This window comes from Phyllobacterium sp., assembly GCF_037994425.1.
Classification (GTDB): domain Bacteria; phylum Pseudomonadota; class Alphaproteobacteria; order Rhizobiales; family Rhizobiaceae; genus Phyllobacterium.
Genome location: NZ_JBBNAM010000051.1, coordinates 1 through 57671, shown reverse-complemented (window position 1 = coordinate 57671; position 57671 = coordinate 1). Strand labels below are relative to the sequence as shown.

The 57671-nt window shown below is 59.4% G+C and carries 49 protein-coding genes and 1 pseudogene (1 of these 50 running past the window's edge); 30 read left to right on the top strand and 20 right to left on the bottom strand.

Annotated features, from left to right (window positions below):
* Both coaBC and AAAB35_RS03405 read left to right on the top strand, forming a co-directional pair.
* Positions 1–512, top strand: partial view of a bifunctional phosphopantothenoylcysteine decarboxylase/phosphopantothenate--cysteine ligase CoaBC gene (gene coaBC, locus AAAB35_RS03410; protein WP_340666824.1) — the 3' end only. It extends 877 nt beyond the left edge of the window; 512 of the gene's 1389 nt are visible here — the last part of the coding sequence; its start codon lies beyond the left edge, outside the window; it ends in the stop codon at positions 510–512.
* A gap of 21 nt (positions 513–533) precedes the next feature.
* Positions 534–1070, top strand: coding sequence for a GNAT family N-acetyltransferase (locus AAAB35_RS03405; protein ID WP_340666823.1), 537 nt, complete (start codon positions 534–536; stop codon positions 1068–1070).
* 52 nt (positions 1071–1122) lie between these two features.
* Here the strand turns inward: AAAB35_RS03405 and AAAB35_RS03400 are convergent, their stop codons facing one another.
* The 6 genes from AAAB35_RS03400 to dut all read right to left on the bottom strand — a co-directional run bounded on the left by AAAB35_RS03400 (position 1123) and on the right by dut (position 5132).
* A complete protein-coding gene (locus AAAB35_RS03400) occupies positions 1123–1665 on the bottom strand; it encodes an SRPBCC family protein (protein ID WP_340666822.1) in 543 nt (180 codons plus the stop codon).
* A 17-nt stretch (positions 1666–1682) separates the two neighbouring features.
* The gene (locus AAAB35_RS03395) at positions 1683–2066 is read right to left on the bottom strand and encodes a metalloregulator ArsR/SmtB family transcription factor (protein WP_340666821.1); all 384 of its coding nucleotides are present in this window, start codon (positions 2064–2066) and stop codon (positions 1683–1685) included.
* A gap of 62 nt (positions 2067–2128) precedes the next feature.
* Positions 2129–3133 carry a proline racemase family protein gene (locus AAAB35_RS03390; protein ID WP_340666820.1) on the bottom strand — a complete coding sequence of 335 codons (1005 nt, stop codon included), beginning with the start codon at positions 3131–3133 and terminating at the stop codon, positions 2129–2131.
* Positions 3133–3789: an HAD-IA family hydrolase gene (locus AAAB35_RS03385; RefSeq protein ID WP_340666819.1), complete on the bottom strand. Its 657-nt coding sequence runs from the start codon at positions 3787–3789 to the stop codon at positions 3133–3135. The genes AAAB35_RS03390 and AAAB35_RS03385 overlap by 1 nt, the downstream gene beginning before the upstream one ends.
* Positions 3790–4608, bottom strand: coding sequence for an isocitrate lyase/phosphoenolpyruvate mutase family protein (locus AAAB35_RS03380; protein WP_340666818.1), 819 nt, complete (start codon positions 4606–4608; stop codon positions 3790–3792).
* Between the two features lie 38 nt (positions 4609–4646).
* Entirely contained in the window at positions 4647–5132 is a 486-nt protein-coding gene (gene dut / locus AAAB35_RS03375; protein ID WP_340666817.1) for a dUTP diphosphatase, read from the bottom strand.
* Positions 5133–5296: 164 nt separating this feature from the next.
* Between dut and AAAB35_RS03370 the strand changes: the two genes are divergently transcribed.
* Together AAAB35_RS03370 and AAAB35_RS03365 are read left to right on the top strand one after the other, a co-directional pair.
* Positions 5297–6109 (top strand): class II glutamine amidotransferase, encoded by an 813-nt coding sequence (locus AAAB35_RS03370; protein WP_340666816.1) that lies wholly within the window; start codon positions 5297–5299, stop codon positions 6107–6109.
* A gap of 84 nt (positions 6110–6193) precedes the next feature.
* The gene (locus tag AAAB35_RS03365; protein WP_340666815.1) at positions 6194–7783 is read left to right on the top strand and encodes a peptide chain release factor 3; all 1590 of its coding nucleotides are present in this window, start codon (positions 6194–6196) and stop codon (positions 7781–7783) included.
* 18 nt (positions 7784–7801) lie between these two features.
* On the opposite strand, the gene AAAB35_RS03360 is transcribed toward AAAB35_RS03365, so the two are convergent.
* Positions 7802–9511 (bottom strand): long-chain-fatty-acid--CoA ligase, encoded by a 1710-nt coding sequence (locus AAAB35_RS03360; protein WP_340666845.1) that lies wholly within the window; start codon positions 9509–9511, stop codon positions 7802–7804.
* 533 nt (positions 9512–10044) lie between these two features.
* Here AAAB35_RS03360 and AAAB35_RS03355 point away from each other — a divergent pair.
* Positions 10045–11668 (top strand): annotated as a pseudogene (locus AAAB35_RS03355) (Na+/H+ antiporter).
* Positions 11669–11700: 32 nt separating this feature from the next.
* Here the strand turns inward: AAAB35_RS03355 and AAAB35_RS03350 are convergent.
* Both AAAB35_RS03350 and AAAB35_RS03345 read right to left on the bottom strand, forming a co-directional pair.
* Entirely contained in the window at positions 11701–13329 is a 1629-nt protein-coding gene (locus AAAB35_RS03350) for a GMC family oxidoreductase N-terminal domain-containing protein (RefSeq protein ID WP_340666814.1), read from the bottom strand.
* 111 nt (positions 13330–13440) lie between these two features.
* Positions 13441–13884 carry a carbon monoxide dehydrogenase subunit G gene (locus AAAB35_RS03345; RefSeq protein ID WP_340666813.1) on the bottom strand — a complete coding sequence of 148 codons (444 nt, stop codon included), beginning with the start codon at positions 13882–13884 and terminating at the stop codon, positions 13441–13443.
* 198 nt (positions 13885–14082) lie between these two features.
* On the opposite strand from AAAB35_RS03345, the gene pgi reads away from it, so the two are divergent.
* From pgi to AAAB35_RS03320, 5 genes are all read left to right on the top strand, one after another.
* Positions 14083–15735, top strand: coding sequence for a glucose-6-phosphate isomerase (pgi, locus tag AAAB35_RS03340; protein WP_340666812.1), 1653 nt, complete (start codon positions 14083–14085; stop codon positions 15733–15735).
* 45 nt (positions 15736–15780) lie between these two features.
* Positions 15781–16839 (top strand): succinylglutamate desuccinylase/aspartoacylase family protein, encoded by a 1059-nt coding sequence (locus AAAB35_RS03335; RefSeq protein ID WP_340666811.1) that lies wholly within the window; start codon positions 15781–15783, stop codon positions 16837–16839.
* The gene (locus AAAB35_RS03330) at positions 16839–17579 is read left to right on the top strand and encodes an HAD family hydrolase (protein ID WP_340666844.1); all 741 of its coding nucleotides are present in this window, start codon (positions 16839–16841) and stop codon (positions 17577–17579) included. The genes AAAB35_RS03335 and AAAB35_RS03330 overlap by 1 nt, the downstream gene beginning before the upstream one ends.
* Positions 17580–17696: 117 nt before the next feature.
* Entirely contained in the window at positions 17697–18686 is a 990-nt protein-coding gene (locus tag AAAB35_RS03325; RefSeq protein WP_340666810.1) for a threonine/serine dehydratase, read from the top strand.
* A 105-nt stretch (positions 18687–18791) separates the two neighbouring features.
* Positions 18792–20774, top strand: coding sequence for a PhoX family phosphatase (locus AAAB35_RS03320; protein ID WP_340666809.1), 1983 nt, complete (start codon positions 18792–18794; stop codon positions 20772–20774).
* Between the two features lie 96 nt (positions 20775–20870).
* On the opposite strand, the gene AAAB35_RS03315 is transcribed toward AAAB35_RS03320, so the two are convergent.
* Both AAAB35_RS03315 and AAAB35_RS03310 read right to left on the bottom strand, forming a co-directional pair.
* Positions 20871–23198, bottom strand: a complete 2328-nt coding sequence (locus tag AAAB35_RS03315; protein WP_340666808.1) for a hypothetical protein — start codon at positions 23196–23198, stop codon at positions 20871–20873.
* Between the two features lie 366 nt (positions 23199–23564).
* A complete protein-coding gene (locus tag AAAB35_RS03310) occupies positions 23565–24134 on the bottom strand; it encodes a DUF2239 family protein (protein ID WP_340666807.1) in 570 nt (189 codons plus the stop codon).
* A gap of 141 nt (positions 24135–24275) precedes the next feature.
* Here AAAB35_RS03310 and lepA point away from each other — a divergent pair, with 141 nt between their 5' ends.
* The 3 genes from lepA (at position 24276) to AAAB35_RS03295 (ending at position 26597) form a co-directional block, all read left to right on the top strand.
* On the top strand, positions 24276–26084 hold the full coding sequence (gene lepA / locus AAAB35_RS03305; protein WP_340666806.1) for a translation elongation factor 4: 1809 nt from the start codon (positions 24276–24278) through the stop codon (positions 26082–26084).
* Positions 26085–26121: 37 nt separating this feature from the next.
* Positions 26122–26313 (top strand): hypothetical protein, encoded by a 192-nt coding sequence (locus AAAB35_RS03300; RefSeq protein ID WP_340666805.1) that lies wholly within the window; start codon positions 26122–26124, stop codon positions 26311–26313.
* 119 nt (positions 26314–26432) lie between these two features.
* Complete coding sequence (locus AAAB35_RS03295; protein WP_340666804.1) at positions 26433–26597, top strand: hypothetical protein; 165 nt, start codon at positions 26433–26435, stop codon at positions 26595–26597.
* An 88-nt stretch (positions 26598–26685) separates the two neighbouring features.
* On the opposite strand, the gene AAAB35_RS03290 is transcribed toward AAAB35_RS03295, so the two are convergent.
* Positions 26686–27168 (bottom strand): hypothetical protein, encoded by a 483-nt coding sequence (locus AAAB35_RS03290; protein WP_340666803.1) that lies wholly within the window; start codon positions 27166–27168, stop codon positions 26686–26688.
* A 275-nt stretch (positions 27169–27443) separates the two neighbouring features.
* Here AAAB35_RS03290 and AAAB35_RS03285 point away from each other — a divergent pair, with 275 nt between their 5' ends.
* The 10 genes from AAAB35_RS03285 to AAAB35_RS03240 all read left to right on the top strand — a co-directional run bounded on the left by AAAB35_RS03285 (position 27444) and on the right by AAAB35_RS03240 (position 37593).
* On the top strand, positions 27444–27785 hold the full coding sequence (locus AAAB35_RS03285; RefSeq protein ID WP_340666802.1) for a SelT/SelW/SelH family protein: 342 nt from the start codon (positions 27444–27446) through the stop codon (positions 27783–27785).
* Positions 27775–28734 carry a sugar-binding transcriptional regulator gene (locus AAAB35_RS03280; protein WP_340666843.1) on the top strand — a complete coding sequence of 320 codons (960 nt, stop codon included), beginning with the start codon at positions 27775–27777 and terminating at the stop codon, positions 28732–28734. Before AAAB35_RS03285 ends, AAAB35_RS03280 begins: the two co-directional genes overlap by 11 nt.
* A gap of 121 nt (positions 28735–28855) precedes the next feature.
* Positions 28856–30175: a sugar ABC transporter substrate-binding protein gene (locus tag AAAB35_RS03275; protein WP_340666801.1), complete on the top strand. Its 1320-nt coding sequence runs from the start codon at positions 28856–28858 to the stop codon at positions 30173–30175.
* A 97-nt stretch (positions 30176–30272) separates the two neighbouring features.
* A complete protein-coding gene (locus AAAB35_RS03270; protein WP_340666800.1) occupies positions 30273–31145 on the top strand; it encodes a sugar ABC transporter permease in 873 nt (290 codons plus the stop codon).
* Between the two features lie 4 nt (positions 31146–31149).
* Entirely contained in the window at positions 31150–31980 is an 831-nt protein-coding gene (locus tag AAAB35_RS03265) for a carbohydrate ABC transporter permease (RefSeq protein ID WP_340666799.1), read from the top strand.
* A gap of 18 nt (positions 31981–31998) precedes the next feature.
* Positions 31999–33000 (top strand): ABC transporter ATP-binding protein, encoded by a 1002-nt coding sequence (locus AAAB35_RS03260; protein ID WP_340666798.1) that lies wholly within the window; start codon positions 31999–32001, stop codon positions 32998–33000.
* Between the two features lie 16 nt (positions 33001–33016).
* Complete coding sequence (locus AAAB35_RS03255; RefSeq protein WP_340666797.1) at positions 33017–33793, top strand: L-iditol 2-dehydrogenase; 777 nt, start codon at positions 33017–33019, stop codon at positions 33791–33793.
* Positions 33794–33846: 53 nt separating this feature from the next.
* Complete coding sequence (locus AAAB35_RS03250; protein WP_340666796.1) at positions 33847–35325, top strand: mannitol dehydrogenase family protein; 1479 nt, start codon at positions 33847–33849, stop codon at positions 35323–35325.
* Between the two features lies 1 nt (position 35326).
* Positions 35327–36013, top strand: coding sequence for an HAD family hydrolase (locus tag AAAB35_RS03245; protein WP_340666795.1), 687 nt, complete (start codon positions 35327–35329; stop codon positions 36011–36013).
* The gene (locus AAAB35_RS03240) at positions 36013–37593 is read left to right on the top strand and encodes an FGGY-family carbohydrate kinase (RefSeq protein ID WP_340666794.1); all 1581 of its coding nucleotides are present in this window, start codon (positions 36013–36015) and stop codon (positions 37591–37593) included. Before AAAB35_RS03245 ends, AAAB35_RS03240 begins: the two co-directional genes overlap by 1 nt.
* A gap of 21 nt (positions 37594–37614) precedes the next feature.
* Here AAAB35_RS03240 and polA read toward each other — a convergent pair whose 3' ends face one another.
* Positions 37615–40569 (bottom strand): DNA polymerase I, encoded by a 2955-nt coding sequence (polA, locus tag AAAB35_RS03235; protein ID WP_340666793.1) that lies wholly within the window; start codon positions 40567–40569, stop codon positions 37615–37617.
* 480 nt (positions 40570–41049) lie between these two features.
* Between polA and AAAB35_RS03230 the strand changes: the two genes are divergently transcribed.
* Positions 41050–42438 (top strand): M20/M25/M40 family metallo-hydrolase, encoded by a 1389-nt coding sequence (locus AAAB35_RS03230; RefSeq protein ID WP_340666792.1) that lies wholly within the window; start codon positions 41050–41052, stop codon positions 42436–42438.
* Positions 42439–42455: 17 nt separating this feature from the next.
* On the top strand, positions 42456–43073 hold the full coding sequence (locus AAAB35_RS03225) for a ribonuclease D (protein WP_340666791.1): 618 nt from the start codon (positions 42456–42458) through the stop codon (positions 43071–43073).
* Between the two features lie 12 nt (positions 43074–43085).
* On the opposite strand, the gene AAAB35_RS03220 is transcribed toward AAAB35_RS03225, so the two are convergent.
* Both AAAB35_RS03220 and AAAB35_RS03215 read right to left on the bottom strand, forming a co-directional pair.
* Positions 43086–44201 carry an acyltransferase family protein gene (locus AAAB35_RS03220; RefSeq protein ID WP_340666790.1) on the bottom strand — a complete coding sequence of 372 codons (1116 nt, stop codon included), beginning with the start codon at positions 44199–44201 and terminating at the stop codon, positions 43086–43088.
* A 290-nt stretch (positions 44202–44491) separates the two neighbouring features.
* On the bottom strand, positions 44492–44689 hold the full coding sequence (locus AAAB35_RS03215; RefSeq protein ID WP_340666789.1) for a hypothetical protein: 198 nt from the start codon (positions 44687–44689) through the stop codon (positions 44492–44494).
* Between the two features lie 181 nt (positions 44690–44870).
* Here AAAB35_RS03215 and AAAB35_RS03210 point away from each other — a divergent pair, with 181 nt between their 5' ends.
* Positions 44871–47054 carry a transglycosylase domain-containing protein gene (locus AAAB35_RS03210; protein WP_340666788.1) on the top strand — a complete coding sequence of 728 codons (2184 nt, stop codon included), beginning with the start codon at positions 44871–44873 and terminating at the stop codon, positions 47052–47054.
* Between the two features lie 46 nt (positions 47055–47100).
* On the opposite strand, the gene glpK is transcribed toward AAAB35_RS03210, so the two are convergent.
* Positions 47101–48591: a glycerol kinase GlpK gene (gene glpK / locus AAAB35_RS03205; protein ID WP_340666787.1), complete on the bottom strand. Its 1491-nt coding sequence runs from the start codon at positions 48589–48591 to the stop codon at positions 47101–47103.
* A gap of 120 nt (positions 48592–48711) precedes the next feature.
* Here glpK and AAAB35_RS03200 point away from each other — a divergent pair, with 120 nt between their 5' ends.
* Positions 48712–49461 (top strand): SDR family oxidoreductase, encoded by a 750-nt coding sequence (locus tag AAAB35_RS03200; protein ID WP_340666786.1) that lies wholly within the window; start codon positions 48712–48714, stop codon positions 49459–49461.
* 32 nt (positions 49462–49493) lie between these two features.
* Here the strand turns inward: AAAB35_RS03200 and xylA are convergent, their stop codons facing one another.
* From xylA to AAAB35_RS03185, 3 genes are read right to left on the bottom strand one after another with little or no spacing between them, the layout of a single operon-like run.
* Positions 49494–50804, bottom strand: coding sequence for a xylose isomerase (xylA, locus tag AAAB35_RS03195; protein WP_340666785.1), 1311 nt, complete (start codon positions 50802–50804; stop codon positions 49494–49496).
* Positions 50801–52255, bottom strand: a complete 1455-nt coding sequence (gene xylB / locus AAAB35_RS03190) for a xylulokinase (protein ID WP_340666784.1) — start codon at positions 52253–52255, stop codon at positions 50801–50803. The genes xylA and xylB overlap by 4 nt, the downstream gene beginning before the upstream one ends.
* Positions 52256–52281: 26 nt before the next feature.
* Positions 52282–53526: an ROK family transcriptional regulator gene (locus AAAB35_RS03185; RefSeq protein WP_340666783.1), complete on the bottom strand. Its 1245-nt coding sequence runs from the start codon at positions 53524–53526 to the stop codon at positions 52282–52284.
* 213 nt (positions 53527–53739) lie between these two features.
* On the opposite strand from AAAB35_RS03185, the gene xylF reads away from it, so the two are divergent.
* The 3 genes from xylF to AAAB35_RS03170 all read left to right on the top strand — a co-directional run bounded on the left by xylF (position 53740) and on the right by AAAB35_RS03170 (position 56980).
* On the top strand, positions 53740–54783 hold the full coding sequence (gene xylF, locus AAAB35_RS03180) for a D-xylose ABC transporter substrate-binding protein (RefSeq protein WP_340666782.1): 1044 nt from the start codon (positions 53740–53742) through the stop codon (positions 54781–54783).
* Positions 54784–54867: 84 nt separating this feature from the next.
* Positions 54868–56187 carry a sugar ABC transporter permease gene (locus AAAB35_RS03175; protein WP_340666781.1) on the top strand — a complete coding sequence of 440 codons (1320 nt, stop codon included), beginning with the start codon at positions 54868–54870 and terminating at the stop codon, positions 56185–56187.
* 13 nt (positions 56188–56200) lie between these two features.
* Entirely contained in the window at positions 56201–56980 is a 780-nt protein-coding gene (locus AAAB35_RS03170) for an ATP-binding cassette domain-containing protein (protein WP_340666780.1), read from the top strand.
* Between the two features lie 56 nt (positions 56981–57036).
* Here the strand turns inward: AAAB35_RS03170 and AAAB35_RS03165 are convergent, their stop codons facing one another.
* On the bottom strand, positions 57037–57615 hold the full coding sequence (locus AAAB35_RS03165; RefSeq protein ID WP_340666779.1) for a NifU family protein: 579 nt from the start codon (positions 57613–57615) through the stop codon (positions 57037–57039).
* Positions 57616–57671 lie beyond the last annotated feature (56 nt).

The window sequence follows — 57671 nt, the reverse complement described above, 5'->3', positions numbered from 1 at the left end:
TTTCCGGTCCCGTCACCATTCCTGATCCCGATAATGTGAGCGTTGTGCATATCGAATCCGCGCGCGAGATGCGGGACGCTGTGGAGCAGTTTCTGCCGGCTGACGCCGCCGTCATGGTTGCAGCGGTTGCTGACTGGCGCACGGCGAACGAGGCTGGCGAGAAGATCAAGAAGCAGCCCGGCGAAAAGGCGCCGGTGCTGCAGATGGTTGAGAACCCGGATATTCTCGCCGGTGTCGGCCACAGCAAGTTGCGGCCGCGCCTCGTCGTCGGTTTCGCCGCTGAAACACAGGATTTGCTAGCCAATGCCCGGGTAAAGCTCGACAAGAAGGGCGCCGACTGGATCGTCGCCAATGATGTCAGCCACGCCACAGGCGTTATGGGCGGCGACCGCAATTCGGTGCGCATCGTTACGCGTACTGGTACCGAAGAGTGGCCCGATATGAGCAAGGATGAAGTGGCTGAGCGTCTTGCCGCAAAAATTGCAGCAACCCTGCAGACGGTGGAAGTCTAGCCTCAGGTGAAAGTGAACCGAATGAGCATTGATGTCCCAATCCTCGAAACCGACCGAATCATTTTGCGTGCTCACCGGAGCGAGGATTTCGATGCCGTCCACGCTATGTGGCAGCATCCGGCGATCTACGCACAGATCACCGGCAAACCGTCCACAAGGGAACAATCCTGGGCGCGGCTTTTGCGCTATGGCGGCCTCTGGAATATGATCGGCTATGGCTTCTGGGCAATGGAGGACAAGACGAGCGGCAGCTTTGTCGGTGAGATGGGCTATGCCGATTTCAAACGCGAGATCACGCCCGATTTCGGCGATGCCCCAGAGATGGGCTGGGTTCTCGCTCCCGAAGCGCACGGCAAGGGCTACGGCAGCGAGGCGCTGTCACGGGTCGTCGCTTGGGGCGATTCGTTTTTCAAGCAGGAGCGGGCGGTCTGCATCATATCGCCTGAGAATGCGGCTTCGCTGGGACTCGCCAACAAGAATGGCTTCGTGAAGGTCATGGACACGACTTACACGGATGAACCGGTGATCCTCTTGGAGCGCAAGTTTCAACGGACGTAATTAATCGAAGCCGGTTGGCCGGCTTCGATTGTGTTAGTTATTGCTAACTAAACTATTCCTTGATCGCGCGGCTATATTCGCTCCGGACCCGCTGATAGTTGCTCCAGAACCCTGCCGGCTGATTGCCTTCGAGGTGATCGATGAGCACGCCAAGATGGGCGTGCCATCCGCTGGCGACACTGACCATCGAATCGGTGCTGGCCAAGCGAGTGTGCGTCAATTTCAGCAGCGTATCGCTACCCTTAGCTGAAAGCTCGAACGTGACCTCCGAATCCTGACCGTCGTCGGGCCAACTGATGACGAGCAGATGCGGCGGGTCATAGCGGAGCACCTTGCCCTCGAATCCTGAGCCCTCATACTTCTGGAATTCGGCGGGAGTCTTTTCACTCGATAGGTGCGAGTGCTGAAAGGTCAGCTTGACCGGCCCCCCGACGAAGTCTGCCATGGGTCCGCTTGCCAGCCACTTCGCGCGCTTGTCTGACTGGGTCAGATATGCCCAGACCCGTTCGACGGGACCCAGGAGAGTACGCTCAATGTGCAGCGTGCGCGGTGCCGTGACGACGCCGAGACGATCATTGCCAATATGCTGGTCCATTTTGTTCTCCTTTGATTTCAAGGTTTTGCCGGCTTCGTCGGCGTCGTTGCGCCTGGTTCGTCAGCCGATGTACGATCTTCGTCGCGCAACAGCTTCTCCAGGTCGTCAAGGCGTGCATTCCAGAACCGCTCGTAGTGGCGCAGCCATTCCTGTGCTTCGGCGAGTCGAGTTGCCTGAAGTTCGCAGGTATGGGTCCGGCCCCGGACCTGGCGGCGAACGAGCCCGGCTGCCTCCAGCACCTTGATATGTTTTGACGCCCCGGCCAAGGACATGTTGAACGGGGTGGCGAGTGCACTCACCGTGTGTTGGCCATTTGCCAGCCGGTGCAGTATCGCCCTCCGCGTTGGGTCGGAAAGGGCGTGAAAGACGGCATCTAGATGAGGTGTCTGAAATTCAACCATATGGTTTAATATCACTGCGCGCGATATTAGTCAACCACTTGGTTTAATATTACCTGTACGGCTTAGGTGATAAGGAAGCCCTGCCCGAGAGGATCGTCCGCCTCGACAAGGAATTCGGCTTTGCCGCTGTAATAGGCATGGCCGGAAACGCGCGCGGTAATGGCATCAAAGGTACCGGCCTTTGTCTGCGAGGCGACAAAGCCGGCGAAGCGCGATCCAACAATGCTCTCGAAGATACGCGCATCGCCTTCGCGTATCTGACCCTTGGCATGCATAGCCGCAAGACGCGCCGTCACACCCGAACCGGTGGGCGAGCGATCGAGCTGGGCATCGGCAAAAATGCAGACGTTCTTTGTTGGCGCCTCGTTCCACAGATCACTGCCGTCCGTGAGGATTGAACCGTAGAGAAAGGCAAGATCCTTGTGGTCGGGATGTTCGAGCGGAACCGCTTCCTTGACCGCTTCCGTCAATGCAGTTGCAGCATCGATGAATCGGCGTGCCGGATCGCGACCGAATTCCAGGTCGAACTGGCTTGCATGCGCCAGCGCATAGAACGCACCGCCATAGGCGATATCAAACGTTACCGCACCGAAGACCGGCAGATCGACATGTTGGTCGGCGGCAAAGAGAAAGGCCGGCACGCTTTCGAACGAGACGCCGCCGGACATGCCGTCATTTACCTCCACGGAAGCAACGACCATGCCGCAGGGGCATTCAATATGAACAGTCGTCACCGGCTCGACCTTGGCAACGAGACCGTAGTCGACCGCGTAGCGACCGAGCGCAATGATCGCATGGCCGCACATGGTCGAATAGCCCTCATTGTGCATGAAGAGGACTGCGAGATCGGCTCCCGGCAGGTTTGGCTCAACGAGCACTGCGCCATACATGTCGAAATGACCGCGGGGCTCGAAAATCAGTATCTTGCGTAAGTGATCGAGGCTATCGCGAACGTGGGCGCGCTTTTGGAGTATGGTGCCCTTCGGCAGTTGTGGGTATCCGGACGTCACGATCCGCAGGGGTTCGCCGCCTGTGTGCATGTCGATGACTTTGAGAAGCTCGGGCATCAGGCAATCCCCAATAATGCAGGCAGCTTGCGCATATCGTCGAAGAGAATGCCGCCCGCCGCGGCCAACCCCTCATGATCGGCGTGCTCATCGCCGCAGTAGGAAAAAACCCGCATGCCTGCTGCCGTCCCCGCAGTTGTGCCGGCGACGCTGTCTTCGATGACCACTGCCTGGGCCGGTTCGACGCCCATTTCCCTTGCTGCATGGAGGAAAAGATCGGGAAACGGCTTGCCGCGGGGAACCATAGAGGCGCTGTAAAGCACGCCTTCGAAATGCGCGATGAGCCCGGTCTTGCCGAGGGTTATGTGCATCTTCTCGACATTGGCGGAGGAAGCGACGCAGTAGGGCACATCGGCCCTTTTGACCGCGGAAATGACCGTTTCGATGTGCGGGATTGTTTCAACGCCGCCCTCGAAAATGATCGGTATTGCCTGATACCAGCGATCGACGAAATCTTCGCCGAGCCTATGGCCTTCAGCTTCGACCTTTTCCTTGACGGCACGCATGGGCATTCCGCACAGGTTCTTTCGCGCCTGCTCGAAGGTGATACCGTAGCCAGAGGCATTCAGCATCTTGACCAGATGACGGTTGGCAAGCGTTTCAGTGTCGACCAGAACTCCGTCACAGTCGAAAATCACCAGGTCGGGGCGCGTCATTCAGCTGTCCTTATCCACACCTTGAGAAAAGAGCCGCTGCAGATCGCCGAACGGCACCCCAACCTTGGAAAATTCAAACGTGCCTTTGTCGAGTACCTCGCGTACGGCATCGCGAATCGCGGTGAATGCGGCGGTGGTCAAACGCGGACCAAGCGAGATGCGCCGCACGCCGATGGAGGCAAGATCGCTGACGGTCAACGATGCAGGCGCAAGGACGCTGACCGGCTTCGAAACCGACTTGCAGATTGTCTCGATGCTTTCGCGATCGGAGATGCCAGGTGCGAAAAGCACGTCGGCGCCAGCCTTCTCGAACGCCTGCAGCCGCTTGATCGTGTCGTCGAGGTCGTTCCGGCCATGAAGGAAGCTCTCGGCCCGCGCCGTGAAGACGAAGTCGCCCTTCAAGGCGCGTGCGGCCTCCGCGGCAGCGGCAACCCGTTCGACAGCGTGGGAAAACTCGTAGATCGGGCGTTCCGGATCGCCGGAAAAATCCTCGATCGAGCAACCGGCAAGACCGGCCGCTTCCGCGGCGAAGATTGTTTCGCCGGCGCTGTCGGCGCTATCGCCCTTGCCCTTTTCGAGGTCGCCCGAAACCGGCAGGTCAGTTGCTGCCACGAGATCGCGGCAATGCTGCATCATGACGTCGAAGGTGATGCCGCCATCGGGAAGGCCGCGCGAGAACGCGAAACCGGCGCTACTGGTGGCCAACGCCTTGAAACCCATCGACCCAAGGAACTTCGCCGTACCCGGATCCCACGGATTGGGCATGATGAAGGTCTCGGGACGTTCATGTAGCTGACGGAAAACCCAACCCTTATCCATACCGGCCTCCAATTGGACGCTGATAGTCTCGTCCTGATTTATGATGTTCCCGTTGATCCAAAACCCCCGGCGCCACGTGCCGTCTCGCTTGCATGCTGCCGCTCTTCGATAGGAAGCTGTACGACAGGTGCCACGACGACCTGCGCGATACGCATGCCGCGCTCGACATAGAATTCGTCTTCGCCGAGGTTGATCAGGATCACTTTTACCTCACCACGATAGTCCGAATCAATCGTTCCGGGCGTGTTGAGGCAGGTAATTCCGTGCTTGAGAGCAAGGCCTGATCGCGGTCGCACCTGCGCTTCGAAACCTTGCGGTACTTCGAAGATCAGCCCGGTCGGAACCAAAGCCCGACGCCCCGGCAGAAGTAAAAGCGGCCTGTCGTCTGGCACCGCCGCGCGCAGGTCCATTCCGGCAGCCCCCGCTGTTTCATAGGTGGGCAGATCGATATCCTGGCCGTGGGGCAGCCGGACAAGGCCGAGAGCAGGATTTCTTGGGCGGACGGAATCGGTTTCTTGAGACATGGGAGACCTTTTTCACCAGTCGGCGGCACGCGTCAACTCACAAGATTTGCAGCATCCATCCTTTGCACACAATCCCCTTCTACCGGGCTACGCCATCTGAGGCGATTCCCAATTGTGCAATTGCGCGCTATTGTGAGCCGACTTGCTCTCTAGCCAGGTGATTCATGTGTCGTTGGGCAGCCTATCTTGGACCGCAGCTTTATCTTGAAGATGTCATCGCTTCTCCCTGTCACTCCCTGATCGCGCAAAGCCATGATGCGCATGAGGCCAAGACCCGCACCAACGGCGATGGTTTCGGCGTCGCCTGGTACGGCGAACGCGAAGAACCGGGGCTATACCGCGATATCCTTCCCGCCTGGTCGGACCAGAACCTGAAAAGCCTGTCGCGGCAGATCCGTTCGCATCTCTTCCTCGCACATGTGCGGGCTTCGACTGGCGGTGCAACGAGCAGGGCCAATTGCCATCCCTTCGTTTCCGACCGATGGAGCTTCATGCATAACGGCCAGATCGGGCATTTTGAAAGGCTTCGGCGCGGGCTGGAGGCGCGCCTTGACGATGTTCTCTATGCTCAAAAGCTAGGTTCCACGGATTCGGAACTGATATTCCTGCTGATGCTCCAGCATGGCCTCGACAGCGACCCGGTCACAGCACTTACCGGCACCGTCAACGCTATTATTGCCGAAGCCGAGCGGGCAGGGGTGCCGGCTTTCATCCGATTGACCGGGGCCTTCTCTGACGGGCGGCAGCTATACGCGGTGCGCTATGCGACTGATCGCTTCGCGCCTTCGCTCTACACGGCGAGCCTCGCGCCAAGCGCCGGTCTTTGCGTCGTCTCCGAGCCGCTCGACGGCGAGGCTGGTAACTGGATGCCGGTGCCGCCCAACAGCTTCGTGACGGTGCGCAACAGCAAGCGCATCGCAATAGAACCTTTCATGGCCGAGGAAGAACTCGGCAAGGTTGCGGAAACGGTGGGATGAACCGCACCTGATTCGAGTGTCGACGCGGAAGGCTTTGGCTGATAGAAGGCGCGCAATCCTTTCACTAAAGTTCGAGCCTTCTTCATGTCCCCTGCCGACCATCCTGTCACCAAGCGCCGCACCTTTGCGATCATTGCGCACCCTGACGCCGGTAAAACCACACTCACCGAAAAGCTGTTGCTCTTCGGTGGGGCGATTCAGCTTGCCGGCGAGGTCAAGGCCAAGAAGGACCGGATGCAGACGCGCTCTGACTGGATGAACATCGAGCGCGATCGCGGCATTTCGGTTGTCACTTCGGTGATGACCTTCGAGTACAAGGACTGCATCTTTAATCTTCTCGATACGCCCGGACACGAAGACTTCGCCGACGATACCTATCGCACGCTGACGGCGGTCGATAGCGCGGTCATGGTAATCGACGCGGCCAAGGGTATCGAGTCCCGCACCTTGAAGCTCTTCGAAGTTTGCCGCATGCGCGACATTCCCATCGTCACTTTCATCAACAAGATGGACCGTGAGAGCCGCGACCCTTACGAAATTCTCGATGAGATCGAGCAGAAGCTCGCACTCGACACCGCGCCGATCACCTGGCCGATTGGGCGCGGCAAGAGCTTTGCCGGCACCTACAATCTCCAGAACAACACTGTTCGCCGCCGCGACGAGGAAGAAGTGCCGACGCCGGTCAATGGGCCGGAGGCCGCTGCAGCCTCGGGGCTTCTTCCGGAGAACGAGCGCGGGGACTGGATCGACGAGGTGACGCTGGCGCGTGACGCATGCAATCCCTTCAACCTGCAGGCATTCCGTGAAGGCCATCTGACGCCCGTCTATTTCGGCTCTGCCCTACGCAATTATGGTGTACGCGACCTCATCGAGGCCTTCTGCGATTTTGGCCCGAGCCCGCGCGACCAGGACGCCGATACGCGCAAGGTTGCGGCGGAAGAAGAGAAGATGACCGGTTTCGTCTTCAAGATTCAAGCCAATATGGACCCGAACCATCGTGACCGCATTGCATTCCTGCGGGTCTGCTCCGGCAAACTCTCGCGCGGCATGAAGGCCAAGCTCGTGCGCACCGGCAAACCGATGAGCCTGTCGGCGCCGCAGTTCTTCTTTGCACGCAGCCGCCAGATCGCTGACGAGGCCTGGGCGGGCGATGTGGTCGGCATTCCCAACCACGGCACACTGCGAATTGGTGATACCCTGACGGAAGGTGAAGATCTCCTTTTCCGGGGTGTACCGAACTTCGCGCCCGAAATCCTGCGCCGCGTGCGCCTCGATGATGCGATGAAGGCCAAGAAGCTGCGCGAGGCCCTGCAGCAGATGGCCGAAGAGGGCGTTGTCCAGCTTTTCCTGCCCGACGACGGCTCGCCGGCGATTGTCGGCGTCGTGGGTGCGCTGCAGATCGATGTTCTGACCGAACGCCTGAAGGTCGAATACACCTTGCCGGTCGGGTTCGAGCCGGCGCGCTTTACCGTTGCGCGCTGGATATCAGCTGATGATCCGGCCGAACTGCAGCGATTCATCAATGCGCACCGTGCCGATATCGCCCACGATCTCGACAACGATCCGGTGTTCCTTGCGCAGAACACCTTTTCATTGTCCTACGAGGCTGAACGCTGGAAGGCTATCCGGTTCGCAGCAATCAAGGATTACCAGGTCCGCGAAAAGGCGGCCTGATCGGCCGCCAGAGAACAACTAGCTGCGCAGTTCCCGGCGCAGGATCTTGCCGACATTGCTTTTCGGCAACTCGTCGCGGAATTCGACGGAGCGCGGGCGCTTGTAGTTGGTCAACCGCTCGGCGCAGAAGGCTCGGACTGCTTCTTCGGTGAGGGCTGGATCCTTGCGTACGATGAATAGCTTGACGCTTTCGCCTGAATGCTCGTTGGGAATGCCGATGGCGGCCGCCTCGCGGATGCCAGGATGCTCCATCGCCACTTCCTCGATTTCGTTCGGATAGACGTTGAATCCCGACACCAGAATCATATCCTTCTTGCGGTCGACGATCTTGGTATAGCCGCGCTCGTCCATGTAGCCCATGTCGCCGGAACGGAAAAAGCCATCGGCAGTCATGACGTTTGCGGTCTCGTCGGGCCGGTTCCAGTAACCGGCCATTACCTGCGGGCCGCGAATGCAAATCTCGCCGACCTCGTGTAGCGCGAGCTCCTTGCCGTCATCATTGCGAATGGAGATGTCGGTCGAGGGAAGGGGAAGGCCGATCGTCCCAGAAAACTCGGTGGCGTCGAGCCTGTTTGCCGAAGCGACCGGCGAGGTTTCCGAAAGGCCGTAGCCTTCGGTGATCAGGCACCCCGTTACTTCTTTCCAGCGGTCGGCGACCGGCTTCTGCACGGCCATGCCGCCGCCGAGCGAAAGGATCAGGCCGGAAAAGTCGAGCTTGCGGAAATCCTCATTGTTGAGCAACCCATTGAAGAGGGTATTGAGGCCGGGGAAGATATGCATCTTGTGCTTCTGCAGTTCTTTCACGAACCCCGGTATGTCACGGGGATTGGGAATGAGCACATTCACCGCACCGTGTTCCATGCCCATCATCGCATTCACCGTCAAAGCGAAGATATGATAAAGCGGCAAGGCGCACATGAAGGTAAGGTCCTTCGGCTTGCCCTTGAGGCGATAGGCAACATCACACCAGACCTCCATCTGAGCGACGTTGGCGACGATATTGCTGTGGGTCAGGATCGCGCCCTTCGATATGCCTGTGGTACCGCCAGTGTACTGCAGGAAGGCAATATCCGTTCCCTTGACGTCGACATGCTTCAGGCTTTGGGCGGCGCCCTTTGCCAGTACCGTCTTGAACGGTACGTGTCCGGGCAGCGACCAGGCGGGAACCATCTTCTTCACCCGCCGGACGACGAGATTAACCAGATGGCCCTTGAGGCCCATCATATCGCCCATGGCGGCGACCATCACATGCTGGACGGGGGTCTTGGTGATGACCTTCTGCAGCGTTGCCGCGAAATTTTCGAGAATGACGATGGCCTTGGCGCCACTATCCTTCAGCTGATGCTCAAGCTCACGCGGCGTATAGAGCGGATTGACATTGACCACCGTGTAGCCCGCGCGAAGAATAGCAGCGATGGTGATCGGGTATTGCAGTATGTTCGGCATCATCACGGCGATGCGATCGCCTTTTTCGAGCCCACGGGACTGAAACCACGCGCCAAGCGCGCGGGAATAGTCCTTAAGCTGCGCATAGGTGATGCTCGCGCCCATGCAGTTGAAGGCCGGCTCGTTGGCGTAATCCTTGAAGACGCGGGAAAAGAGATCGGCAACGGATTCATACTGCGAGGTAACCTCGGCGGGGACGCCGTCCGGATAATTGCTGACCCAGAATTTTGGAGTCGGCTGGGCGGTCGCGGGCGCGGAAGGCTGTGGAGCAACCTGCTGCAGCGGTTTGGGCGTTGGCGTAGGCCTATCAGTGGCGGGCTTTGCCGGTTTCTTGGCGGTGGCGCGCGATTTTGCCACCGTCTTGCTCTTCGTCGGGAGAGGCGCGGGTGGCGTCTTTTCTGATGGCTTGCTTACTGGCTTGGCCACACCGTTGGCAACAGATTTTGCGGCAGATCCGGAGGTCTTTTTCGCGGTAGCTTGAGCAGGCTTTGCTCCCTCGCTTCCTGCCGACGGAGCGGATTTGCTCTTCGCTGCCCTTGCCGGTGTTGTCTCTTTCGCCACACTAACCTCCCTGCTTGTTCCCAAACCCAAACGCGGTCTCCCCACCTCGTTCGATGCTACCCAACTCTGCTATCTATTGCGAGAGGCGTCGCGCTGGCAAGTATTTACATTGACGTAAACGTAAAAATCGTTGGGCGAGCTTTTTTGCCAAATTTGGCAATTCATCGATTTGATGAAATCCGGGCACAAAGTTGCCAAGGTTCGTCTCGACAAAGCAGATGTACCCCAAACACCGGAAAGAAACGGGATCAACTGTGGAAAACATAACCGTCATCCTGTTGATGCTTCTGGCAGTCGTGGTCAGTGATTCCGTTGTCCGCGCTTTGCCTCTCCCGGTCCCCTTGCCATTGGTGCAGATCGGGCTTGGCGCGCTTATTGCTTCGGTAACGACAATTCGCTTCGAACTCGATCCCGATATTTTCTTTCTGCTCTTTCTGCCGCCGCTTCTCTTCCTCGACGGCTGGCGCATTCCGAAGGAAGGGCTGTTTCCGCGACAGGGCATCATTCTTGAGATGGCGCTTGGCCTCGTTATCTTTACTGTGGTTGGTCTTGGCTATCTCATCCACTGGATGATTCCGACCGTCCCGCTTCCGGTCGCCTTTGCGCTCGCGGCAATCGTTTCTCCCACCGATCCCATCGCCGTATCAGGCATCGCGGCGCGTGTGCCAATCCCGTCGCGCATGATGCATATCCTTGAAGGGGAATCGCTTTTGAACGATGCGTCCGGGCTCGTCTGCATGCGATTTGCCGTCGCTGCGATGCTAACCGGGGCGTTTTCACTCTCGGATGCGTTCTTCACCTTCCTGTGGCTGGCCATCGGCGGTGTCGCCATCGGTGTCGGCCTCACGCTCGGGGTGACAAGGGGCAAGGCGTTCCTGACGCGGCATCTTGGCGAAGAAAGCGGCTCACAGATGAGCCTGCTTATTCCCTTCGGCGCCTATCTCCTTGCCGAGCACGTCCATGCGTCAGGCATCCTTGCTGCTGTCGCAGCCGGCATAACGATGAGCTACGCCGAGATCACGGGCCAGGCTCTAGCCGTCACGCGCGTTCGGCGTACGGCGGTGTGGGATACGGTGCAGTTTGCCGCCAATGGCGCGATCTTCGTTCTGCTCGGGGAACAGCTTCCCGGAATCTTTTCCGGCGCCGTTGAAAATATAGCTGCCGGCCGCTCGTCGCCCTGGTGGCTCGTGGTCTATGTGGTGGTCATTACCGCAGCGCTTGGGGGCTGCGCTTCGCCTGGGTCTGGGCTTCGTGGCGCATCGCTCTTTCTCGCTCCACGGGTCAGGAAAAGATCGTCGTGCGTCCGAGCTGGCGGCTCGTTGCAACCATGTCGGTCGCCGGCGTTCGCGGCGCTATCACGCTTGCCGGCATCCTGACCCTGCCGCTTTTCCTGACCGATGGAAGTCTGTTTCCGGCACGCGATCTCGTCATATTCCTGGCGGCGGGCGTCATCATTCTTTCCCTCGTCGTGGCCAGTATTGCCCTACCGAGGCTTCTTCGCAACATCGAGGTTCCTGTCGAAGCATCGCACCGCAAAGAAGAGGATTATGCGCGAATCGCTGCCGCCGAGGCAGCGATCATGGCGGTGGAGCGGGCGCAACACGACCTCGCTGCAGGTCGCCCGGATGCCGACCTCTATGCGGACGTGGCAACGCAGATCATGGAGCTCTACCCAAGCGTATCGATGGCCGGATGCGTCTCGGCGAGGAGCGCGAGCAGACAGCGCAAACTGACGAAGTCGAGAAGGTATTGTTCACGACGGCACTAAAGGCCGAGCGCAAAGAAATTTATCGGCTGGTGCGGGCGCGGCGTCTCGAGACGGCCGTGGCGACGAAGATGGTGCGCGATATCGATCTGCTTGAAGCGAGGTATGGATAGCAACCGTTCGCGCCAATGTCAGGGCTTGGCGGTCAACGCGCGTGGCTCGCCTCCCAATCCTCCAGCACCAGTGCTGCGCCCTTTGCTCCCACCATCATCGCTGCTGCATTTGTATTACCGGAGATGATATTCGGGAAGATCGAGCAGTCGATCACCCGCAGGCCCTCGATACCATGGACCTTGAGGCGCGGATCAACGACCGATTGTGCCGGATCGGGTCCCATACGACAGGTCGAAACCGGATGATAGACTGTGCCGCTGCGCTTGCGGAAATCGGCAATCAGTTCGTCGTCGCTCCGGCAGGCCGGTCCGGGCAGCAATTCCTCGACGATCAGCTTCGACATGGTCGGCGTTGCGGCCACCTTGCGCAGGAATTTGACTGCGTCCAGCATTTCGGCGACATCGTGATCGGTCGAGAACGCGTTCGGAACGATCTGCGGCTGCTCCATCGGATCGGCGGAGCGAATATGGATCGATCCCGTGCTTGTCGGCCGGCAATTCGACAGCCCGATTGAAAAGCCCGGCCAGGGATCGGGCGTCAGGATTGGCCGTTCACCGGTCTTTGGCACAATGGTCGAGAAGGCCTGGAAATAAAGCTGCATGTTGGCGCGCGGGCGTGACGGATCGGTGCGGAAGAAGCCGCCGCCCTGGTTCATGCTGATCGACAATGGGCCGGTTCGCAGAAGCAGATATTCGATCCCGGCGATTGCCTTGCCCCACCAGGGCCGCAGCACCTGGTTGAGCGAGGGAATATTGGCGCGGTAGGTATAGTTTATGCCGAGATGGTCCTGCAGGTTTTCTCCCACCTGGCGATTGGCGTGAACGACGCCGATGCCGAGCCGCGAAAGCCGCGCAGGATCGCCAATGCCCGAAATTTCAAGCAGTTGTGGCGTGTTCACCGACCCTCCTGAGAGGATTACCTCGCGATCCGCCTTAACCGTCTCGCTACCGCCATCACGGGTGAATTCGACGCCTGTGGCGCGTTTGCCATCGAAGAGGATGCGGGTCACCATGGCGCCGGTCAGAACCGTCACGTTGGAGCGTTTCATTGCCGGGCGCAGGAAGGCTCGCGCTGCCGACATGCGCCGCCCGCCCTTCGTCGTCAGCTGAAACGCGCCGACACCCTCCTGGGTCACGCCATTGAAATCGGGATTAAAGGCAAGGCCCGCCTCCTGGGCGGCGATGATCAGCTTGTTGGCAAGTGGATGAAATTGTTTCGAGCAGTCGCTGACGTGCAGCGGACCGCCGCGACCAAGACTATCCGGGGGCCCGTCATGATCCTCCAGTGCCTGAAAGACGGGCCACAGGTCCGATGCACTCCAGCCCGGATTACCCCGATCACGCCATTCGTCGAAATCCTCGCGGGCGCCACGCACGTAGACCATGGCGTTGATCGAACTCGAGCCACCGAGCACCTTGCCGCGCGGCCAGTAATCGGCATTGCCGGCAAGGCCCGGGTCGGGTTCCGCGCGGTACATCCAGTTGACGGATTTGTCGTAGAACGTCTTGCCATAGCCCAGCGGCATAGCCACGAAAAATCGCCGGTCCGATCCTCCGGCCTCGAGCACGAGAACGGAGTAGCGCCCATTTTCCGAGAGGCGATTGGCAACCACTGAACCGGCAGATCCGGAGCCGACGATGATGAAGTCAAAGGAACGCATGAATGCCTTGCCCGAATGCGAAAACGTATTCGGGAAAGATACCCGGCTTCGATCCCCTAAACCCAAACGGCTTTCCGTCACGGCCTATGGAAAATGCGACAGGATACGCGATTAGCTGCCGCTAACGGCGGCGTTGAAGTTCTCGAAGAATTGCGTGGCGAGCTTTTTCGAGGTTGATGATATGAGGCGGCTGCCGAGCTGGGCGATCTTGCCGCCGACATCGGCATTGACGACATAGGCAAGCACCGTCTCCCCTCCCTCATCAGTAAGGGTGACGTCCGCTCCGCCTTTCGCGAAGCCGGCGATGCCGCCAGTGCCTTCGCCGGAGATCGTATAGGATTGGGGCGGATTGAGATTGGAGAGTTCGACCCTGCCTTTGAAGCGCGCCTTGACCGGCCCCATCTTGACGCCGACAACAGCTGCAAGCTCCGTATCCGAGATCTTTTCAAGGCTTTCGCATCCCGGAATACAGGCCTTTAGGATCTCCGGGTCGTTCAGCGCTTTCCATACGGCGTCGCGCGACGCGACGATTCGTTCCTCTCCAGTCAAATCCATGGTCGGGTTCCTCCTGTGGCGAAGGCTAGAATGTTTCTCGGTGAAAATGAAGCGTCAGGTGCCGCAGTTTTCCCGCAATTGCGCGGACAATCTCCCGGCAGAAGAGAAAGCGCGAGATTCTCCCTTCGATGAATTGAATTCAAAGCGTTACAGTGGCAGTTTGCCGACGGCAAAAAAGCACTATTGCAGGAGACAGAAATGGCGTCAGATCAAGCGAGCGATGTCAAGCGTTCGGTGAAGGCTCTCAAGGATCACTGGAAAAAGGCGGCGCCAAAAAATATGCGCGCCGCCTTTGCCAAGGATCCCAAGCGCTTTTCCCGCTATTCACTCGCGCTGGACGATCTTTTGCTCGATTGGTCGAAATGCCTGGTCAACGACGAAACGCTCGCCCTGCTCGCCGATGTCGCCAAGGCGGCGAAAGTCGAAGAGCGTCGGGACGCGATGTTTGCCGGCAAACCAATTAACAATACTGAAGGCCGTGCCGTGCTGCATACCGCGCTGCGCAATCGTTCGGGCAAGCCCATCAAGGTCGATGGTCAGGATGTCATGCCTGGCGTCAACGAGGTTCTCGATCGCATGGCGGCCTTTGCCAATGGCTTGCGGTCCGGTGCGATAAAGGGCTCTAACGGCAAGCCGATCACCGACATCGTCAATATAGGCATCGGCGGGTCGGATCTCGGCCCCGCCATGGCGACGCTGGCGCTCTCGCCCTATCATGATGGTCCACGCGCACATTTCGTTTCCAATGTCGATGGTGCCCATATTGCCGATACGCTCGCCAAGCTTGATCCGGCAACGACGTTGATCATCATCGCATCGAAAACCTTCACCACCATCGAAACCATGACCAATGCCAGGGCGGCGCGCAAATGGATCGCCGACGCGCTAGGCGAAAAGGCCGTCGGGCAGCATTTTGCCGCGGTATCTACGGCACTCGACAAGGTCGATGCCTTCGGCATTCCAGCTGATCGCATCTTCGGATTCTGGGATTGGGTTGGCGGTCGCTATTCCATCTGGTCGGCGATCGGCCTGCCGCTGATGATCGCCATCGGGCCGGATGATTTCGGCCGTTTCCTCGATGGCGCCCATGCAATGGATGAACATTTTCGCAAGGCGCCCTTGAACAAGAACCTGCCGATTATGCTGGGCCTTATCGGCTACTGGCATCGTGCAATTTCCGGTTACACCAGCCGTGCGGTGATTCCATACGACCAGCGCCTCGCGCGCCTTCCGGCCTATTTGCAGCAGCTTGACATGGAGTCGAATGGCAAGGGGGTCACGGTTGACGGCAAGCCCGTCGCCGGCCCGACGGGGCCAGTCGTCTGGGGCGAGCCCGGCACCAACGGTCAGCATGCCTTCTTCCAGCTTTTGCACCAGGGGACCGACACGATCCCGGTCGAATTCATCGTGGCAGCCAAGGGGCACGAACCTCACCTCGATAACCAGCACGAGATGCTGCTGGCGAACTGCCTTGCCCAGTCCGAAGCTCTGATGAAGGGCCGTACACTCGAAGAGGCGGCCGCACAGCTTGCTGCAAAGAATATGTCGAAATCCGAGGTCACGCGCCTGGCGCCGCACCGGGTGTTCACTGGCAACCGGCCTTCGATTACCATTGTGCACGACAAGCTCGATCCCTATACGCTCGGCCGTCTGATTGCGCTCTATGAACACCGCGTTTTCGTCGAGGCACAGGTCTTCGGCATCAATGCCTTCGATCAGTGGGGGGTCGAACTCGGCAAGGAACTTGCGACGGAATTGCTGCCCGTGGTGTCGGGGGAGGAAACGGCAAATGACAAGGACGCTTCCACGCAAGGTCTTGTCGCGCACCTGCGCAAGCGGCGGGGCAAATAAGCCTAGAGACTACAATTCATACGAGAAATAATCGGGAAGAGCAGAATGAAAACGGAAATGATCACGCTGGCCGGCGACGTGCCGGGCAACAGCATCGAGTTGCGCGTCCTACGCTTTGAGGGCAAGGACGAAAAAGCCGTCACCGCCTACCTCCAGTCGTCATTGCACGGCTCAGAGCTCCCAGGCCAGGCCGCCTTGCATTTTCTCATTCCGATGCTCGAGAAAGCTGAACGGGAAGGGCGCGTTGCCGGCAATATTACGGTCGTTCCCCAAGCCAATCCGGTCGGCTCGGCCCAATGGCTGGCGCACCAGCATCTTGGCCGCTTTGAATACTTTTCGAGTGTGAACTTCAACCGTTCGTTTCCCTTGCTCGAAAGCTTCGACACGTCGGGCCTTCCTGAAGTTGAGGCGCCAAAATCGCTTGTGGAGCGGTTGAAGGCGCAGCTTCTGCGCCTCGCCCTGCCGCATGAAATCGTCCTCGATCTGCACTGCGACGACGAAAGCAAAAGTTACCTCTATATCCATCAGGCGTTCCTTCCGGAGATGTACGACCTTGCCTCAGCGCTTGGATCGACGGCCATCCTTTCCTGGGAGAACACGGCCGACGCTGCCTTTGAGGAAGCTTGCGCCCATCCTGTCATTCAGTTGGCGGAAGCCGAGCGCAATGTAAATCGCCGGGCAGTGACGACCGTTGAGTTTCGGGGTCTTGCCGATGTCGGCGTTGAAACTGGCAGGTCGGATGCAGAGGGTCTCTACCGCTTCCTCGTGCATCGCGGCGTCGTCATTGATGCGACCGTCAAGCTCAACGTCGATTTCAACGGTCCTGTGACGCCGCTCGAAAACGTCGAAATGATCCGGGCGCCACAGGGCGGCATGATCCTTTTCCATGTCGATATCGGCGCCGAGGTGGAACAGGGGCAAGAGCTTGTGACGGTCGTCACTGTTCCTGGCGATCCGCGCGGCGACATCACCCTGACCGCTCCGCAGGCGGGACGCATTCTCACGCGCCGCAGCCACCGCTATACCCGCCGCGGCGACGACCTCATGAAACTGCTGGGCTCCAAACGCTCCGAAACGGCGCGTCCCGGCTCTCTGGAGGCATGATGCCCACGGCCCGCTCATCGCAGATTCGTGGCATTCTGTTCGACAAGGATGGCACGCTCGTCGATTTCAACCGCACCTGGTTTGGCATCACCATGGAAATTGCCCGCCAGGCGGCTGAAGGCGACGAGGCAAAGGCGCGTAACCTTGTTGAGGCGGGCGGATACGATTGGGAGATGGAAAAATTCCGCGGCGGCTCGGTTGTGGCGGCCGGAACCATCCATGACATTGTCGACCTTTGGCATCCCGAATTGACGCTGGAGGAGAAGCGAGAGCGCATACGCGCCTATGACGATTACGCCGTGACCGAAGGGTCCCGCCGTGCCGTCGGCATCGATGGCCTGCGCGAAACGCTGGATGCGCTGGCAACGCAAGGTTACGTGCTTGGCATCGCCACCAACGACTCCGAGGCGGGGGCACGGGCGACCGCCGAGGCGTTGGGCCTGACCGCGTTGTTCACCGTCATCATCGGTTACGATTCGGTGGTACGCGCCAAGCCCCACGCTGACCAGTTGCAGCTTTTTGCCGAGCGAACCGGCATCGCACCCGCTGCCATCGCCATGGTCGGTGACAATGCGCACGATCTCGAGATGGCCCACGCAGCGGGTGCGGGCCTCGCCATCGGGGTGCTCTCAGGCAATAGCACGCTCGACGATCTCGGTCCGCTGAGCGACGCCATTTTCGGCTCCATTGCCGAACTCCCGGCGTTTCTCGTCCACCGCGCCGAAACTTATTCGGACTGAGAGATTTCGCTCATCAATCCTGACCTTGACGGCTACAATGATGACAATGATTTGGATGCCGTGGACCGGTCGCAGTGCTATGAATTCGCATTGCCATCAATTGTAAGCGAGGGCCGCATGGACAGTCAGGGTTTTGCCGTTGGTATAGCCGATGTGGAGGCAGCCGCTGGTCGGCTTCGGGGTCAGCTTGCGTCAACGCGCCTGGTCGAATCGGAAGCCCTGAACGCCAAATACAGGGCGCGGGTCCTCTTCAAGCCGGAATGCCTGCAGCGCACAGGGTCATTCAAGTTCCGCGGCGCCTATAATCGCATCAGCCAGTTCACCGAAGCGGATCGCGGACGGGGCATCATCGCCTATTCATCCGGCAACCATGCGCAAGGTGTTGCAAGTTCCGCGCGGCTCTTCGGCATCGACGCGGTCATCATCATGCCAAGCGACGCACCGCAGACCAAGATCGCCAATACGCGGTCCTATGGTGCGGAAGTGGTTCTCTACGACCGCTACAACCAGAGCCGCGAAGAGGTTGCCACGCCGTTTATCGAAGACCGGGGCATGATCCTTGTGCCACCTTACGATGATCCCTCGATCATGGCGGGGCAGGGTACGATTGGCCTCGAACTTGTGTCCGAGGCGAAGGAGCGTGGGCTCGAGATCGATGATCTTTTCGTGCCGACCGGCGGCGGCGGACTTATCAGCGGCATCTCCGTTGCGGTAAAGGCGGGTTCACCCGGGACACGCATCTGGGGCGCGGAGCCGGAGAATTTCGATGATCTGCGCCGATCGCTCATTGCCGGCGAACGGGTGGCCAACGAGGCGGGGCATCGTTCGATCTGCGACGCCATCCTGACGCCGCAGCCGGGCGAGCTCACCTTTCCCATCAACAAACACAATCTCGCGGGAGCCATCGCCGTGCCGGACAGCGCCGTGCGAACGGCCATGCGCGATGCAGCCAATTATCTGAAGCTCATCGTCGAACCCGGCGGCTGCGTCGCGTTCGCAGCGCTCGCGAGCGGCGAGGTCGACATAGAGGGGAAGACGGTCGTCGTCGTGCTTTCTGGGGGCAATGTCGATCTTGACATCTATAGCGGTCTGATCGCCGCGGCCTGACCCTGGTGCAAAAGACCGTGGCGTAGACCGGTTGTTACTTGATCGTCACAAGAGGGCGCTAGGCTTCGGTTCCATCCCCAAGCCATATAGCCAGAGGTGAGCGCCATGAACGACCAGTCTCAACCGTTTCGCACCAGTCAGCTTGAGGATAATGCCGGCCCGGGTCACAACCCGACCGACAATCCGACCATGGGCGAGATCATCGCCGCGCGTTTCTCGCGGCGCGGCTTTTTGAAGGGATCGCTCGCCGTCTCGGCGATCGCCGCAACCGTCAGCCCGATGGCGCTGATGCTAGCGGACGACGCTCGCGCCGAGGCGAAATCGGCGTTCGTCTTCGAGGAAGTCGAGGTCGGTATCGACCAGCATCACCACGTTGCCCCTGGCTACGATGCGGATGTGCTGCTGCGTTGGGGCGATGGCCTGTTTGCGGATTCCCCGGAATTCGATCCCGCGAACCAGAGCCCCGAAGCCCAGGCGAAGCAATTCGGCTACAATAACGATTATGTCGGTTACATACCGATAGACGGCTCTTCGGAGCACGGCCTGCTCGTGGTCAACCATGAATATACCAACGAGCACCTGATGTTTCCAGGTATCGTAAAGGTCGTCGAGGGCAAGATCGAAGTTGCGCCAGCCGACCAGAAGCGTGTCGATATCGAGATGGCGGCGCATGGCGGCTCCGTCGTGGAAATCAGGAAGGTTGACGGCAAGTGGCAGGTGGTGAAGGACGGCAAGCTCAACCGGCGCATCACCGCGAACACTGAAATGCAGCTTTCGGGTCCCGCAGCCGGGCATGACCGCGTCAAGACCAATGCCGACCCGTCGGGAACGAAGGTGTTCGGCATGGTCAACAATTGCTCGGGTGGGGTTACGCCTTGGGGGACCTATGTCTCCGGCGAAGAGAATATCCATGGCTATTTTCTCGGCACGCTGCCCGAAGGCAGCAAGGAGGCCGGCAATTACAAGCGCATGGGCATTCCTGAGGGTGCCTATGACTGGGGCAAGTTCCATGACCGCTTCGATCTCTCCAAGGACCCAAACGAGGCCAACCGCTTTGGCTGGGTAGTGGAAATCGACGTGAACGATCCCAATTCCATTCCCAAGAAGCGAACGGCGCTCGGAAGGTTCAAGCATGAGGGCGCCGATTCGATCGTCGCCAACGACGGGCGGGTCGTCTTCTATCTCGGCGATGATGAGCGCTTCGATTATGTCTACAAGTTCGTGACCAAGGACAAGTTCAATCCAGATGATCGCGCCGCCAATCTCGATCTTCTCGACGAAGGCACGCTCTACGTCGCCAAGTTTGGCACGGAAGGAACCGTCGCCTGGCTACCGATCGTCTTTGGCGAAGGGCCGCTGACCGAAGCCAATGGTTTTCACAGCCAGGCCGACGTTTTGATCGAAACCCGGCGTGCCGGCGACCTGCTTGGAGCCACAAAGATGGACCGCCCCGAAGACATCGGCCCGAACGGCGTCAACGGCAAGGTCTATGTCATGCTGACCAACAACACCAAGCGCAAGGATGACCAGGTCGACGCCGCCAATCCGCGGGCCAAGAACGCCTTTGGCCATATCATCGAGATTGCCGAGGATGATGGCAATTTTTCCGCCACCAAGGGCAAATGGGAAATCCTTTTGAAATGCGGCGACCCGTCCGTGGCCGATGTGGGCGCCTCGTTCTCGACCGATACGACCAAGAATGGTTGGTTCGGCATGCCCGACAATTGCGCGGTCGACGCGGATGGCCGGCTGTGGGTGTCGACGGACGGCAACTCGCCGAAGGAGACCGGGCGCACCGACGGCCTCTGGGCCGTTGACACGGAAGGTGGCGCGCGCGCCACGTCGAAACTGTTCTTCCGCGTTCCTGTCGGCGCTGAAATGTGCGGCCCGCTGATGCTGCCCGACATGGCGACAATGATGGTCGCCGTCCAGCACCCGGGCGATGGCGGCGAGGATTGGAAAGAATTTGGCCGGCCCTCCTACTATGAGGATCTGTCGACGCGCTGGCCCGATTTCAAGGATGACATGCCAGTGCGTCCGGCGGTCGTCGCCATCACCAAAAAGGGCGGCGGCAAGATCGGCGTCTGAGAGGCCGCCACGTCGAATGAAAAAACCCGGCTTCAAGTCGTCTGAAGCCGGGTTTTTGGTTAGTGGATCGCTGCTCGCCGGAGCGGGGAGCCTTTGTTATTGCGAAGCTAGTTCCGCCGTTTTAGGTCGTCCGAGGCTTTGCAGCTGGATGTCGGTGAGCGCAACCTTCCCAGCCTCTTTCGGGAAGGTGAGCTTCAATTCCTTCAGGCTCTTAACATCGATGCCTTCGACATTGTCGAGCGGGATCGCCACCATGTTCATGAGGACACGCAGTTCGCCATTATTGAAGGCCATGTCGCGTGGGTCATCGACCATCGGCACCTTGCCGTCGCGCGGGCGCACGCCGTTGTAGAGCGCGTCGCTATAATGGCTGGCGGTGAGCGTGGCGCTCTTGCCGGCGCTATCGGTCAGCGTGACCAGCACTTCCTGGCTGAACGGACGGACGACCGCGATGCGGAATGTCAAACTGTCAAAGGCCACGCCCGACATGCCCTTCAGATCCGCGGTCACGCTGGCGTTGGCTTTGGTCCAGATCAACTCCGCATGGTCGGCGATGGAGAGCAGGCCCTTGCCGCCAGTTCGGTAGCCGGTGTATTCGAAATCCGGCAGTCTATCCGGCGAACATGAACCGGCAGTCTCGCTATACCCGTACGGCATATCGCAACGCGCCACCGCGTCGAAGCCGGCAGTCTGGAACGAGCCGCCGAGAAGATTAGTCGAAAGGCTGTCGCTCGCCGCGAAGGTCTGGATGAGGCTGCGGCGGCCGCTGTCATTCTGAATGGAGAGCGACACGCGTTCATCGCATCCCTCGGTTTTTGTCGGGCATGCCGCGGCTGGGAGTGCTGCCTGTCCGTTCCAATAGGAGGCAAACTTCTGCTCGCCGCCGACCTGGTAGCGCATGAAGGAGTTGATCAAAAACAAACCGCCACGGCGCTGGTCGTCCGCGGTAAGCCGGGGCGTATCAACCCGGTCCGCGCTGCAATACGCGTCGGGGCTGAAGTTTTCTACCTCGCGGTAGTCGTCGGCAACCCAGATCTCGTTGTAATAGTTGTGGTTGGCGCTTCTGACGAGGATTTGGTAGCGCGGCGCGGTGTCGTATTCATTTGCGAAACGGTCGTGATCGAAGGTTCGGGCGCCTTCGAGATTGACCATGTCGCCATTACAGGTCGGCAGCAAAGTCGCGAGGGGCACATTGGTGATGCCAAGATTGCCATCGAAGTCCGTCGGAGCTAGCAGGAATGCGCCGCGGAAAATGTAGGGCGGCGTCGTCTCACTGCCTGCTGGAGCGAAGATTCTGTATTTGACCATCGCGGCCCGAAATGACGGGGCGGACTCAGGCGTGTAGCCGAGGGTCGTAACTGCGAACTCTTCCAGCTGCGCAGCGGTGAGCGTTTTCGGCAGCATTCTTGCAAGAATATCTTCGGGAATCCCCTTCATCCGCGCGACGTCCGAGTACTTAAGCGGAGCCGGAACGCCCGATATAAGGTCAGGGTACGACTTGAATTCAAGAGCGCGCGCCTTGACTGCCGCCAGGAGGTTTTCGGCTGAAACGTTTCTGCGCGTCATATTGAATTTCAACGCACTGGCAATACCCTGGCCGCCGCGCGAGTGGCCCATGATGCCAACACGTTTGAAGTCGAATTTGCCCTTGAGCGGGTCGAGGAGCCCGGTCTTGCCGTCATTCTCTATTTGCCCATTCAGGTCGATCTGGCGCAGCCGGTCGAGCGTGCCAAGGACCAGTTGACCGCGTGCCTGGCCGCTCGCATCGCCCCCCGGAGAGCCGTTGACCATGTTGGCGTCGATCGACAACACGATGTAGCCATGCGTTGCGAGGTCGGCTGCGAGGTAGTCGTAGCCTTGATAGTTCGGTTCAATCCAGGAATGCTGGCCATGCATCATGACGACCACCGGATAGCGCGCCTTAGCCGGCGAATCTTTCTTCGAGATCGGATAGCGGACCCACCCTTTAATATCCAGGAGCGCGAGTTTGTCGTCGCTGAAACTGGAAACATCACCGCCGGTCGAGGCGAGCAGCTTTCCCAGATCGTATTCGAGCGCGTCCGATGCGTCGAATTCAGCGCCGCCCATATCGGGCGCGGTCTCCACGAAACGACCGAGGCGCAGAACGCTCGACGCCAGCGTGGTGGTCGGCAGGGAAGCGGGCTCGGTGACAGGAACGGTCGGGACCGCCGGGATCTGGCGCGTCGGCGCCGGCGGCGCACCTGGTGGCGTCACATGATTGAATATGCTAAGCGGGTCGGCTGGTTTCGCCAGACCATCGCCCGGCTCCGGAGTAACGGCTGTTCCTGCCACTGCTGTAACCGTGCCGGTAACTGGTTCTGTTGGCAAAACCCACTCTTCGGGGGGCTTGTCCGGGGACAATACGGTGTCTTTATTTGTGGTGACGGTCGTCTCGTTCGACAAAGGTTTTCCTTGATCAGCGGGGGTGTTCGTTGCTGATGCCGATTGGGAGAATGTCGACTCTGGTGGCAGCTGGAGGTCACCATTGCCGTTGTTGCAGCCCGCTAAAGCAGCAAGAAGCACGCCGAATGTGCATGCTTGGCGTGCCATAGATTTTAAAAATGGGATCATACTTTGAATACTCCTGGTACGGCGATTGGAAGCCAATGCGGCCGATCGCTTTGAAAATTCATAAAAAATCAATATTTCCGGCACGACGGCCTCGAACGAATCTAGGAGCCGGCTCACAAGCCTACACAAAAAGTAACGCAAGTTCCGTGCCAACTCGCATAGTAAGCGCAAGGAGATGAGCGGGCCGAGAGATTGCGGTTATGCTGGCCCGTCCGGCCAGTCGAAGGCCGGCTCGCTTAACCTCCGGGCATGGTCGCGCACGTCTGCCGGCCAGCCCTCGGTCAGTTCGGTGAAGCGCTGGTAGTTACCGGCATAGAGCGCCCGGGCGACCTCCTCATAATGCGGAAGGTCACCGGCCATCGCCAGCATGAAGCGGTCGGCCGCCTCCTGTGCCTGCCGCTTGCGCTCGCGCCCCGCCGTGGCACTCCGCGCGGCATCGACGAGCTTGCGCAGCGTAACGGATGCGCCACCCGGTTGGCGGGCGAGCCATTCCCATTGCCGCGGCAACAGCGTTACTTCACGGGCTGTGACGCCAAGCTTCGGCCGCCCCGGCCGGCGCTGTGCGGCTGGGACGAGCCGCGCGGCGATGTCCGCCTCCGTGCCCGACAGGTCGAAATCTACCTGCCTCCCGCTCGCGTCCTCGAAAATGAGGATCGTGCCGTCAGCGCCGCCCCGTTTTTTAACGTTCAGCGCCACTTCGGCGGGGGTGCCGCTCGCAATTTTCTGAGTGCCTTCGAAGGCCGTCACTGTCTGTGTTTCATCTTCCATGTCGATTTCCTTGTGTTATGACGGCTTTTACCCGGGTAAAATACCTCGGTCAATATACCCGGGTAAAATTATCCGCAGCGATCCTTGGCGCCATGCGCTCGCGCCCTTCCAAATCTGCCGGAAATGCTCTATGTGGCGCTCATGACCACACCACTCGACCACATCCGCAATTTCTCCATCGTCGCGCATATCGACCATGGCAAATCCACCCTCGCCGACCGCCTGATCCAATCGACCGGGGGGCTCGACCTGCGCGACATGAAGGAGCAGGTGCTCGACTCGATGGATATCGAGCGCGAACGCGGCATTACCATCAAGGCGCAGACTGTCCGCCTCAACTACAAGGCGAAGAACGGCGAGGACTATGTCCTCAACCTCATCGACACGCCCGGCCACGTCGATTTCGCCTATGAGGTGTCGCGCTCGCTCTCGGCCTGCGAAGGCTCGCTGCTCGTCGTCGACGCCAGCCAGGGCGTCGAGGCGCAGACGCTCGCCAATGTCTACCAGGCCATCGACAACAACCACGAGATCGTCGTGGTCCTCAACAAGGTCGACCTTCCTGCCGCCGAGCCGGAGCGCATCCGCGAGCAGGTCGAGGAGGTCATCGGCATCGATGCGAGCCAGGCGGTGCTGATCTCCGCCAAGACCGGCCTCGGAATTCCCGATGTGCTTGAAGCCATCGTCAACCAGCTGCCGCCGCCACGTGAGGGCGACCGCAACAAGCCGCTGAAGGCGATGCTGGTCGACAGCTGGTACGACGCCTATCTCGGCGTCATCGTGCTCGTGCGCATCATCGACGGCGTGCTCAAGAAGGGCCAGACCATCCGCATGATGGGCACCGACGCCAAGTACCCGGTGGAGCGCACCGGCGTCTTCACGCCGAAGATGCTGGCTGTCGATGAACTGGGCCCGGGCGAATTCGGCTTTATCACCGCCTCGATCAAGGAAGTCGCCGACACCCGCGTCGGCGATACCATCACCGAGGACAAGCGCCCGACCGCCGAGATCCTGCCGGGCTTCAAGCCCGCGCAGCCGGTCGTTTTCTGCGGTCTCTTCCCGGTCGATGCGGCGGATTTTGAGGACTTGCGCGCTGCCATGGGCAAGCTACGCCTCAACGACGCCTCGTTCTCCTTCGAAATGGAAAGCTCGGCGGCGCTCGGCTTCGGCTTCCGCTGCGGCTTTCTCGGGCTTCTGCATCTTGAGATCATCCAGGAGCGGCTCGAGCGCGAGTTCAATCTTGACCTCATCGCCACGGCGCCGAGCGTCGTCTACAAGCTCAACATGACCGACGGCACGCAGCGCGAATTGCACAATCCCGCCGACATGCCGGAAGTGATTAAGATCGCCTCCATCGAGGAGCCGTGGATCCGCGCGACGATCCTGACGCCCGATGACTATCTCGGCGCGATCCTCAAGCTCTGCCAGGACCGGCGCGGCATCCAGATCGATCTCAACTATGTCGGCAAGCGCGCCATGGTTACCTATGACCTGCCGCTCAATGAAGTGGTGTTCGATTTCTACGACCGGTTGAAATCGATCTCCAAGGGCTATGCCTCGTTCGATTACCACCTCTCCGACTATCGCGAGGGCAACCTCGTCAAGATGTCGGTGCTGGTCAATGGCGAGCCTGTCGACGCATTGTCGATGATGGTGCACCGCGGCGCTGCCGAAAAGCGCGGCCGCGACCTTTGCGAGAAGCTGAAGGACCTCATCCCCAAGCACATGTTCAAGATCCCGATCCAGGCGGCGATCGGCGGCACGGTTATCGCCCGCGAGACCATATCGGCGCTACGCAAGGACGTGACGGCCAAGTGCTATGGCGGCGACGTGACGCGCAAGCGCAAGCTTCTGGAAAAGCAGAAGGAAGGCAAGAAGCGCATGCGCCAGTTCGGCAAGGTTGAGATTCCGCAGGAAGCCTTCATCCAGGCGCTGAAGATGAGCGATAGTTGAGGGCTGCGGCTCTCAACTCCCCCTCTCTATGTCCACGATGCGCCCAGCCACTCTCTCGCTTCTTGCCCTGATCCTGTGCAGCGCGGCGCTCGCCGGTTGCAGCACAATCCAGCCGCGCGCCCCGCGCCCAGCCACAACAATCGCACAGGGCGACGACCAGCCCGAACCACCGACGCCTGGCATCAAGCCGCTGACGGTAGAACAGGAAGAGCAGTTCGGGGCCAACTAAGCGAGTCCTCAGGCAGTTCTCTTGTATCACATACCACCCATGCAGATATTGCACTGCACAATAATGACCCCTGCGCTTACCCCTATGGCTATTGAAACTGAGCCATAAGGGAACCGGCCATGAGCTTTCTGATTGATTTTGCCATCCGCAGCCGCCGCGCCAATGACAGAGCCTATCGCGAGGCCTATGCCATGCTGCAGGGCATGAGCGCTGCCGACCGCGCCGATATCGGCATCAAGCAGGCGGATTTCGCCCGCATCGCGCGCGAGATGTCGCGCCGCTGATTTTTGCGCCCCAGCCGGGTCCCTGATGCAAGACAGGCTTGGGAGGATGCTGCCCGCGTCAATGGGTCCCGGCATGAGGCGCGCGGCGTCAAGGACGCCTTGTAAACTCCATCATCCAGTTGGTCTCCCAGGTCTCGCCGCCATCCTTGGAAAAGGCCTGCGCCCATAGCGGCTTTTCGGGCGAGGGGGTCCACAGGAAGCGCACACGCACCGGCATTGCATCATCCGTGTCGTCGCCATAGAAGACACCCTTGCCCCCGTCGAAATGGCCAATGACCGGCGGAAACATGACGTTCGCGCGACTATCTGCCCAATGCAGCGACCACGACCCGTCGCGCGGGTTGAAGAGGCGCACCGTTAGGCCGGCAAAGCCCTTGGCTGGAATATCCATCTCGTCGATATTCCCGGTATCATTCAGGATCTTGCGCACGCTCGATGACGCCACAAATTCGTCCCACTCATCCGAGCCCTTAAAACGTTGCTTGAGGCGCTGATTGCGTATGGTCCAATCGCCGATGAGGAAATCGAAATCCGCGGCGCTGCCAATCGTGTCCACCTTGGTATCCATCATTGCTTCTCCCGCCGCTGGGCTCGTTTTCAGGGAACAATATAACGCAGGTCTCCTGACAACCTTCTGTCAGGAGCTGGCAGGAGACCACTGCATGTTCGACAATCCTCTCCGCCTTCGTCCCGGGCTCGACCCGAGGATGACGGAAAGAAAACTGAGAGGGCGACGAAAGAGGCGGGATTGGCCGCGGGAGGCGTCGGAAGTATGAAGGAGTGATCGCATCCCTCGCATCCACGCACCTCTCTTCCAATAGGTCCGGAAAGTGATATCTAAAGGGCATGAGCTCAAAACCGCGCATCACCATTCACTATTGCACCCAGTGCAGCTGGCTCCTCCGCTCCGCCTGGATGGCGCAAGAACTCCTGTCAACATTTGGCGCCGATCTGGGTGAGGTAGCGCTCGTTCCTGGTACGGGCGGGATTTTCGAAATCCATGTCAATGGTGACCTGATCTGGGAGCGCAAGCGCGACGGCGGCTTTCCGGAGGCAAAAATCCTGAAGCAGCGTGTGCGCAATATCGTCTGGCCCGAGCGCGACCTTGGCCATTCGGATGGGCATAGGCGAGCCCCAGCCAGCGACGAGCAGCGCGAGGAGCTTAATGGCGGGGCAGATAATGAGTAAGCCGGAACTTACAGCGACGCGGCTCGACGATGCGGCCCGCGCCGGCTGGCTCTATTATGTTGCCGGCAATACGCAGGATGAGATTGCCGCTAAGCTCGGCATTTCGCGCCAGTCGGCGCAGCGCATGGTTTCGCTCGCCATCTCGGAAGGGCTGGTGAAGGTAAGGCTCGACCATCCGATCGCCCGCTGCCTCGACTTGGCCGCGCAGTTGCGCGACCGCTTCGGGCTGAAGATGACCGAGGTGGTGCCGACCGATCCCGGCTCGAGCTCGACGACCCTCGGTGTCGCCGATGCCGCGGCGGCGGAAATGACGCGCTGGCTAAGGACGGAAGCCCCGATCGTGCTCGGCATCGGCACCGGCCGCACGCTCAAGGCGGCAATCGAGCAGCTTTCGCCGATCGAATGCCCGCAACACAAGGTGGTGTCATTGACCGGCAATATTTCGCCGGACGGATCGGCGGCTTATTACAACGTTATTTTCAACATCGCCGACAAGATCAAGGCGCGCTCCTTCCCGATGCCGCTACCGGTCATTGCTTCTTCGCCGGAGGAGCGTGAACTCCTGCATGCGCAGGCAATGATACGTCCGGTACTTGAACTTGCCGCCACGGCCAATGTTGCCTTCCTCGGTATCGGCGATCTCGGCGATGAGGCCCCGCTTTTCGTCGACGGCTTTATTTCGCGCACTGAACTTGATGAGTTGCGCCGGGCTGGGGCGGTGTGCGAGATCATCGGCCGCGCATTCGATCGCAACGGCATCCCCATTGCCGGGCTTACAAATGCCCGCGTCGCCAGCGCGCCCATACCCTCCTGCGAGACCGCAATGGTCATTGCAACAGCTATGGGCTCACGCAAGATGCAGGGAATTGCAGCTGCCATAAAAGGCAAACTTATCAATGGCTTGATTACCGACGAGCAGACGGCAGAAATGCTTCTCGCCAGCAAGTAAACACCTGCGGGTTGTACGGAATGCTGCAATGCAGCGACGAATTGCGCTTGACTTGCTTCGCGGTTGTGTGAGTATTTGCCCAAGAAGCTAGCAATTGCTCAAAACATTCGGGAGGAATGAAATGTTAACGAGAACGCTACTGCTCGGGGCCGCGTCGGTGCTCGCCATGGCGAGTTTCGCCCATGCGGAAACCACGCTGACCATCGCTACCGTCAACAATGGCGACATGGTCCGAATGCAAAAATTGACCGACGACTTTTCCAAGAAGAATCCCGACATCAAGCTCGAGTGGGTGACGCTCGAGGAAAACGTGCTGCGTCAGCGCGTGACGACCGACATCGCCACCAAGGGTGGCCAGTACGACATCTTGACGATTGGTACCTATGAAGTGCCGATCTGGGCCAAGCAGAAATGGCTGCTGCCGCTTGATGGTCTTGGCAAGGATTACGACGCGGACGACCTGTTGCCGGCCATCAAGGACGCCGTCTCCGTCGACGGCAAGCTCTACGCATCGCCGTTCTATGGCGAGAGCGCCATGGTCATGTACCGCACGGACCTTGCAGAAAAGGCCGGCGTGAAGATACCCGAAAAGCCAACCTGGGAACAGATCGCTGAAGCCGCGAAGAAGATGACGGACAAGTCGACCGAGACCTATGGCATCTGCCTGCGCGGCAAGGCCGGCTGGGGTGAAAACATGGCGCTTCTGACCGCCATGGCCAATTCCTACGGCGCACGCTGGTTTGACGAGAAGTGGCAACCCCAGTTCGACCAGCCGGAATGGAAGAAGGCGCTTACCTTCTACGTCGATCTGATGAAGGAAGCCGGCCCTCCCGGAGCATCCTCGAACGGCTTCAATGAAAACCTCGCGCTGTTCCAGACCGGCAAGTGCGGTATCTGGATCGATGCGACGGTCGCTGCATCCTTTGTGACCAACCCGAAGGACTCCAAGGTTGCCGATAAGGTGGGCTACGCGCTCTTCCCCACCGGTGATGCCGGCGCCGACAATCACGGCAATTGGCTCTGGGCCTGGAACCTTGGTATCCCCGCAGGCACTCAGAAGGCGGAAGCCGCGCAGAAATTCGTCTCTTGGGCAACCGACAAGGCCTATACGGAACTCGTCGCCAGCAAGGAAGGCTGGGCCAACGTTCCTCCGGGTACGCGCAAGTCGCTCTATGCCAACCCGGAATATGACAAGGCCGCACCGTTCGCCAAGATCACGCTCGACGCGATGAACGCTGCCAATACCAGCAAGCCGACGGTCAAGCCTGTGCCCTATACAGGCGGCCAGTTCGTGGCGATCCCCGAGTTCCAGGGTATCGGTACGGCCGTCGGTCAGCAGTTCTCGGCAGCGCTTGCGGGCTCCGTCAAGGTCGACCAGGCCCTGCAGAGCGCCCAGCAACTCACCACCCGCGAAATGACCAAGGGCGGCTATATCAAATAGGATCCTCCTGGCCTCGGACGGTTCGCTGACGCAAATGTCAGTGGGCCGCCCGAGCCTCTTTGCATTCTCGTAATGGCAAACGCATTGGAACCTGACCATGGCCACGCTTCAGACACGCGCTACTGCCCGTATCATGATGTCACCGGCTGTCATCCTTTTGTTTCTCTGGATGATCGTGCCGCTCGTCATGACGCTGTATTTCTCGTTCCTGCGCTACAATCTGCTGATGCCCGGAACCGAGGAATTTGTCGGCTTCCTCAACTATCAGTACTTTCTGACTGATCCCGCTTTCTTCACCGCGCTTGGCAATACGCTTGTCCTGGTGGGCGGCACGCTGCTCATCACCGTGATCGGCGGCACTCTCCTCGCGCTGGTGCTTGATCAGCCGTTCTTCGGTCAGGGTATTGTCCGCCTTCTTGTGATCGCGCCATTCTTTGTCATGCCGACTGTGTCTGCGCTGGTGTGGAAGAACATGCTGATGCACCCGGTCAACGGCCTCTTCGCATGGATCGCGCGATCCTTCGGTTTCCAGCCGATCGACTGGTTCGCCGAGGTGCCGCTGTTCTCGATCATCCTCATCGTCGCCTGGCAGTGGCTGCCGTTTGCGACGCTGATCCTTTTGACCGCCCTGCAGTCGCTCGATGGCGAACAGATCGAAGCGGCCGAAATGGATGGCGCGGGCGCGCTGTCACGTTTCTTCTATCTGGTGCTGCCGCACATGTCCCGCGCGATCACGGTCGTAATTCTGATCCAGACGATCTTCCTTCTCAGCGTCTTTGCCGAGATTCTGGTCACGACCAATGGCGGGCCGGGAATCCAGACGACGAACATCACCTACCTGATCTATGCGCAGGCGCTTCTGCAGTTCGACGTGGGCGGCGCATCTGCAGGCGGTATTGTTGCAGTGATCCTCGCCAATATCGTCGCCTTCTTCCTCATTCGCCTCATCGGCAAGAACCTCGAGAGGTAAGATCATGGCTAGAGCAATCTCGACACGTCGCAAGCTGACGTATTCGATCCTTGGCTGGGGGTTCGGTCTGCTGATCTTTTTCCCGATCCTGTGGACGTTTCTCACAAGCTTCAAGACAGAGGGCGCCGCCGTAGCGACCCCGCCACAATTTCTGTTCTTCGACTGGACCCTTGAGAATTATCACGAGGTGCAAGCTCGCTCCGACTATATGAAGCATGTCACCAATTCGATCGTGATTTCTGTCGGCTCAACACTGATCGGCCTCGCGCTGGCGATACCTGCTGCCTGGGCAATGGCCTTTTCGCCGACAAAGCGCACCAAGGACGTCCTGATGTGGATGCTGTCCACCAAGATGATGCCTCCGGTCGGCGTGCTGGTGCCGCTTTACTTGATCTTTCGCGATTGGGGCCTGCTCGATACGAGGCTTGGACTAGTCGCTGTCCTGACCATGATCAATCTGCCGATCATCGTCTGGATGCTCTATACATATTTCAAGGAAATACCCGGTGAGATACTCGAAGCAGCTCGCATGGACGGTGCATCGCTGCTGAAGGAGATCGTTTATGTGCTGACGCCGATGGCGGTGCCGGGAATCGCCTCGACCATGCTCCTCAATATTATCCTCGCATGGAACGAAGCATTCTGGACGCTCAATCTGTCCGCTGCGAATGCTGCGCCGCTCACCGCTTTCATCGCATCCTACTCGAGTCCGGAAGGCTTGTTCTGGGCCAAGCTGTCAGCCGCATCCACAATGGCGATCGCCCCCATACTGATCATGGGCTGGTTCTCGCAAAAGCAACTGGTACGCGGCCTGACCTTCGGCGCGGTGAAGTAAGATTTCAGGGAGGACATAATGGGAAGCATTACACTGCAAAAAGTATCGAAGTCGTTTGGGACGACATCGGTCATTCCGGAAATCGACCTTGACATCAACGATGGAGAGTTCGTCGTCTTCGTCGGTCCTTCAGGCTGCGGAAAATCGACGCTGCTGCGCATGATCGCCGGCCTCGAAGACTTGAGTGGCGGGCGCATCGTCATCGACGGCAAGGATATGTCGAGTGAAGCGCCAGCCAAGCGCGGGCTTTCGATGGTGTTCCAGTCCTACGCGCTTTACCCGCATATGAGCGTCTATGGGAACATTGCTTTCCCGCTCAAGATGGACGGGCAGGACAAGGCCGCGATCGACAAGAAGGTCAAGGATGCAGCCAATATTCTCAACCTTACCAATTATCTCGATCGCAGGCCGGGCCAACTCTCCGGAGGCCAACGCCAGCGCGTCGCCATCGGCCGGGCGATCGTGCGCCAGCCCAAGGCATTCCTGTTCGACGAACCGCTTTCAAACCTGGACGCGGCGCTGCGCGGTAACATGCGTCTCGAAATCAGCGACCTGCATCATCAGTTGAAGACGACGATGATCTATGTGACCCACGATCAGATCGAGGCCATGACCATGGCCGACAAGATCGTCGTGCTCAACGCCGGGCGGATCGAGCAGGTTGGTTCGCCGCTCGACCTTTATAGAAGCCCGCGTAACCTCTTCGTTGCCGGATTCATCGGCTCGCCGCGCATGAATTTCATCGAAGGCGCAGAGGTGGCCAAGTACAAGGCGGTGACAATCGGCATACGCCCCGAACACCTGCGCATCTCGACAACGGAAGGCGCATGGCCGGGTACGGTCGGCGTCACCGAGCATCTTGGCTCCGACACGTTAATTCATGTCCAGTCAGATGGGATCGGCAAGATCACGGTGCGGACCGACGGCGATTTCCCGGTCGAGCAGGGGCAGAAGGTCTACATCACGCCAGAGGAGCGCCGCGTGCATCGTTTTGACGCGAACGGACAAGCCATCCAGTAACCAAGAGCAACACGAAATGAACAGACTTGCAGGCAAGACAGCATTCATCACCGGGTCGGCCCGCGGCATCGGCCGTACATTTGCTGAGGCTTATTTACGCGAAGGTGCAGCCCATGTGGTGATTGCCGACATCAATCTGGAACGCGCCCAGGCGACGGCGAATGAACTTGGCGACGGCGCCTACGCGGTTCGCCTCGACGTCACGGACCAGACATCGATCGACGCGGCCGTCAAGGAAACCGTCGACAAGTTCGGCGGTATCGACGTGCTCGTCAACAACGCGGCGCTCTTCGATCTTGCTCCCATCGTCGACATTACGCGCGAAAGCTATGACAAGCTGTTTGCGGTCAATTTCGCCGGCACCTTGTTCACGTTGCAGGCTGTCGCGAAGGTGATGATTGCGCGCGGCAAAGGCGGCAAGATCATCAACATGGCGAGCCAGGCCGGGCGACGCGGCGAGCCGCTGGTAGCGATCTATTGCGCGACGAAAGCGGCGGTCATCAGCCTTACCCAGTCGGCGGGGCTCAACCTTATCGAGCATGGCATCAACGTAAACGCGATAGCCCCCGGTGTTGTCGATGGCGAGCACTGGGATGGCGTGGACGCATTGTTTGCCAAGTACGAGAACCGGCCGCGCGGCGAGAAGAAGCGCCTCGTCGGCGAAGCGGTGCCATACGGGCGCATGGGCACCGCTGACGATCTAAAAGGCATGGCGATTTTCCTCGCCAGCAGTGAAAGCGATTACATCGTTGCTCAAACCTACAACGTCGATGGCGGCAACTGGATGAGCTGAGACTCCCGGCCCCGATGCCGGCTCAAATTACGCAAGAAAAGGGGTTATGCCCGATGACTGTCAAACTCTCGCAAAGCGCGCTCAAGCAACTGCCGAAGTCTGTCGGCGTTCCGAGCTACGATCAGGCTGACCTCAAGGCCGGCATCGTCCATTTCGGCATAGGCAATTTCCATCGTGCGCATCAAGCGGTCTATCTCGACGAATTGTTCAATGCGGGATCCGATCATGAATGGGCGATCGTCGGAGCGGGTGTTCTTCCCTCAGACGAGGCGATGCGACAAAAGCTTGCCGATCAGGATTGGCTGACGACAGTCGTCGAACAGGACAGCGGACACCGTATTGCGCACGTGACGTCTTCGATGATCGATTATCTGAAACCGGCTGACACGGAGGCGACGATTTCACGCCTCGCAGACCCGGCCATCCGCATCGTGTCGATGACCATTACCGAGGGCGGCTACTTTATCGATCCGGCGTCTGGCGTTTTCAATCCGAAGTATCCAGCCATTGTCGCGGACGCGGCTAACATCAAGAGCCCGAAAACGATCTTCGGCCTTATTCTTGCCGGGCTGATGCGCCGCCGGGATGAGGGCACAAAGCCCTTTACGGTCATGTCCTGCGATAACATTCCCGGCAACGGACATGTGACCAGCGACGCGGTGAGCGGTCTCGCGGCGCTCATCGATCCGAGCCTGGCGCAGTGGGTAAAGGACAATGTCGCCTTCCCGAACAGCATGGTCGATCGCATCACCCCGGCGACGACCGATCGCGAGCGCCAGATGCTGGCGACAGATTTCGGCGTCGAGGACAATTGGCCAGTCTTTTGCGAACCCTTTAAGCAATGGGTGCTCGAAGATCACTTCCCGACCGGACGCCCGGCGCTCGAAAAAGTCGGCGTCACCTTCGTCAAAGACGTCGCGCCCTATGAGCTCATGAAGATCCGCATTCTCAACGGCGGCCATGCGGCGATCGCTTATCCGGCGGCGTTGATGGACATTCATTTCGTCCACGAAGCAATGGAGGAACCGCTCATCCGCGATTTCCTGACCAAGCTGGAGCGGGAGGAAATCATTCCGGTCCTGCCGCCGGTGCCGGGTATGCCTTTCGATGATTATTTCGACCTGATCGTCAGGCGCTTTTCCAATCCCAAGATCGGCGACACGATCCAGCGGCTTTGCCAGGATGGCTCCAACCGCCAGCCGAAGTTCATCCTGCCGACCACCGCTGACCGCTTGAAGACAGGCAAGAGCATAACCGGCCTTGCGCTGGTCTCGGCATTGTGGTGCCGCTTCTGCGCGGGGACGACTGACACTGGTAAGCCAACGAACTACCTCGATGCAAGTGCCGACAGGCTCAAAGTCGAGGCGCTCAAGGCAAAGGACGATCCGAAAGAGTTCCTGGCTATGAGCGATATATTCGGAGAGGTCGGGACGACGCCGGTATTCGTCGAAACATTCACGCGCCATCTTCGCACCCTCTGGAACAAGGGTACGCGCGAAACGCTGCAGCTCTATCTTGCCGGCAAGCTCTGAGATGGCCAAACCCGCTCTTGTCATTTTCGACTGCGATGGCGTGCTCGTCGACAGCGAGCCAATTTCGATTGCGGTCCTGCTTGACATGATCGCCAAGAGCGGCACGACCCTGTCCGAGGAAGATGCCTATGACCGCTTCCTCGGGCGCAGCATGACGACCATAAGCAAGATCCTCCATGAAGACTATGGCTTTGCCGCAAGCGATGCCGATCTCGACGAGATGCGGGCAAATCTCTTCGCCCGTTTCAAACGCGACCTCAAACCAATCCCCGGGATAGCCGAAACGTTGCGAGCGCTCGACATACCGCGCTGCGTCGCCTCGTCGAGCCAGCCCGATCGTATCCGTCTTTCGCTTCAACTGACTGGACTCATCGACCTTCTTGACCCGCATATATTCAGCGCCACCATGGTAAAGCATGGCAAGCCTGCCCCCGACCTTTTCCTCTTCGCGGCCAAGACGATGAAGGCAGATCCTGAGGACTGCGTGGTGGTGGAAGACAGTCCCGCTGGCATCGAAGCCGCAAAACGAGCTGGCATGCGTGTCTTCGCCTTTACCGGTGGCACGCATTCCCGCGGCGGACGGCTGGAGGCGGCACTTGCGTCTCTCAACCCAGACCGTATATTCAACGACATGTTGCAATTGCCCGGCTTGCTCGCCTCGCAGGAAGCCACACCGAAAGTTCGTTGATGCCGAAATTCGCCTGTGCGGTCGATGTTGGTACCGGAAGCGCCCGCGCGGGTATTCTTGACGCAAATGGCAATCTGCTCGGGCGTGTGGAACATCCGATCCTGATGAACCGGCCGATGGGCGACCATGCCGAGCACGATTCAGAGGACATCTGGAAATCCGTCTGCATCGCGGTCCAGGGCGCTGTTTCACAATCAAGGGTGAGCCCATCCGACATAGTGGGGATCAGCTTCGACGCGACCTGTTCGCTTGTGGTCCGCGACATGGAGGGCGCGCCACTCACCGTGTCAACGTCTGGCCAAAATCGTTGGGACACGATCGTTTGGCTCGACCACAGGGCGCTCGAAGAGGCTGATGAATGTACCGCGAGCCGCCACAAGGTGCTGGATTATCTTGGAGGTGTCATGTCGCCGGAGATGCAGACGCCGAAGCTGATGTGGCTGAAGCGGCATTTGCCGGAAACCTGGAACAGAGCTGGCTACTTTTTCGATCTTGCCGACTATTTGACCTGGAGAGCGACAGGGTTTCTTGCCCGCTCCCAATGTACCCTGACCTGTAAATGGGCCTATCTTGCGCATGAGGAACTCGGTTGGCAGCCGGACTTCTTCGAGACGTTGGGCATCCCTGACATGATCGAGCGCGGTAACCTGCCGAAGCGCGCAAGTCCGGTCGGAACCGATGTCGGTGCATTGACGCCGGAAGCTGCCGGCGCGCTTGGACTAACAACGGCATGTCATGTCGGGGCCGGGCTTATCGACGCCTATGCCGGGGCGCTGGGCGTGCTTGCCGGATTCGCCGGTGATCTATCGCAGATCGACCGCCACCTTGCGCTCATCGCCGGGACTTCCAGCTGTGTCATGGCGCTATCGCCGGAGCCTATATCCTTCAGTGGCGGATGGGGACCCTATTTCGGCGTCGCATTGCCGGATTGCTGGCTGAGCGAGGGCGGACAATCGGTCGCCGGCGCCCTGCTCGACCATATAATTCGCTGGCATGGTGCGGTTGGCGAGCCGAATTCGGCACTTCACAAGAAGATCACCGACCGTGTCATGGAACTGCGTGCCAGCGAAGGTCTCGACTTGGCCGGCCGGCTGCATGTCCTCCCGGATTTTCACGGCAATCGCTCCCCGCTCGCAGATCCCCATGCCGTCGGTGTCATCAGCGGCCTGACGCTCGACACCTCATTCGACAGTCTTTGCCGGCTATACTGGCGCACCTGCGTCGCAATCGCCCTCGGCGTCAGGCACATTCTCGATGCGCTGAACGACAAGGGCTATGCCATTGACACGATGCATGTCACCGGCGGCCACATCAAGAATCCGCTGCTCATGGAACTATATGCAGACGCCACCGGGTGCACCGTCGTGACATCCGCCGCGGAAGATGCAGTGCTGCTTGGTACCGCCATGGTTGCGGCGAGGGCAGCCGGCCTCTATCCCGATCTCCCGTCAGCTTGCCTGGCGATGAAACAAGGCGGCCGCGCACGCCAGCCGAATGCCGACGCGCGCAAACGCTTCGACCGCGACTATCGCATCTTTCTCGAAATGCATGCCCAGAGAAGAGTGCTCGACGCGCTCTAGAGCCCTCTGCCCGGGAACGTCCTAGTGGGCTTCGTCCCAATTGTGGGCAGCGCGCGCGTCCACCTTGAGCGGTACGGATAGGGAAACTGCGGGCATCGCTGCGTTCTCCATCACGTCGCGAATGACGGGGATCGTCGCCTCCACCTCACCCTCGGCTGTTTCAAAAATCAGTTCGTCATGCACTTGCAGCAGCATGCGTGCCGAGAGCTTCGCCTCGTCCAGAGCTGATTCCATCCGCACCATGGCGCGGCGGATGATGTCGGCGGCTGAACCCTGGATAGGTGCATTGATGGCGGCCCTTTCATTGAAAGCGCGGTGCTGGGGGTTGGAGGACCTGATTTCCGGATAATGTGCGCGGCGTCCGAAGATCGTCTCGACATAGCCGTGCTGGCGGGCGAAGGCCTTGGTCGATTCCATATAGTCCTTGATGCCGGGGAACCGCTCGAAATAGGTGCGGATATATTGGCCCGCTTCCTCGCGCGGGATCGACAACTGATTGGCAAGCCCAAAGGCTGAAATGCCGTAAATGATGCCGAAATTGATCGCCTTGGCGCGGCGGCGAACTTCCGCCGGCATATCCTTGACTGGAACGCCGAACATTTCCGACGCAGTCATCGCGTGAATGTCGATGCCGTCGGCAAATGCCTTTGTGAGCTGCGGAATCTCGGCGACATGCGCGAGAACGCGCAGTTCGATCTGGCTGTAATCGGCGGAGATCAGCTTGTTTCCGGGTTCAGCAATGAATGCCGTACGGATCTTGCGTCCCTCCGCCGTGCGCACCGGAATATTCTGCAGATTCGGCTCCGATGAGGAAAGACGGCCCGTTGATGTCGCCGCGAGGGCATAGGATGTGTGGACGCGCTTGGTGCGCGGATTGATATATCCAGGGAGTGCATCGGTGTAGGTGGATTTGAGTTTCGTCAGTTGGCGCCAGTCGACGATCTTGCGCGGCAGTTCATGCCCTTCCGCGGCAAGTTCTTCCAACAATTGAGCAGTGGTCGACCATTGGCCGGTCTTGGTCTTCGTGCCGCCGGGCAAGCCCATCTTGCCGAAGAGAATATCGCCCATCTGCTTGGGTGAGCCGATATTGATCCTCTCGCCGGCGAGCTTGTAGATCTCGTCTTCGATTGCGGCCGCTGTTTGGGCAAAATCGCCGGAAAGACGGGAAAGAATTTGTCGATCGACGGAGATGCCGCGCTCCTCCATGCGGGCAAGTACGGGGATGAGCGGCCGCTCCAGCCGCTCGTAAACCGAGGCGACACTGGCATCGGCCAGCCGTGGCTTCAACAGGCGCCATAGCCGCAGCGTGACGTCAGCATCTTCGCCCGCATATTCCGTAGCGCGCTCGATAGCGACCTTGTCGAATGTTACCGACGACTTACCAGAGCCAATCAGTTCCTTGTAGGCCATCGGCTTGTGGCCGAGCCAGCGATCGCAGAGGGCGTCCATCGAGTGGCTGCCTTCGCCGGCGTCGAGCACGTAGGAAATGAGCATCGTATCGTCTAGCGGATGAAGGTCGATGCCGTGCCGATGCATGATCAGCCATTCATATTTCATGCCGTGCGCGATCTTGAGCACCGAACGGTCCTCGAGCAGCGGTTTCAGACGGAGAAACACTTCCTGCCCGGGTATCTGCCGCTCGACCAAACCCCCGCCCAGCAAATCCCCGTCCCCGGATTTGTGGTTGATTGGAATATAGGCGGCGCGGCCCGGGCGCGTCGCCAATGAAATCCCGACGACATCGGCCTGCATCGGATCGGGCGAATTGGTCTCCGTATCGAAAGCGATGATACCGGACGCCATCGCCTCGTCGATCCAGACATCTAATGTCGCGACATCACGGATCGTGACATAGGCGGTGCGGTCGAAACGGGCCGCAAGTGCCTCGTCGGTGCGCGATTTGACAAGATCGGCGGGCGTCGCGGTAAAATTGCTGTTACTGGATCGCGCCGTGGGCGATGCGGTCGCTTCCGGTACCTTGTTCCCCGCCGGCTCGTACTTCGCGGGCTCGACATCGAGGTCCGGACCATGGGCCTCGGCAACCGCCTCGATCTTCAATCGCTCAGGCGCGATCTCGCCAGCGTCTACGCCGGTGGCCTCAGCGGCGCGCCGTGTCAGCGCGTTGAACTCCATCGCCTTCAGGAAGGCGATCAATTTCTTGCCATCCTGCGGCTCGAGTCCGAATTCTTCGAGCCCGACCTCGACAGGCGTATCCTTCTTCAGCGTAACGAGTTTGCGGGAGATGCGCGCCTGCTCGGCATGTTCGATGATATTTTCCCGCCGCTTCTGCTGCTTGATCTCGGCCGCGCGTTCCAGCAGCGTATCAAGATCGCCGAACTCCTCAAGGAGTTGCGCAGCCGTCTTCGGGCCAATGCCAGGGATACCCGGCACGTTGTCGGTGGAATCGCCGGTCAGCGCCTGCAGGTCGATCATCTTTTCCGGCGGCACGCCCCACTTTTCGATGACGTCCGGTATGCCGATCTGCTTATCTTTCATGCTGTCGTACATCGACACATTCGGCGTCACGAGCTGCATCAAATCCTTGTCGGACGAAATGATGGTGACTTCCGCGCCGGCTTCTTCGGCCATGCGCGCATAGGTTGCGATCAGATCGTCGGCCTCGTAGCCGTTCATTTCGATGCAGGGCAGGTTGAAGGCCTTCGTCGCTTGGCGGATCAGGCCGAATTGTGGAATGAGGTCTTCAGGTGGGGCCGAACGATTGGCCTTGTATTCCGGGTAAATCTCTTTGCGAAACGTGTGCGACGAATAATCGAAGATGACGGCAAAGTGCGTCGGCGTGTCCCGTACGGATGTATCTCGTGCCTCGCGCAACAGCTTCCACAGCATGTTGCAGAAACCCGAGACCGCTCCAACGGGAAGGCCGTCCGATTTGCGCGTCAGGGGCGGGAGAGCGTGATAGGCCCGGAAGATGTACCCGGAACCGTCGACGAGGAAGAGATGATCACCTTTTTTCATGGGCGATAGGATTAAATGATGATCCTGGAAAATGGAATGACGTGGAGATTTCTTTCAACGAAAGATCGCTGCCAACTGACGTATCCTGACAGAAGTGCGATCATGGGCGCGCACATCATCGCACTTGGCCAGGCTCGAAAAACAGCTCACGGATCCATCACACGTTTGTTACAAAGATGTAATCTTCTGTGCCCTTGAATTGCCACGGTTTGCCTCCCAAATCCAGGGTGTCGACGTTAGATCGATGTCCGGACTAAAGGCTCGTCCCCCGCCTGACTCCGGACTGCGGGCCAACCCCATCCCCCCTCTCCAGGGTTGACCGCAAATGAGTGTAGTGATCTGGTCGCCTGTGGTCCCCCCGCCACGGCGGCCATTTCTTTTGGGCTTTCGGACAAGCCAAATTTTTGTGCCCCGGTCCATAAAATGCGCTAATAAGAACTCCCTTCACGAGTCTCGGTCCACAGATAATCAGGAAATGCCATGCCAGCTCTCGAACCCGTTTTGAACGCGCTTGACGACCATCTCGACAAAAGCTTGGAGCGACTTTTCGAGTTGTTGCGGATCAAGTCGATCTCGACGGATCCGGCATACAGTGCTGAGTGCCGCAGGGCCGCCGAGTGGCTCGTCGCCGATCTCAAATCCATCGGTTTCGACGCGAGTCTCCGCGATACTCCCGGACATCCGATGGTTGTGGCGCACCATGATGGCCGCAGCGCCGATGCGCCCCATGTACTGTTTTACGGCCACTACGACGTGCAACCCGTGGATCCCCTCGAACTTTGGGAAAATGATCCCTTTGCTCCGGCAATCAAGGATGCGGGCAATGGCCGCAAAATTCTGACCGGCCGCGGCACTTCCGACGACAAGGGTCAGCTCATGACTTTCGTCGAGGCTTGCCGCGCCTATAAGCAGGTGCACGGCGAACTCCCTGTGAAGGTAACGATCCTGTTCGAAGGCGAGGAAGAGTCGGGTTCGCCGTCACTGAAACCCTTCCTGAACGCGCACAAGGATGAACTGAAGGCCGACTTCGCTCTTGTCTGCGATACCAGCATGTGGAATGCGGAAACGCCGGCGATATCGGTGGGCCTGCGTGGCCTTGTCGGCGAAAACATCACGGTCAAAGCCGCCGACCGCGACCTTCATTCCGGCATGTTCGGAGGGGTCGCAGCCAATCCGATTCATATCCTCGCCAGGGCGCTGGCTGATCTGCACGACGAGAATGGGGCGATCACGATTCCAGGTTTCTATGACGGTGTGGAGGAGACGCCGACACAGATCCTGCAGATGTGGGAAGGGCTCGGCACAACGCCGGAGAGCTTCCTTGGCCCTGTCGGTCTCTCCATGCCATCAGGCGAGAAGGGCCGCTCTATCCTAGAACTGGTCTGGGCGCGTCCGACCGCCGAAATCAACGGCATTACCGGGGGCTATACCGGCGCGGGCTTCAAGACCGTGATCGCGGCGGAAGCCTCAGCCAAGGTCTCGTTCCGCCTGGTTCACAAGCAGGATCCGGCCAAGGTTCGCGAAGCCTTCCGTGCCTTTGTCCGTGCGAGAATACCAGCGGACTGTTCGGTGGAATTTCACGAACATGGCGGTTCGCCAGCGATCCAGCTTGCCTACGAATCCCCACTACTGACGAAAGCCAAGAATGCCCTGAGCGACGAGTGGCCGAAGCCGGCGGTGCTCATCGCCATGGGTGGCTCGATCCCGATCGTCGGCGATTTCCAGCGCATGCTCGGCATGGATTCACTGCTCGTCGGTTACGGCCTTGAAGATGACCGCATCCACTCGCCAAACGAGAAGTATGAGCTGAACTCGTTCCACAAGGGACAACGCTCCTGGGCGCGCATCCTTGACGCACTTGCACGGTAATTGAAAGAGATATGAAGATGACGATTCGCTTCCACCGCAACGACCTGCCCGACCTCAGCCGCTATCAGGTCGATGCGGTCGCCATTGACACGGAGACGCTGGGCCTCAATCCGCATCGTGACCGGCTTTGCGTCGTCCAGATATCGCCGGGCGATGGTTCAGCGGATGTCATTCAGATCGATAGGGGGCAAAAGACGGCACCCAATCTCGTCAAGATTCTCGGCGACAACGCCATCACCAAGATCTTCCACTACGGCCGCTTCGATCTTGCGGTGTTGTTTCACAGCTTTGGCGTGATGCCGAAGCCGGTCTACTGCACCAAGATCGCCTCACGCCTGTCGCGTACCTATACCGACCGCCACGGGCTGAAGGACCTTTGCAGCGAATTGCTCGAAGTCAATCTATCGAAGCAGCAACAATCTTCCGATTGGGCGGCTTCGGAGCTGTCGCAGGCACAATTGGAATACGCCGCCTCCGATGTCCTCTACCTGCACCGGGTACGGACGATCCTGCAACAGCGCCTCGTGCGTGACGGCCGTGCCGAAGAGGCGGCGGCTTGCTTCGAATTCCTGCCGACACGCGCCAAGCTCGACCTCATGGGTTGGGAAGAGCAGGATATTTTCGCCCACAGCTAGACGGCGAGTTGCTTATTCGGCTGAGGCGAGCGCCTGTCTTGGGGCGGGAGCCCGGTCGATATGGGCCCATTGCGGCCGCTTGAACAGGAACTGTCCATAGCCGCTCCACTGAATCAGCCCGTAAAGGATAACCGGGCCGATGACCCCGCTGATCACCGTCAGCAGCGAGATCGTGCCGATATCAGTGATGATGCCGAGCTTTAAGAGGATGGTGCGGGCGATCGCCATCGGCAGGAAGAAGGCCAGATAGACGACAATCGAATGGGCACCCAACCAGCGCAGTGGCCTGACGATCCAGCTCTGCCGGGCAAGTGATCCCGCTATCAGCGCCGATACCGAAACGATAGCGAGTGCGCCGGCAAATCCGGCGGCGAGCGAAATCAACGGCACGCTGCTCCAGCCACCGAGACCTCCCGACGTATAGGACTCTTGGGGGATCCAGGCGGCGAATGGTTCGACCGCCGGGTGGAAGACCAGCCAGCCATTGATGAGGGCCCAGATGCCAAGAATGGCAAGGGCAGTCGCCGGCCGCTCCCGAAGCCAGCCAGCAAAGCGGAAGATGACTGGCGCAAAGGCATATCCGGCGAAGAAATAGACATACCGGCTGCAGAATTCGTCGATCACCAGCCAGCCGGTGTGGATCGGTAGCGTTTCAAGCGCTGCAGCGAGGAGGAGCACAAGCCAGACGTTTACATTCCTGATGAGGCGGGTGACAACGAAGAATACCGGCAGGAGATAGATGAACCACAATGTTCCGAAGGGCTGGATGAAGGAAAGGAGATAGGCCGAAATCGCACCGTCAACGCCGCTTTCCGCAACGATTCCCGGCACCTTGAACAGAAACTGGATCGTCAGCCAGAGCACGTAGAAATAGGCGAAATGCACGATTTTTCGGTCTGCGTACCGCAGCCAAGGCCGATCGATGACCAGGCCGAGGAACAAGCCCGAAATCATGAAGAAGTCCGGCATGCGGAACGGCTGCGCAAAGGCGACGACCGCATGCATCCAGCCGCGTGCCCCTGCTTCATTCTCGACGCCAAGCACCGAATGCATCATGACGACAAAGATAATACAAATGCCTTTGGCAATATCGACCCAGTCGACACGCGTTTCTTCAGCGATATTCATGACGTTTTTCCCCAAGCCAACGCTCCCTACATATATGAAAATGAAAAATGCAAAATAGATTTCAGGCGATAAGCACCTGGTCCAGAAACAAAAGAGCCGGGCTAAAAGCCCGGCGAATTGTGAACGCTAATGCGTCCAGAGGGGAACACGCAACGAGCGAAAAATGGGAGGAGAACCACTCGTTACGCAAGAATTAAAATAGAACCGGGCTCAAACCTTTTCAAGGGCCGTAAGATAATATTTTACGCGTGGCATTATTTGGAAATCCGTAGCCACATTTTGTGGGGTTCTTAGTTGGGCACCGGAGTAGTGGCGGAAGGCTCGCCGGCGAACTCCGGAATGTCCTTGCACACACCATGTCCACGAAGCTGGCATCCGCCAAGGCGGTACTGCGCCTCCGATGCCGGCTTCGGATTGAGCCGCTCGATGGCGCCGCCGCCGCAAGCGCTCAGGGCGATGCTCAGGCCTGCGAGGATAACAAAACGCATGGTACGCTCCAATGATGCTGTTTCGTAGACCCTAACCATGCCCTGGAGCTTTCTCAATTGCGCAATGCGTCCGATTTTCCTGCATCACACACAATTTAACCGCACCTTAAATCGCCGCATTTACCCTGCAACGGGTCGCGGGATCATTCTTCCAAACGCATCGGGGCGAGACTACTCATTCATGGCACGCGACACGGGCAAGCAACGTATCGAACCGCGCTTTGGTTCGGATCGCCGTTCGGGCGAAGATTTGCGCGCAGATCCGGAGGACAGGCCAGTGGCGAAACGCAAGACGACGCGCAAACCAGCCGCATCCAAGCGGCGAAAGACGCGCCGTGGGAGCAGCGGCGGCGGCTTCACCGGCCTCGTACGGCGCCTGGTTTACTGGTCGCTGGTTCTATGCCTCTGGGGTGGTATCGCCCTTGCCGGAACAGTCATCTATTTTGCCGCGAAGATGCCGCAGACGACGACCTGGGCAATCCCTGACCGCCCGCCAAACGTAAAAATCGTTTCGGTCGAAGGCGATCTCATCGCCAATCGTGGTGCCTCCGGCGGCGAAGCCATCAGGCTGCATGATATGTCGCCCTATCTTCCTGAAGCGGTGGTCGCCATCGAGGATCGGCGGTTTTATTCGCATTTCGGCGTCGATCCGATTGGCTTTGCCCGTGCCATGGCAACCAATGTCATTTCGGGCCGGCTCGTGCAGGGTGGCTCAACCATCACGCAGCAGCTTGCCAAGAACCTGTTCCTGACGCCGGAACGCACGATCGAGCGGAAGGTACAGGAAGTGCTTCTGGCCCTTTGGCTTGAGCGCAAATACACCAAGGACCAGATCCTCGAAATGTATCTCAACCGGGTCTACCTCGGGTCCGGCTCCTATGGCGTTGCGGCCGCATCCCGGCGCTATTTCAACAAATCCGCCAAGGAAGTTACGCTGTCCGAGGCCGCGCTCATTGCCGGGCTCCTCAAGGCGCCGTCGCGGCTCTCTCCCGCGCGCGATCCCAAGGCCGCCAGCGAACGGGCGCAGCTCGTCCTCGGCGCCATGCGCGAGCAGGGCATGATTGGCGACAAGGAACTGAACTTCGCCATGAAGCAGCCGGCAACGCGGGCTGCGTCCTACTGGAGCGGCTCGGAGCAATACGTGGCCGACCGCGTGATGGAGGAACTACCCGGGCTCATTGGCGATGTTCGCAGCGATGTCATTGTCGACACGACCGTCGATCTCGGCCTGCAGAAGCTGGGCGAAGCATCCATTCGCGATCTCATCAGCAAGAACGGCGAGAAACTCAACGTTTCGCAGGGCGCCATGGTGTCGATCGACGGCACGGGCGCGGTGCGCGCCCTGATCGGCGGTTACGACTACGCCAACAGCCAGTTTGATCGCGCCAGCGAGGCCAAGCGACAACCCGGTTCCGCCTTCAAGCCCTTCGTCTACCTTTCGGCATTGGAACAGGGATTCACGCCGGAATCGGTGCGCAATGATGCGCCGATCCGCATCGGCAACTGGACGCCTGGGAACTTCAACGGCAAGTATTTCGGTAAGGTCACCCTCGCCGAAGCTCTGGCGCGTTCATTGAACTCGGTTTCAGCGCAACTCGTCATGGAAGTCGGGCCGAGCACGGTTGTTTCGACGGCACATCGGCTTGGCATCGAGTCGAACCTTACGGCCAATGCCTCGCTCGCGCTCGGCACATCGGAAGTGACCCTCCTCGAACTCACGGATTCCTTCGTGCCTTTTGCCAATGGCGGGTACAAGGCGCCGATTCACATCATCCGCCGTGTAACGACCAATGAAGGCAAGGTGCTCTATGAATTCAAGCGCCCGCAGCCGGATCGGGTTATCGACGCGCGCAATGTCGGCATGATGAACGCAATGCTGCGCCAGACGGTTGAAAGCGGCACGGCCACCAAGGCGAAGTTCGGCTGGCCAGCCGCTGGCAAGACCGGCACCAGCCAGAATTTCCGTGATGCGTGGTTCATCGGCTATACGTCGAACCTGACGACCGGCGTGTGGTTCGGCAATGATGACGGCAGGCCGACGAAGAAGATCACCGGGGGTTCCCTGCCGGCCATCGCCTGGAAGGATTTCATGGTCGCCGCCCACAAGGGCGTCCCGGTTGCACAGTTGCCTGGCGATTATCAGCTTCATCAGCAGGTTATCGAGGGCAACGACATTCTTCCCGGGTCTGGCGACAGCGTGCCTGCCGCCGAGGGCGTGCCCTCGGCCCAGCTCGATCCGGTAGGGCCCATTCCCCCTGCCGATCTTGGCGACCAAACCGGGTCGACCCACCCGGTGCCTCCGGGCAGTGTCGGCGGCGGCAAGGGTCGCAAGACGACCCTGTTCGACCTGATCATGGGCAATTGATAGCCATGCATGGTTGGCTCCACGCATATGCGGCATGACTGTGGATTTACTGGCTTAACGTCCGCTTTACGGCCGTTTTCCATCCGGCAATCTTCGCGTTGCGGGTCTTGTCATCCATCTTTGGGATGAACTGCGTCTCTCGCTCCCAGGTCTTGGCGAAATCGCGGCGGTTCGGCCAGATTCCGGCTTTGGAACCGGCGAGCCACGCGGCCCCGAGCGCGGTCGTCTCAAGGATCGCTGGCCGGTCTACGGGCGCATCGAGGATGTCTGCCAACCGCTGCATCGTCCAGTCGGATGCAACCATGCCTCCATCGACCCGAAGCACCGTCTTCTTGTCTGAGGACTTCCAGTCCTTTCGCATGGCCTCAAGAAGGTCGCGTGTCTGATACGCAACCGATTCGAGCGCGGCGCGGGCAAATTCGGCAGGGCCGGTATTGCGCGTGAGGCCATAGATCGCGCCGCGCGCTTCCGCATCCCAATGCGGCGCGCCGAGGCCGACGAAGGCCGGCACAAGATAAACATTCTGGCTTGGATCGGCGTGGTCGGCGAGCTTACCCGTCTCCGGCGCCGATCCGATGATCTTGAGGCCGTCGCGGAGCCACTGGACTGCGGCACCGGCAATGAAGATGGAGCCTTCGAGCGCATAGGTGGTCTTGCCATTCAGCCGGTAGGCGATCGTCGTCAACAGGCGATTCTTCGACAGGACCATGTCGCTGCCAGTGTTGAGCAGCGCGAAACAGCCGGTGCCGTAAGTGGATTTGAACATGCCCGGTTCAAAGCACGCCTGGCCGATGGTTGCGGCATGCTGATCACCAGCTACGCCGAGGATGGGTATCGCCGCACCGAGCAGGGAGGCTTCGGCCGCTCCGTAATTGGCGGCGCAGTCCTTTACCTCCGGCAGCATGGCGCGGGGAATACGCAATATCTCAAGAAGCTCGTCATCCCATTCATTGGTGGCGATGTTGAAGAGCAGGGTACGCGACGCGTTGGTGGCATCGGTGGCGTGCACCTTGCCGCCCGTGAGGCGCCAGATGAGAAAACTATCGATCGTCCCAAACAAAAGTTCCCCATTTGCCGCACGTTTGCGTGCGCCAGGTACCTTGTCGAGGAGCCAGGCAAGCTTGGTGCCCGAGAAATAAGGGTCGAGAAGGAGCCCCGTTTTCCGTGTGAACGTTTTCTCGAGGCCCTGCTTCTTCAGCTTCTGGCACAGCGATGCCGTGCGGCGGTCCTGCCAGACAATGGCGTTGTGGATCGGCTTGCCGGTCGCCCTGTCCCAGACGACGACTGTCTCACGCTGGTTGGTGATGCCTATGGCGGCCACATCGCCGGCCTGAATCTTGGCATTCTCGATGGCGATTTCGCATGTACTGAGCACGGACTGCCAGATTTCGTCGGGATCATGCTCGACCCAGCCGGATTGCGGGTAGATCTGGGTAAATTCCTGCTGGCTCTTGCCGACGACATGGCGATTCTGATCGAAGACAATGGCGCGACTTGAGGTCGTGCCTTGGTCGATGGCCAAAACATATCCGTTCATGCTTCCCCCCTGATTTGGCGCCAAGATATTTGCTTGGCCGGACCAGATCAATCGCTGCGACATGATAAGCCTCGAATTTAGACCTATCTTGCTCTAAGGCTGATGCAACGGAGTATTGCCATGTCCAATGATGAGCCACGCAAGGTCCTAGTCCTGACCGGAGCAAGCCGCGGTATCGGTCACGCGACGGTTAAGCGCTTCTCGCGCGCCGGCTGGCGCGTGATCACCTGTTCGCGCCAGGATTTTTCCGAGAATTGCCCCTGGCCTGCCGGTCCGGATGACCACATCAAGGTCGACCTCGCCGATCCGGCCGACGTCGATCACGCTGTCGCGGAAATTCGCAGTCGCCTCGCGGCTGAGGGCGGCGGGCTCAACGCCCTCGTCAACAATGCCGGCATATCACCGAAGAACAGCGCCGGCGATCGTCTCGATTCGATCGTCACGCCGATGCAGACGTGGATGACGGTTTTCCAGGTCAATTTCTTCGCACCGATCATGCTTGCGCGCGGCCTGTTCAAGGAACTGGAGGCTGCGCAGGGCTCCGTGGTCAATGTGACCTCGATCGCCGGCAGCCGCGTCCATCCCTTCGCCGGGACAGCCTATGCGACGTCGAAAGCCGCCCTTGCATCGCTGACGCGCGAGATGGCTTCGGATTTTGGTCCACACGGTATCCGGGTGAATGCGATTGCGCCGGGCGAGATCGATACGGCGATCCTGTCGCCTGGGACCGACAAGCTCGTCGAACATCTGCCGCTGCGCCGTCTCGGCAAGACGTCTGAAGTTGCCGAGACGATCTATTTCCTCTGCACGGAAGCGTCTTCCTACGTCACCGGCTCGGAAATTCATATCAATGGCGGCCAGCACGTCTAGGGGAGGGGTGTGCACCCCTCCGAGCAAACGCGTCAAACATACCGGTTGACGATGTTCTCCAGATATTCCTGACGGCCGGAACGCGGCTGCGGCTGGATATTCCCGTCCTCAACCCGCTTGGCGATGGCATCGAGCGATACTTTGCCCGAAAGCATGGCTTGCGCATCGGGTTTCGACCATCCCGCATAGCGATCGTCGACGAAGCCGGTCAGCGTCTTGTCCTCGATCATTTTCGCTGCGGCCTTGAGTCCACGTGCGCAGGTGTCCATGCCGCCAATGTGGGCGATGAGCAGGTCCTGCGGGTCGATGGACTGGCGGCGCAGCTTGGCGTCGAAGTTGGTACCGCCGGTCGTAAAGCCGCCGGCCTTCAGCACTTCGTAGTACGCCAGCGCGATTTCTGGAACGTTGTTGGGGAATTGATCCGTATCCCAACCCGACTGATAATCGTTGCGGTTCATGTCGATGGATCCGAAAATGCCGAGCGCAGCGGCCGTTGCCAGCTCGTGTTCGAACGAATGGCCGGCAAGAATGGCATGGCCTTGTTCAAGGTTGACCTTCACCTCGTTCTCGAGGCCAAACCGCTTCAGGAAGCCGTAGACCGTTGCTGCATCGTAGTCGTACTGGTGCTTGGTTGGCTCCTGCGGCTTCGGTTCGATCAGGATTGTACCCTTGAAGCCGATCTTGTGCTTGTATTCGACGACGAGGCTCAGGAAGCGGCCCATCTGATCGAGCTCGCGCTTCATGTCGGTGTTGAGCAGCGTTTCATAGCCCTCGCGTCCGCCCCAGAGTACGTAGTTCTCGCCCTTGAGCTTCTGGGTCACGTCAATACAGGTTTTGACGGTAGCCGCTGCATAGGCGAAGACGTCCGGATCAGGATTGGTGGCAGCGCCGGACATATAGCGGCGGTTCGAGAAAAGGTTGGCCGTGCCCCACAGGAGCTTCGTGCCTGTCTTTTCCATCTTGCCGGCGAAATAGTCGGCGATGTCATGCAGGCGGCGGTTGCTTTCATTGATCGTATCGCCTTCCGGGCGCACGTCTGCGTCGTGGAAGCAGAAATAGGGCGCGCCGAGAATAGAAAACATCTCGAACGCCACATCGGCCTTCAGCTTTGCGCCTTCCATCGTATCGTTGAACCAGGGGCGTTCGAAGGTCTGGCCTCCAAACGGATCGCCGCCCGGCCAGACGAAGGAGTGCCAGTAGGCGATGGCGAAGCGAAGATGGTCTTCAAGGCGCTTGCCGAGTACGATCTCTTCGGGATTGTAGAAGCGATAGGCAAGCGGATTGCTACTGTCCGTCCCCTCATACTTGACTGGTTTGGTGTCTCCGAAAAATCCGCTGCTCATGACTGAACTCCCTTAAGTGCTGGATAGAGGTTGTGATAGCGATGATAGGCCGCGTCGAAGGCATCGGTCAGGTTCGCTTCCGGTTCGACGGTGTAATCAGTCGCGGGCGCGACGCAAATTGCCAGTGGATCGGCGCCTTCAGCAGCGATAAGACCGAGGCGCGCTGCACCGAAGGCCGCGCCAAAATCGCCGTCGGCTGGGACATCGACGGGAATTTTAAGCGCCGTGGCGATCGTTCTCAGCCAATAGGTCGAGCGCGATCCGCCACCCACGGCGGTGACACGCTCGAGCCTGGTGCCAGCGGCCGCGAGAGCGTGGAGGCAATCGCGGAACGCGAAGGCAACGCCTTCGAGCACGGCCTGTGTCAATGCCGCCCGATCGCTGGCGTGTTCAAGGCCCTGGAACGAGCCGCGTATCGCCGAGTCGTTGAGCGGAGTACGTTCGCCGGAAAGGTAGGGCAGGAAGGTCACGCCTGACGGCGCGCGAAGTTGAGTGCCGAGCTCATCGGTGAGTTCGGCTGGCTTGCGCGAAACAATCCCTGCATACCAGTTCAGCGCGTCGGTCGCCGACAAGATCACGCCCATCTGGTGCCAGGTGTTCGGCAGCGCGTGGCAGAATGTGTGAACGGCGCTTTCGGGGTTGGGAAGGTAGGCCCGGTTGGCAGCAAAAAGCACGCCGGACGTGCCGAGCGAGACGAAGGCATGGCCTTCGCCAACGGTCCCCATTCCACATGCCGAGGCCGCGTTGTCGCCCGCACCGCCTGCAACCACCACATTGTCGCCCATGCCCCAGCGCGCCGCGACATCGGGCTTCAAGACGCCGGAAACCTCTGTGCCCTCGACAAGTGAGGGCATGAAGCTCGTGTCGAGCCCGGTTGCGGCGAGAAGATCAGGCGACCATTCACGCTTGCCGACGTCCAGCCACGATGTGCCGGCCGCGTCGGACATTTCGGAGACATGTTCGCCGGTCAGCCAGAACCGCAAATAATCCTTCGGCAGGAGCACGCGCTCGAGCCTCGCGAATATGTCGGGCTCGTTGTTCCTGACCCAGACGATCTTCGGCGCGGTAAATCCGGGAAAGACAATGTTGCCACTCAAGCTGCGGAATTTCGGGTTGCTGTCGAGTTGCCCCGCTTCTTCGTGGCTGCGCGTATCGTTCCAGAGGATGCAAGGACGAAGTACGTGATCGCCAGCGTCAAGCAGTGTTGCGCCATGCATCTGCCCCGACAGACCGATGCCTTTGACGGCAGAGAGTTCCTTGGCGTTGGCCGCCTTGAGCGCCGCAACAGCATCTTCCGCCGCCTTGATCCAATGAGACGGTTCCTGTTCCGACCAGCCCGAATGCGGCCGCGATACATCGAGAGTTGCTGTTCCCGAACCAATGATTCTTTGGTTCTCGTCGATCAGAAGTGCTTTGACACCGGATGTGCCGAGGTCGAGCCCGAGATACATGCTGACGTCCTTCCTTGCGATGTTGGCTAAAGAGCGTGCTTCAGTTGCATTTCCTTGAGGTCACCCGGCGCAAAGATTTGCGTGTCGAGGTGAAGCAAGGAAGTCATGAGGCAGCCCTGTACGATAAGCGGATGTTCGTCCGGATAACAGCGTATGCTGAGGTCCTGGGTCGCCCCCCAACCGGATGGCCCGGAAACGACCTCACGCAGTTCCTCTTCCATGAGATCGAAAACACCAGCCCCGGGTCCGACCAATGCCACCGGCACAGGGTCGATCAGGGAGAACAGGCTGCGCAAGCCCGCACCGATCGCCTGGCCAGCCGTGCGAAAGGCGGCGCGCTCGACGCCCTCGGAGGCTCGGGCGCGATTGGCGGCCTTGGCGAACGTCGACGGATCCGTGTCCTGCGGCGGCTGGTTGGATTCATCCTCGCCCGATATCGTGCGCAAGATCGCATAGTCGCTGGCATAGGCCTCGATGCAGCCGTGCCGGCCGCACCGACAAAGAGCGCCTTTGGCTAAATGCAGCATATGCCCGAATTCAGCAGCCGACGAGCGGGCGCCGACAAAGGGCTTACCCTTGAGGTAAAGGCCCATGCCGATGCCGTGCGAAAGGAGGATCGTAGCGAAATCATCCGCATAGTGCTCCGGATCGATCCAGCGCAGCGCCTCGGCTATCATGTTGCAATCATTGGCAACCGAGACATATACGCCGTATCGTTGCGACAAGACCCCGCCGAAATTAATGTTCCGGTCCGGCGTTATGGGAGACCAAAGCATTGTTGCGCTCGTCGCGTCGGTGACGCCTTGCACGCCCATGGAAATGTGCGTCAGCGGGCCGGTGCCCGAAGGGCGCGCGCCGATCAGATCGTCAAGCATGGCGAAGATCGATTGAAACAGTGATCCCGCTGGCATTTGCAGTGTCGGCACGCGTTGGGATTTTTCGGCGATCACTTGCCCCTTATAGTCGTAGAGTACGGCGTGGACGAGATTGAGGGCGAGTTCTACTGTCGCCACGCTCGCGACGTCCGGATTGAGGGCGAGGGCGATTTGCGGGCGTCCGCGTCGATTGGAGCCGAGGTCGCCCTCGCGGGCCTCGATGATGATTCCCTCCGAAATCAGCGAGGTCGTGATGGCTGAAACCGTCGATGGGCTGAGGCCGGTCTGGGCAACAATTTCGGTGCGCGACAGGAGGCCATAACGGCGCAAAGCCGTTAGCACAAGTCTTCGATTCTGGCGCCTGACATCGTCCGGACGCGCGATCTCGTCGATCAACAAACCTCACTCCTCCCCATAACCACTTTTTTGTGCATCGCAAAAATGTTGTTGCGTTGCAATGGGTTATGCCTAACAAATTCCATGTTGACATGGAAATGCTTTTAAGTCACTATTTTTTTCGAGCCTCGAAATAAAAGAGGTTTAGACGTGGGCCGGAGGTATAGGGCCCCGTCCATCAGTCATCGTGCTGCGCGCACTGGGAGGGTTATCATGAAGAAATACGCAACCGCTTTGGCGGGCGCTGCTGTCCTTGCCGTTAGTTTTGCCGGGCCTGTTCTGGCGAAAGACAAGATCGTCGGCGTGTCCTGGTCGAATTTCCAGGAAGAGCGGTGGAAGACCGACGAGGCGGCGATCAAGAAGGCGCTTGAGGCAAATGGCGACAAGTACATTTCCGCCGATGCGCAATCTTCAGCTGCCAAGCAGCTTACCGATGTTGAAAGCCTGATCTCACAGGGCGCCAACGCACTGATCATCCTCGCGCAGGATTCGAGCGCCATCGGCCCGGCGGTGGAAAAGGCAGTTGCCGAAGGTATTCCGGTCGTCGGCTACGACCGTCTGATCGAAAACAAGGATGCCTTCTATATCACCTTCGACAACAAGGAAGTCGGGCGCATGCAGGCGCGCGGCGTCTTCGCGGTGAAACCGGAAGGCAACTACGTCTTTATCAAGGGCTCATCGGCTGATCCGAATGCCGACTTCCTCTTCTCGGGCGCCCAGGAAGTGCTGAAGGAAGCGATTGATTCGGGCAAGATCAAAAATGTCGGCGAAGCCTATACCGATGGCTGGTTGCCCGCGAATGCCCAGAAGAACATGGAACAATTCCTCACTGCCAACGACAACAAGGTCGACGCCGTGGTTGCGGCCAACGACGGTACCGCAGGCGGCGCCATTGCGGCCCTCCAGGCGCAGGGCCTTGCCGGTACGGTTCCAGTTTCCGGCCAGGATGCGGATTTCGCAGCGCTCAACCGCGTTGCGCTCGGCACGCAGACCGTCACGATCTGGAAGGACTCCCGCGAACTCGGCAAGCAGGCTGCCGGAATTGCTTCCGCCCTTGCCGATGGCAAGAAGATGGAGGAAATCCCGAACGTCCAGAAGTTTGCCGGCGGCGCCAACAAGGTTGAAGTCAATGCCGTCTTCCTGACGCCGGTTCCGGTCACCAAGGACAATCTCGGCGTTGTCATCGATGCGGGCTGGGTGACGAAGGACGTCGTCTGCCAAGGCGTGAAGGCTGGTTCCGTACCGGCCTGCAACTAAACACTGACAATTCTGTTAAAATTGAGCGCCGCTGGTCCATGGGATCGGCGGCGTTTTAAAAGATAATGAAACTGGGAGAATAATATGAGTGATCCGGCCATCAGTCTTGACCGGGCTCGCGCTTCCGAACTCGGTCTCGTAGCCAGGTTCTTCAAGGCGACCGAGCTCGATACCCGCCTCCTCGGCATGATAGGGGCGCTTATCATCATCTGGCTTGCCTTGCAGTTTCTCACCGGCGGCCTTGTCAATGGCCAGTTCCTGACACCACGCAATCTTTGGAATCTCTCGGTTCAGACGTCTTCCATTGCCGTCATGGCGACCGGGATGGTCCTCATCATTGTCACGCGCAATATCGATCTGTCGGTAGGCTCCGTTCTCGGTTTTGTCGGCATGGTCATGGGTGTGACGCAGGCGGAAATCCTGCCGAAGCTGATCGGCTTCGAACAGCCTTTCACATGGATCATTGCGCTCGGTCTCGGCATATTCGTTGGCGCGCTCATCGGTGGGTTTCAGGGCTTCATCATCGCCTTTCTCGGCGTACCCGCCTTCATCGTCACGCTTGGCGGTCTGCTCGTCTGGCGCGGTGCCGCCTGGTGGGTCACCTCCGGACGTACGGTAGCGCCGATGGACTCAACCTTCCGTCTCATGGGCGGTGGTCCAGAGGGCTCGATTGGCGCGACCTGGAGCTGGGTTGTCGGGATCGTCGCTTGCCTTGCCATTGTTGGTATGATCGTCAACAGCCGCCGCCAGCGTAAGCGCTTCAACTTTCCGCGCCGTCCCGTTTGGGCCGAGGTCTTTATGGCGGCTGTCGGCTGCGCTCTCGTCCTTGGCGCCGTCTCGATCGCCAACCACTACTATTGGCCGATCGGCATCGTGCGCAAATATGCTGAAGCCAACAATATCACCATCCCGGATGGCGGTCTGTTCATCCCGCACGGCATCGCCATTCCTGTCCTGATCGCAGTCGCAACCGGCATCGTCATGACCTTCGTGACAACGCGCACGCGCTTCGGACGCTATGTGTTTGCCATGGGCGGCAACCCAGAAGCGGCCGATCTGGCGGGCATCAATACGCGCTGGGTGACGATGAAGATCTTCATCATCATGGGCATCCTCTGCGCCATTGCCGGCGCGATCTCGACGGCGCGTCTCAACGCTGCGACGAATGCGCAAGGCACGCTCGACGAGCTCATGACGATCGCTGCCGCAGTCATCGGCGGCACGTCGCTTGCTGGCGGCGTCGGCACAATTGCCGGTGCAATGATCGGTGCCCTGCTGATGCAGTCGCTGAACTCCGGCATGGTTATGCTCGGTCTCGAAACGCCGCTTCAGAACATCGTCGTCGGCATCGTGCTCGTCGTGGCCGTCTGGCTCGACACTATCTATCGCCGCCGTACCGCTTGAGGGAGAAACGACCATGACAAGCACACAAACCCCTCTCGTCGACATCGAAAACGTGTCGATCGCCTTCGGCGGCATACGCGCCGTTGATGGCGCCTCAGTTGACCTCTTCCCCGGAGAAGTGGTGGCGCTGCTCGGCCACAATGGCGCGGGCAAGTCGACGCTGATCAAGGTCCTCTCCGGCGCATACAAGCGCGACAGCGGCACGATACGCGTCAACGGCGAGGAAGCCACGATCAACAATCCGCGCGACGCCAAGGCCTACGGCATCGAGACGATCTATCAGACGCTCGCGCTTGCCGATAATGTCGACACTGCGGCCAATCTCTATCTCGGCCGTGAATTGATGACGCCGTGGGGAACGCTCGATGACGTGGCGATGGAGCACAGCGCCCGCGAGGTCATGGGCCGGCTCAATCCGCGTTTCCAGCGCTTCAAGGACCCGGTAAAGGCGCTTTCCGGTGGTCAGCGGCAATCGGTGGCGATTGCCCGCGCGATCCTCTTCAATGCCCGCATCCTCATCATGGACGAACCAACGGCAGCGCTGGGGCCACAGGAAACGGCGCAGGTCGGCGAACTCATAAAACAGCTGAAGAGCGAGGGTATCGGCATTTTCCTCATCAGCCATGACATTCATGACGTCTTCCACCTTGCCGACCGCGTGGCGGTGATGAAGAACGGTCAGGTTGTCGGCACGGCAAAGGTAACCGACGTGACCGAGGATGAAGTGCTCGGGATGATCATTCTCGGCAAGTGTCCAGCCGGCGCGATTCCTGGGCCGGGAGCGGTAAACTGAGCCCAACAAAAAAGGCCGCTTCAAGCGGCCTTTTTTCGCAATCCGGGCTCTAAGCCTCAAACGGATTCGACGTGCTGGACTTCCGGTATGAAATGCTTCAGCAAATTCTGGATGCCATGCTTCAGCGTCGCGGTTGACGAGGGGCAGCCGGAGCAAGCGCCGCGCATGTTGAGGAACACGGTGCCGTTCTCATAGCCGCGGAAAGTGATATCGCCGCCATCCTGGGCGACGGCTGGGCGCACACGCGTCTCGAGCAGTTCCTTGATCGTATCGACGATCTCGGCATCGGCGCTATCGAAGAACTCGTCTTCGGTCTCGCGTTCGGCATCATCGGCAACCTGCGTCGCGCTTGCCATAATAGGAGCGCCCGACATGAAATGCTCCATGATGGCGCCAAGGATGGCCGGCTTCAAATGTTGCCACTCCGGACCTTCACTCTTGGTGACCGTAACGAAGTCGTAGCCGAAGAAGACACCACTCACACCGGGAATTGCAAAGATCTTGCCGGCAAGCTGAGAAGCCGCGCCGGCGCTCGTTGCATCGCGGAAGTCCGCGGTTCCCTGCTCGAGAACCACCTTTCCAGGCAGGAACTTCAAGGTCGCCGGATTGGGCGTTGCTTCAGTCTGGATAAACATGGCGAGTCTCGCGTGTCAGTTTAGAATTGTTCAAAAGCGATATAGGCCTTAAAACC

Excerpts from the sequence above, each read along its gene's own strand:
- AAAB35_RS03365 (WP_340666815.1), top strand. The coding sequence starts at position 6,194 with ATGTCCCCTGCCGACCATCCTGTCACCAAGCGCCGCACCTTTGCGATC.
- AAAB35_RS03335 (WP_340666811.1), top strand. The coding sequence starts at position 15,781 with ATGAAAACGGAAATGATCACGCTGGCCGGCGACGTGCCGGGCAACAGC.
- AAAB35_RS03320 (WP_340666809.1), top strand. The coding sequence starts at position 18,792 with ATGAACGACCAGTCTCAACCGTTTCGCACCAGTCAGCTTGAGGATAAT.
- AAAB35_RS03385 (WP_340666819.1), bottom strand. The coding sequence starts at position 3,789 with ATGACGCGCCCCGACCTGGTGATTTTCGACTGTGACGGAGTTCTGGTC.
- AAAB35_RS03225 (WP_340666791.1), top strand. The coding sequence starts at position 42,456 with ATGACGATTCGCTTCCACCGCAACGACCTGCCCGACCTCAGCCGCTAT.
- AAAB35_RS03330 (WP_340666844.1), top strand. The coding sequence starts at position 16,839 with ATGCCCACGGCCCGCTCATCGCAGATTCGTGGCATTCTGTTCGACAAG.
- AAAB35_RS03210 (WP_340666788.1), top strand. The coding sequence starts at position 44,871 with ATGGCACGCGACACGGGCAAGCAACGTATCGAACCGCGCTTTGGTTCG.
- AAAB35_RS03285 (WP_340666802.1), top strand. The coding sequence starts at position 27,444 with ATGAGCTCAAAACCGCGCATCACCATTCACTATTGCACCCAGTGCAGC.
- pgi (WP_340666812.1), top strand. The coding sequence starts at position 14,083 with ATGGCGTCAGATCAAGCGAGCGATGTCAAGCGTTCGGTGAAGGCTCTC.
- AAAB35_RS03220 (WP_340666790.1), bottom strand. The coding sequence starts at position 44,201 with ATGAATATCGCTGAAGAAACGCGTGTCGACTGGGTCGATATTGCCAAA.
- AAAB35_RS03170 (WP_340666780.1), top strand. The coding sequence starts at position 56,201 with ATGACAAGCACACAAACCCCTCTCGTCGACATCGAAAACGTGTCGATC.
- AAAB35_RS03165 (WP_340666779.1), bottom strand. The coding sequence starts at position 57,615 with ATGTTTATCCAGACTGAAGCAACGCCCAATCCGGCGACCTTGAAGTTC.
- dut (WP_340666817.1), bottom strand. The coding sequence starts at position 5,132 with ATGTCTCAAGAAACCGATTCCGTCCGCCCAAGAAATCCTGCTCTCGGC.
- AAAB35_RS03310 (WP_340666807.1), bottom strand. The coding sequence starts at position 24,134 with ATGGAAGATGAAACACAGACAGTGACGGCCTTCGAAGGCACTCAGAAA.
- AAAB35_RS03270 (WP_340666800.1), top strand. The coding sequence starts at position 30,273 with ATGGCCACGCTTCAGACACGCGCTACTGCCCGTATCATGATGTCACCG.
- AAAB35_RS03300 (WP_340666805.1), top strand. The coding sequence starts at position 26,122 with ATGCGCCCAGCCACTCTCTCGCTTCTTGCCCTGATCCTGTGCAGCGCG.
- xylF (WP_340666782.1), top strand. The coding sequence starts at position 53,740 with ATGAAGAAATACGCAACCGCTTTGGCGGGCGCTGCTGTCCTTGCCGTT.
- AAAB35_RS03230 (WP_340666792.1), top strand. The coding sequence starts at position 41,050 with ATGCCAGCTCTCGAACCCGTTTTGAACGCGCTTGACGACCATCTCGAC.
- AAAB35_RS03370 (WP_340666816.1), top strand. The coding sequence starts at position 5,297 with ATGTGTCGTTGGGCAGCCTATCTTGGACCGCAGCTTTATCTTGAAGAT.
- AAAB35_RS03290 (WP_340666803.1), bottom strand. The coding sequence starts at position 27,168 with ATGATGGATACCAAGGTGGACACGATTGGCAGCGCCGCGGATTTCGAT.
- AAAB35_RS03250 (WP_340666796.1), top strand. The coding sequence starts at position 33,847 with ATGACTGTCAAACTCTCGCAAAGCGCGCTCAAGCAACTGCCGAAGTCT.
- AAAB35_RS03240 (WP_340666794.1), top strand. The coding sequence starts at position 36,013 with ATGCCGAAATTCGCCTGTGCGGTCGATGTTGGTACCGGAAGCGCCCGC.
- AAAB35_RS03345 (WP_340666813.1), bottom strand. The coding sequence starts at position 13,884 with ATGGATTTGACTGGAGAGGAACGAATCGTCGCGTCGCGCGACGCCGTA.
- lepA (WP_340666806.1), top strand. The coding sequence starts at position 24,276 with ATGACCACACCACTCGACCACATCCGCAATTTCTCCATCGTCGCGCAT.
- AAAB35_RS03200 (WP_340666786.1), top strand. The coding sequence starts at position 48,712 with ATGTCCAATGATGAGCCACGCAAGGTCCTAGTCCTGACCGGAGCAAGC.
- AAAB35_RS03390 (WP_340666820.1), bottom strand. The coding sequence starts at position 3,133 with ATGCCCGAGCTTCTCAAAGTCATCGACATGCACACAGGCGGCGAACCC.
- xylA (WP_340666785.1), bottom strand. The coding sequence starts at position 50,804 with ATGAGCAGCGGATTTTTCGGAGACACCAAACCAGTCAAGTATGAGGGG.
- AAAB35_RS03405 (WP_340666823.1), top strand. The coding sequence starts at position 534 with ATGAGCATTGATGTCCCAATCCTCGAAACCGACCGAATCATTTTGCGT.
- AAAB35_RS03265 (WP_340666799.1), top strand. The coding sequence starts at position 31,150 with ATGGCTAGAGCAATCTCGACACGTCGCAAGCTGACGTATTCGATCCTT.
- AAAB35_RS03325 (WP_340666810.1), top strand. The coding sequence starts at position 17,697 with ATGGACAGTCAGGGTTTTGCCGTTGGTATAGCCGATGTGGAGGCAGCC.
- AAAB35_RS03400 (WP_340666822.1), bottom strand. The coding sequence starts at position 1,665 with ATGGACCAGCATATTGGCAATGATCGTCTCGGCGTCGTCACGGCACCG.
- polA (WP_340666793.1), bottom strand. The coding sequence starts at position 40,569 with ATGAAAAAAGGTGATCATCTCTTCCTCGTCGACGGTTCCGGGTACATC.
- AAAB35_RS03175 (WP_340666781.1), top strand. The coding sequence starts at position 54,868 with ATGAGTGATCCGGCCATCAGTCTTGACCGGGCTCGCGCTTCCGAACTC.
- AAAB35_RS03395 (WP_340666821.1), bottom strand. The coding sequence starts at position 2,066 with ATGGTTGAATTTCAGACACCTCATCTAGATGCCGTCTTTCACGCCCTT.
- AAAB35_RS03260 (WP_340666798.1), top strand. The coding sequence starts at position 31,999 with ATGGGAAGCATTACACTGCAAAAAGTATCGAAGTCGTTTGGGACGACA.
- AAAB35_RS03255 (WP_340666797.1), top strand. The coding sequence starts at position 33,017 with ATGAACAGACTTGCAGGCAAGACAGCATTCATCACCGGGTCGGCCCGC.
- glpK (WP_340666787.1), bottom strand. The coding sequence starts at position 48,591 with ATGAACGGATATGTTTTGGCCATCGACCAAGGCACGACCTCAAGTCGC.
- AAAB35_RS03380 (WP_340666818.1), bottom strand. The coding sequence starts at position 4,608 with ATGGATAAGGGTTGGGTTTTCCGTCAGCTACATGAACGTCCCGAGACC.
- AAAB35_RS03245 (WP_340666795.1), top strand. The coding sequence starts at position 35,327 with ATGGCCAAACCCGCTCTTGTCATTTTCGACTGCGATGGCGTGCTCGTC.
- AAAB35_RS03295 (WP_340666804.1), top strand. The coding sequence starts at position 26,433 with ATGAGCTTTCTGATTGATTTTGCCATCCGCAGCCGCCGCGCCAATGAC.
- AAAB35_RS03275 (WP_340666801.1), top strand. The coding sequence starts at position 28,856 with ATGTTAACGAGAACGCTACTGCTCGGGGCCGCGTCGGTGCTCGCCATG.
- AAAB35_RS03215 (WP_340666789.1), bottom strand. The coding sequence starts at position 44,689 with ATGCGTTTTGTTATCCTCGCAGGCCTGAGCATCGCCCTGAGCGCTTGC.
- AAAB35_RS03350 (WP_340666814.1), bottom strand. The coding sequence starts at position 13,329 with ATGCGTTCCTTTGACTTCATCATCGTCGGCTCCGGATCTGCCGGTTCA.
- xylB (WP_340666784.1), bottom strand. The coding sequence starts at position 52,255 with ATGTATCTCGGGCTCGACCTCGGCACATCCGGTGTCAAAGCACTTCTG.